Here is a 57,671-nt window from a genome sequence, read left to right as displayed (position 1 = left end):
AATGTCTAAAAAATAGAAGGGAATAATGTTCAGCTTCCTGTGAAACTGAACATTATATTTGGATATTGCAAAATTACAGATGGATTTTATTGGCGGATTTGACCATCGCCAAACACGATCCATTTTTGTGAGGTTAAACCTTCCAAACCGACAGGGCCACGGGTATGAATTTTATCGGTTGAAATACCAATTTCAGCACCAAGGCCATATTCAAAACCATCGGCAAAACGAGTAGATGCATTGATCATGACTGAACTAGAATCTACCGCAGCCAAGAATTGACGCGCCAAACTAAAGTTTTCAGTAATAATGGCATCAGTATGATGTGAACCATATTTATTGATATGTTCAATTGCCTCATCAATTCCTGAAACCACTTTAACTGCCAAAATTGGGCCTAAATATTCGGTGTACCAATCTTCTTCGGTTGCTGTTTTAACACTTGTACCCAAAATCTTTTGGGTTGCAGGACAGCCGCGTAATTCGACTTGTTTTTCTGCATATAGCTCGGCAATACGTGGCAAGAATTGTGCGGCAACAGCCTCATCGACCAACAATGTTTCCATGGCATTACAGACGCCATAACGGTGAGTTTTTGCATTCAGGGCAATAGGCAGGGCTTTTTGTAAATCGGCCTGTGCTTCTACAAATACGTGACAGTTACCATCCAAATGTTTAATCACTGGAATACGCGCTTCATTGCTGATGCGTTCAATCAGACTTTTACCGCCACGTGGCACAATTACATCTACATATTCAGACATGGTAATTAATTGCCCAACGGCAGCACGGTCTGAGGTGTTAATCACTTGCACCGATGTTTCTGGCAAGCCTGATGCTTTTAAGCCGTGTTGAATCGCGGCAGCAATCGCTTGGTTAGATTCCAGTGCTTCAGAACCACCACGTAAAATAATCGCATTGCCTGATTTTAATGCCAAAGACGCAGCTTCAAGGGTTACGTTTGGACGTGATTCGTAAATCATGCCCACCACACCTAGCGGTACACGCATTTTGCCCAATTGAATACCAGATGGACGGTAAGCCATATCGGTAATTTCACCAATTGGATCCATGAGACCAATCACATCTTTCAGACCTTGTAACATGCCTTTAAAGCGTGCGGGGTTAAGTTCTAAGCGATCAAGCAGTGCGCTATCCAAGTTGTTGTTACGACCTTTGGTCATATCAATTTGGTTGGCAGCTAAAATAGCGGACTCGCTATTTTCCAATGCCGTATAAATAGCCGATAACGCATTGTTTTTAGATTGGGTAGAAGCGCTTGCTAAGACACGAGAGGCTTGGCGTGCTTGTTGTCCTACCGTTTGCATATATTGTTCAATAGACTCTTGCATAGCGGTTTGATCACTTAGAAATTTCAACTCGATATTAACAGTCTGTGCCTGCACAATGAAGCGTCTCAGCGGAAAATCGACTAAATTGTTCAATCTTTTCATATTTTTCAATGCTTTCATCACAAAAATTAATATTTTGAAATGCTTTATGATTTAAAAGTAGATGAGCGGTCATAGAAAATGTTGCGTATAAAATCAGCACCTGTATAGAATGATGCGATAACGACATTGATGTCATTCACAACAATAAGCAGGATGCCACTTTAATTCAGATAAGTGGGTAATCGTTCAATGACGAACACTTGCACAATAAAAATAAAATGCGCATGGAGGTAAGGAATATGAATTCCATGATCCAGATGGACACGGATGTACAGGACGCAAGTTCGCATGTCTGTTTTTTTGATATTTACGATAAACACAGCTTTAAACAACCCGCTCGTACCACTTGGATCAACGGCTGGAAAGTGGAATACATGGCAATTGCTCAGCCAGAAACCGCACATTTAACTCCAATTGTGATTATTGGCGGGGCATTCCAGAATTTTAATTCTTATAAATACTGCGTAGAGCAACTATTTCGTGCTGGCCCGATTATTTTAATTGATATGCCATCTATGGGCGCCAATCAGCAAATGACCAATGTGGAAACAGGTGAGTCGGCAGGAACGCTAGAACTGCATGATTTAGGTCAGATGTTGGGTGATTGGCTGGATATTGTCGGCTTAGATAAAGTATCCGTCATGGGCATGTCATTGGGTTCGGTGGTGGCATCGTGTCTAGCAGATCAGCGTCCTGAATTGATTGATCGCATGATTTTAATGGGGGTTATGCAAAAGACCCGTAAAAGTTGGCGCATGTTGCTTGAAGAATCGCTGCATTTAATGAAAGAACAGCGCATGGATGAGTTTGGTCAGGCGGTGATTTTGTACTTGGTGAATCATGCCAAAATGGAACAAACCCGTATGTCGCCTACCGCAAAGCGTCTGTTTTACCGACAAATGGCCGACTTTACCGCTACAGAGCAAGATCGCTACGATGTGAACTGCAACCGTTTATTGCGGTTAACCAATGTGCCTATTCCGCAATGTAAGGTTTTGGTGGCGTGTGGGCAATATGACAGTTTTACCTTGCCGCATGAAAATGCCAATTTTGCCTTACAGTGCCCGAACATGGAATTTGCCATGATTGCCAATGCAGATCATGTGCCGCAATTACAGCGCCGTAAAGAAACCATGAATTTATTTGCGACCTTTTTAAGCGATGAATCTATTCAGGACTTAGATGGCATTATTCCAATGACACGTGCGCAACTATTGACGATGGAACGCCGTGGAGAAGCGCGTATTCGGGTGCAAAATCCGCAAAGTCATTTGCAGTATCGTCATTCTGATTTGAAAATTGCCACGCACATTGTCGATTTAAACTTCTTTGGTGTATTGCTTGATTTTGAAAATGCTGCGTTGGCGGCACAAGCAGCACAGTTTGAACGAGATATGGCCTTAGAATTACAGGATGAGGAAGGCAGTTTTAGCATTGAATGTTTAATTTTTGAAAGCCAAGGGCAGCAACTACGCGCATTATTTAAGCATGGTAGTTTTGAGGTGGCAGAGCGTTTGTTGCGTTATGTGGAACGTCAAAAAGCGGCTGCACAAAATTTGGAATATGCCTGTTAGTAGATAAAATCAGTGCTTGGTTTAAAATTATCCAAAGAAAATAGAATCAAAATAGCGTGTTAAACCACGCTATTTTTTTTGTAGGCATGAACCATCCAGACTAAATCGCCTAAATGTTCTGCGGTTGTTTTTTCTAAAGAGCTGTTGGAAAAATACAGTTGTGGTTGTTGTAGCTGCACTTGCTCAAAACCTGCATTTTGAAAAAACTGAGTTAATTCCTGCGGAGATTGAAAGTGAAAGGTGAAAGCACTGCGTGACATAAATTTCAATAATCGGCTGCAGTTCCAAATAAAATTGGCGAGCTTGTTTTTGACGGGTTCAGGGTAAATATCGGTTAAATAATGCAGTTCTGGAAAGTCTTGGGTGTAGTTACACATGCCATTTAACAGCTGTTGTAGCATGTCTTTGCTGAAGTAGTTAATTAAACCTTCACTAATAATTACTAAGGGTTGCGAGTGATCAAAATATTCAAAGGCCTGTTGAAAGGATTCACTAAAAATATCGGCGGTGAGAACTTCAGGTGCGTCGTGGTCAATTTGTCGTAACGCTTGAGTTTTAATTTGCGCCATATCAGGCAAATCCAGTTCACGGTAATTCAGTTCAGGATATTTTTGTCGAAAGTTCCAGCTGCGTGGTGACAGCCCAGATGCAATTTCGAGCACTTGTAATTGCGGATGTTGCTGAATCAGTGCGGTTAAGTGTGCATCAATCATTTGGTGACGTTGTTTGAGGGTGCTGCGCATACTGCCGCCCACATGACGTTCTGCCCAGTTTTCTAAAGGATGTACCAATTTGGCTAAAAACTTGCCTTTTCGGGTCGCAAATACAGGATGTGAAATCCCCCTTTGATACCAGATATATCCCGTATAATGTGCGGTAAAAGAAATATGCCGATGTTTGGACAATGCAGTCGTGTCTGAGCGAGTTGGCTTGGCATCCGAGTTGTGCATTTCAGTCCTTTTTTCTGTCGTGATTTTGCTGTTCAGCAATGTTTTTGTCATTTTCGTATAGACCTTAATTGTTTGTATGGTGGTCGTTGTCTTTTTAGGCATGCTTTGACACTCAAGCTGCGGTGTCAGGCATATACTCAAAATAGAATAAGTTTATCATAATCAAAAAGGAACAAGCTGTCGTGTTCCTTTGTCGTATAAATGCTGTGAAAAAGTGAAGGCGTATAGGGTCTGTTGACATTTCATAAATGGCTTGCGCTGTAGGCTAAAACTGAGCAGATCAGGCATAAAACGCAGGGAATAGTGGACCTATTTTCAAGTTCCATAACGCAATCTGAGAAAGTTTTAGCCACAGCCTTTCAGGACGAGCATATTTTTTGCTGCTATTGCGTTATGTGCCAGTCATTTAGAATGACTAAATTTCCTGTCCCATGCCTTATATCAGCTAAAAAATCTTGCGAGATATATCTCTCACGTCGCAAACATAGACGAATTGTCAACAGACCCTAGTTAGTTTGTAGTGATCTCAAGTCGCAGCGTTTTTAGTGGTACTTGAATAATTGGTCGGGTCGTGACTAGTTTGTGCTGCCAGTAGCGCGGCACTTTGTTCTTTAAATACCAAGATACGATCACGGACGCTTCGCCATTCATCACCCAAGTCTAAAACTTCAACAATGCTAAACTCTGCACTAAGCTCAGGGATTTTACCGCGCATGCGTTCTAAACGTGCCTGATTCGGCAAGGGTAAATCGGCAATCGCATTTAAAGCCAATCGTTGTGCAGCACGGTTGTTGCAGACCAATCCCATGTCACAGCCTGCAAGCAAAGCGGCATGAATACGTGCATCGGCATCGCCTGCTACACAAGCCGCCTGCATGCTTAAATCATCCGAAAAGAGTACACCATCATAGCCCAAGTCTTTGCGAAGCACTTGCTGTAACCAAAACTCAGAAAAACCTGCAGGGTTCGGATCGACCTGATCATAAATGACATGCGCAGGCATGAGCGCATCCAGTTGATTTTGCAGTTGGATAAAGGTTTGCATATCCTGTTGTTGAATTTCGGCAAAAGAACGTGAATCTATCGCGGCAGCAACGTGAGAGTCTGCTTTAACCGATCCATGTCCAGGAAAGTGTTTGCCTGTGGTTGACATTCCTGCACGATGCATTCCACGTAAAAAAGCATCTGCCAAAGCAATAATATCGACAGGACGCGCAGCAAAAGCACGATCTCCAATGACATCACTGATGTCATTTAAATCTAAAACGGGTGCAAAACTAAAATCAATGCCTACGGCTAATACTTCGGTGGCCATCAACCAGCCACATTCTTCGGCTAAATCTAAGGCACGTTCAGGTTCGTTTTGGTATAACTCGCCAAATCTACCCATAGCAGGCAATAGGGTAAAACCTTGTTTTAAGCGTTGTACGCGTCCGCCTTCCTGATCGACTGCAATTAAAATATCAGGGCGTACCTGACGCATGTGGTCGGTCAAGGCGCGTACTTGCGCAGGAGATTGGATATTTCGGGCAAATAAAATGACTCCACCGACTTGCGGAGCGCTTAATAGTTCAATATCTTCTTGAGTAAGTTCTGTGCCAGCGATGTCGAGCATCAATGCGCCAATCATATTGGGTGTCCGTATTCGATTTTTATCAATAAAAAAACAATACCTGAATTCTGCAATGATTTGCTACATTTTGACAGCACAGATTATGATAAAACTACACGACAGATGCAAATTAAGTTGTATAAGATTTTGAATCTGCTCAATTCATTGTGAAAAGCAGAGATTGGTCAAAAACCAAGGACGTAAATATTTTTATGAAACTTCAAACCATCGCTTGTGCGGTTGCTATTGCAACTGGCGGTTTTTTCTTTTCTCACGCCATTAATGAAGCGATTGCAGCCAATAACACCGCTGCAGTGGCCAACAGTATTGTGCCGACGCAGGAACAAGCTTTGGTTTCGCGTCAATTGGCGACCTTGGTCGATCGTCAGCATTATTTAAATCAGCGTTTAGATGCTGCGACGTCGCAGCGCATTTTTGATTTTTATATCGACAGTCTAGACCCAGACCACACTTTGTTTTTGGCTAAAGAAGTTGAGCAATACCGCAAACAATATGCAGCAACATTTGGCGCTTCATTAAAAGCAGGCAATTTGGCTGGACCGTATCAAATTCATGCACAGTATCGTGAACGCTTAAAACAGTTTTATCATTTCATGTTGGCAGAGCTGAAAAAACCACAAAATTTAAAACAGCCAAATGTCACGATTGAAACAGATCGGGAAAAAGCACCGTTCTTTAATACTGAAGCAGAAATGCGTAAGCATTGGCAAAAAATGCTGGTGTCGCAGCTCATTAACCTGACCATTAGCAAAGAAGAAGAATTGGCAAAACAAAAAGCGATTAAAGATAACCCTGAATTGACCAATGGTCAGGATTTGGCAAGTCCAGAAGATTTGACTCCAGTGCAGACTTTAACTAAGCGTTATACTCGTCAGTTAGAGCGCATGGATCGTTTAAAGAGCGATGATGTGCTGGATAAAACTTTGAATGCGATGATGCTGACTTATGATCCGCACAGCAATTATTTCCCACCTGTTGATGCGATGGAGCTGAATCGTCAAACGACTTTGCAGCTTGAAGGGATTGGGGTGTCGATTCGTCCTGAACGAGGCAATGAAGACTACACTAAAATTGAAACCATTGTTGAAGGTGGCCCTGCCAGTAAAACAGGGCAGGTGAAATCGGGTGACCGCATTATTGGTGTGGCGCAAGATGGCGAAAAAATGGTGGATGTTGTGGGTTGGCCGAGCAATGAAATTGTGGGGCTGATTCGCGGTAAACGTGGCACCAAAGTCACTGTGCGTTTGTTGGGTGCGGGTGCGGCGATGAATCAGGCGCGTAATGTGACCATTGTGCGTGATGTGATTCAGGAAGAAGATGCGGGAGTTCGCTCACGAACGATTGACATCAAACGTGATGGTCAAACTTATACCTATGGTGTGATTGAAATTCCATCGTTTTATTTGAATTACCGTGCGCGTCGTGCAGGTAATGAATATCGCTCGGTGTCGGAAGATACCAACAATGCCCTGAAAAGTTTGGCGGCCAAAAATGTCGCAGGGATTATTGTCGATTTGCGTAACAACCCTGGCGGTTCATTGGAAGAAGTGGCACGTATGCTTGGGCAAGTAATCAAATCAGGCCCTGTGGTGCAAATTCGTGATGGCAATGGCAACGTGAGCGTATTTGAAGATGACGATGGTGGTGCACAGACTTATGCAGGCCCATTGGCAGTGATGATTAACCTTGCTTCTGCTTCGGCCAGTGAAATTTACTCTGCTGCAATTCAGGACTATCAGCGCGGGATTGTGATTGGTAGCACCACCACAGGTAAAGGTACAGCGCAGGTACAACTCGACACCTTAGCTTATGGGCAGGCGACCTTAACTCAACGTAAGTTCTACCGTATTACAGGTGGAAGTACCCAAAACAAAGGTGTGATTCCAGATATTAAACTGGTGGATATTTACAATGAGGAGTTTGGTGAGCGTAAAGCTAAAAATGCCTTGAAGTGGGATACCATTCCAACTGCGCCATTTAAGCGTGAAGGTTCAGTACAGCCGTACATCACCAAGTTGGGTCAATTGTCACAGCAACGTGTCACGCTTGATCCACAATTTCAATATTTGGAACAACGTAAGCAAATTGCCAAACAAACTGAAGATCGCAAAAGCATTGTGTTAGATATTGAACAACGCAGAGCAGAGTTGTTAGCTTTGGAGCAACAAACGCTGACTGCGGAAAACAAACGCCGTCAGGAAACAGGTTTGAAACCATTTGCTAATTGGGAAAGCTATCAGGCATCTATTGATGCTTTGGCAGAAGCGCGTGCCAAAATGAAAGCGGCACAACGCCCTGCTTTACCTGAGGAAGAAGCTTTTGTGATTGAAGCAGCGCAGGTGTTGCAAGACTATGCCATGTTACAAAAAGGTGTTTCTGAGCCGAATCAACCTTAAAACAATGTTAGAATCTTAATCAAATAGAACCAGCAGCGAAAAGTTGCTGGTTTTTTTCATCCTAAAGCGAAAAGTAAAGTGACAAGATGCATATAGCTTTGAGTCAGACAGCTATTTTTAGCAGTTTTGAATTGCCATTACTTCATGATGACATATTATATATTTGACTATTGACCAAAGCGGAATAGTATTAGACTCTTAAGTCAATGCAGTCTTTGCTAGATCAATCCGTCGTTCAGGTTGCTTTTTAGTTATTATTTATAAGAGAGTGTGAGATTGAGTAGCCGAAAAACAATAAAATATGACAGAGATGGATACATCTAATGATGCATGTACATTATGATCTGAGCTTGGTAATTGGCTCGGTAGCAATCTCAGTATTGGCCTGCTATTTTGCAGTGTCTGTTGAGCAAATGCTTTTTCAAAATGTACAACAACAACTAAAAAAAATTGCATTAATCATGAGTGGTTTGCTGCTGGGTGCGGCAGTGTGGAGTATGCATTTTGTGGGCATGTTGGCCTGCCAGTTACCTGCACCGTATCAATTTGATCTTAGCTTTACGACCCTATCTTTTGTTATTGCATTTATCGCCTCTACGTTTGCGGTTTGGCTGACCACGCAATCGACCTTGCCTGTGGCGCGTTTGATCCTGAGCGGCATTTTAATGGGGTTGGGTATTTCAGGCATGCACTATACGGGCATGATGGGAATTCAGGTAGAAGGCTACCGTAGTTATTATGATCCTACCATTGTTTTGCTGTCTGTATTAGTGGCCATTGGCGGTGCAATACTTACCTTTTGGTTTATGTTTCATTCCAAGTGCAGAATGGGGCGTCAGGCACAATATAAAATTTTCATTGCGGTGCTCATGAGTCTGAGCATTGTTGCCATGCACTATATAGGCATGGAAGCCCTGCATTTTTACTCTACAGCAGATTTGCCTCAATCAGGGCACTTCCAGATCGGGCAAGGGCCAGCTCTGTTGGTGGTTATTTTAGTGACCAGTCTTATTTTTGCTGCTGCGGTGGGCGTATCTCTGCTGGAGCTGCGCTTAGAAGAAAAAAGCAGACAATTGTCTTTAGCCAACCGTGAATTGGCCAATCAGACAGTCAAAGATAACCTGACCAAATTGCCCAACCGTTTATATTTAGCTGAATATGCACAATTGCTTTTTTCTGAGCATCGGCAAAAAAACACTAAAATTGCATTTTTGTATATCGACTTAGACCGCTTTAAAGCGGTGAATGACGTATTTGGGCATCATGTTGGCGATCAATTGCTGATTCAGTTGTCTAAACGTGTGCAATCCCACTTGGGCGAAAATACCCAGTTATTAAGAATTGGTGGCGATGAATTTCTTTTGGTGATTGAACATACCGACATTGCACAAGCCACTGTCATTTCTGAAAAAATATTAGAACTGATTCAGCAAAGTTTCTTAATTGCAGGCAAGGTCATTAATATTTCAGGCAGTATTGGCATTGCGATGTATCCAGAGCATGGCACCAATTTGCAAGATATTTTAATGAATGCTGATGCGGCGATGCTGACCTCTAAATATCAGGGGCGTAACACCAGTTCAATATTTAATTATGATCTGGAGTTACTTGAGGCTAAAAGCCAAAGTAAGTTGATTAATGATTTATATAAAGCAGTTGAACAACAACAATTTGCGTTGTTCTATCAGCCAAAGTTTAAAGCCGCTGACCATAAAATTTGTGGCGTAGAAGCTTTAATTCGTTGGTATCACCCCGTACATGGTTTACTTACCCCAAATATGTTTATTAAAGGGGCTGAAAAGACGGGGTTGATTATTCAAATTGGCTATTGGACGCTAGAAGAAGCCTTTAAACAAATTCAAATTTGGGAAAGATCGGGTGCACCGTTATTTCCTGTGGCTGTGAATTTATCGGCAGTGCAGTTTGAACATAAACACTTATTTTCGACGTTAGAAAACTTGTTTAAACGCTATGAGATTCAACCCCATCACCTGATGATTGAAGTGACTGAAAGTACAGCAATGCATCATATTGAATCGAGTATTCGTAGTTTTGAGCGTTTGCGTCAAATGGGGATTCAATTGGCGATTGATGATTTTGGTACAGGACATTCGAGTTTCTTGTATTTGAAAAAATTGCCAGTCGATGAGTTGAAAATTGACCGTGCTTTTATTTTAGATTTGTGTTTGGACAGCAAAGAAGAATTAATTTTAGAAAGTATTATTCAGTTGGCGATTAAACTGGGTTTAACTGTGACCGCTGAAGGGGTGGAAACGCCATTGCAAGCTGAGATTTTAACCCGTTTAGGCTGTCAGCAATTACAGGGCTACTTATTAGGCTTACCAATGGATGTTGAGCGTTTAGAAGAGCTGTTTAAACATTCGGCTTAAGCTAGCGATCATGCTACCGCTCAAGATAGCGTACAAGTGAGCGACCAAGTCCAGCGTTTAATTTCAGTGATGAAACAAGATGAATATAGTTTGGCTGAGTTGATGCAGTTGTTAGGTTTAACTCATAGCGCAACATTCCAAAAGAACGATATGAATCCTGCCATAGAAGTAGGTTTGATTGAACGTACGATTCCAGAAAAACCGAAAAGCCAAAAGCAAAAGTATAGATTGAAAAAATAACTATATTCTCAGTTGTGGATAAATTAGAACATATCAACAATCAATAAAATTTGATTCAAATCTGCTACAATTACGCCAATTTTTCATATTGATCATTTTGATCTTATACACTGCAGTTCTGCAGTAGGTGTCTTGCATGAGTTTTAAAGATGAGTTAGCGGCGCAGGTCGCACAGCGACGTACTTTCGCGATTATTTCCCACCCAAATATTTGATATCTATTCAAGCCCATTCAACCTATTTCAATTATAATAATAAAAGCATTGTAAGTGCTGCAAAAATATAAAAATTTTGATATTCTTTATCTGGTATATCTTTCAACCCCATTCAATAGATTTCAAGTCTAGTCAGTATGTTTGTGTACATATGTGTGTACACATTTTCTAGAATTTTCTATTTGAAAAAAATATGTACACAGGTGGAGTAAAATGCCTTTAACAGATACGTGGCTTAAGAAGAATCTAAATCGTGAACGTTCAGCTATACATACAGAGTCTGATCAAGATGGATTGAGCGTTCGTGTATCGCAAAAAGGAAAACTCACTTTTCAGATGCGTTTTCGATATAACGATAAGCAAGCTCGTTTAGACTTGGGAACCTATCCAAATATGAGCCTTAAAGAAGCTCGTATTGAATTGCAGAAAATGAAAGCAATTTTAGAAAAGGGACATGACCCACGTATTCATAAAAAAGTAGAACTTCACAAGATCACAGAGGCTATAACTTTTGAAGCGTTATTTCGTGAGTGGCATACGAAATATAGTATTCCAAACAAAAAAAATGCAGATCAATATTTAAGATCATTTGAACTATATGTTTTTCCTAAGTTGGGGGAAATCCCTGCCGAGCAAATTACATTACACATGTGGTTAGATTTACTAGAAGAGCAATTTAAACAGTCGCCATCAATTACTGATCGCATTCTTACGAATACAAAGCAGTGTTTGGATTGGGGGATTAATCGAAAATTAATTGAGCAAAATCCCATAAGACATATCACTGGAAAGCGTGACTTAAATATTAAGAAAAATAAAACTGTTCGAGTATTACAAAATGATGAGTTGTCTTTAATTTTTAAAATTTGTGATGAGTCTAGAACATCATTAAGGAATGTTTTATTTCTCAAGTTATGTTTGTTTTATGGTAATCGATATAGTGAGTTGAGGCTTGCACGGAAATCAGATTTTGATTTTAGTAAAAATACATGGACAGTACCGTATGAAAATCATAAGACAGGAGAAAGTAAAGGGGACATTGTTCGACCTATTATTGATGAGATCAAACCGTGGCTTCAGTCTGCAATGGATTTGAGTAATTCTGAATACATTTTCCCACATGAAAATGGCAAAGAGCCAATGGGGCGTAGTGGGCCAACAGATACCCCTTATAACTTCATGCAATTTGCAAGGAAGAATTATAAAATTGAAATGGATCATTGGTCTATGCATGATTTACGGCGTACAGCAAGGACAAATTTCAGTGCGTTTACAAGTAGGGATGTTGCGGAACTGATGGTTGGTCATGTGATGCCTGGGGAACAGGGGACATATGACTATTATGATTATCAAAAAGAGATGTCGAAGGCTTATAAAAAATGGTGGAAAAAATTAAGTAATCTGTCTAGCTAGACAGATTACTCATTTGGTTGTTATTGAAATATTTGATTAGCCATTCGTTAAACGTTTCTTCATCCCAAAGGCTAGTAGAGCCAGCGCATTTCTTAATAGGTTGAGGCATTGGTTGCTCGAACATTTTTTGATTAGGTTGTTGGTAACGCCATAAAGTCGATGCAGAGCAATTTTTGAGTTTGTGGCGAATTTCTTTAGATGTTAAGTAGCCCATATCTTTGATCCTTTTGTGATTATCGCAATTAGATAAAAGAACTAATTTTTTAACCTTAAATATTGGCTGGAAATCAACCTATAATGTTAAAACTATTAGATCAGTTCATTGATGGGGTAACTATAAAATTTAGAAAATGTTTAAAATAGAGCAGTACGCGTATCTAGAAATATAGTAGTATTATGCTATGCAATTATCTGTATTTTAATAAATTATGATTGATAAAAAATTATCAAGGTTAGAGCAGCTTGAGCAGGATATATGGTTAAACTTTTGTTACTACTATCAGTGTGAATTGGATAATGAATTAATAGAAACAGCGAATCAATCATATATTGATCAAAAAGAAAAAATCATAAAAAGAATGCAGCAGAATGATTTCCCATTGAGTGAGCAGTCAGCTTTTCATTTAGAAATGATGGGGGATGTGGTTTCAATCCCTTTCAAGCCATTCCAGATTGCACAGCTTTTAATGCAGATAAATACATTAAGACTTGAGGTGAATAACTTGCCTGCCAAAATTTTCCAAAGGCAATATTCAGATATTTTAATTGCTTATGTGCAAATGTTTGGTGGGGTGGAGTTTATTCAGAACCGTACACTTGCCAAAAGTGCAAAGGCAATTATTGCAGTCAAAGCTCGTTACGACAAGCATTTATATCCAAGACGGGAAATTTTATATCGCACTTTAAGAGAGCAGGTGGCGCGTCGTGGCAAATGGGATAATTTGAATCAAGCTGTTCATTTTGTGCTTGATGATCTAGTCAAAGCTTTTGAGGTTTACGATATTGAGTGGCTTCAGTCTGAACTTGTGCTTAAGCAAAAAATGCTCAGTGAATTAGAGCAGGAGAGTAAGCAGTTGTACGCTAAAGCTCAGTCTGATGGTGTGCGAAGAAAGCCAGCATCGATTGCGAAAAAAATAGAAAAATTACAGCTCGAACTTAATAATCTTAATCAGATACTGAAAGCAAAATATCCTTCTAAAGAGATGGAAAAGTTTGGGTATAAGATGCCTTACAGTGGTGGATACATTGCTGAAACCATCATTCATGAGCTCCGAACTCAGCCTGATATATTGAAAGAAATCTTGTTCTAAAAGTTGGTTTTAATGTGGTTCTGTTAATTAGACCACTTAATCCAGTTTTATAAGTGATAAATCCGCTCTAAATATTTGAATTTTGCTGCCATTATTTTTAGTAAATATTGATCATAAAATTCATACTGATTACTCAAGCAATTGATTTTTCCAATCAATTATTTGGTTTTGATGTAAATCAAATTGTGTAGAAAGTTCAGCGAGTGTATGGTCGCCTTTAATTGCTACGAGAGCAATTTTAACTTTAAACTCTGCTGAATGATTGCGATGTTTTCTTCGTGTCATGGTTGACTCCAAAAACAAGCATTTCCCATGCTTATTGGGGAGTAGATTATCATTTATAGGCGTGGCCTAAAATCCTAGGCCCATATCATAGAACCTATTTATCTAAATATACCGATTTTGATGAATATGAAAATAATCTTATGAATAGCTTTTTGAAAGATTAAAGAATTATTTTCATAATCCTTAAAAATTTATAGGAAGGTAGTAAGTGCAACTTTTTAAAACAAGGATATACCACAACACTATTTTGGTGTTGTGGTGTAAGGAGCTGTATAATTTATTTTTGGTTGAATAATTTACTCTTAATTCCATTGATTGTAACCCTTTTAATATTTTTATCTAAAATCCCGAAATGAATTAAAATATCCTTTAATTGGTTTTCATTTAATTTATTAGAAGGTCTCAGGTCTATAAGTTTACTTTCGAGTTCAGATATTTTTTTAATTGAGGGATCTGCTGATAAACATGATTTTAAATCCTCAATGAAATTAGGGTATTCGGTATCAAAATTACAATTGTTTTTTTCCTTAATCTGATTATCCTCAATAGGATTGTTAATGTCATGAAAATCAGTATAAATATTTATTTTCGATATTGAATTCTGATCTTCATCATTAATACAGTTTTGTAATGAAAATTTATCTTCTGAGTTTTCTACAGCAGTGATATCTGAATCACTTTTAGACGGCCAAGATGGGTTCAGATGATCCGTATATTCTGATGTATCTAGTAAGTCTTGTTGATGTGAATCTTCTTTGTAGTAATCATTCTCTTTATCAGGAGAATTCATATTGGCTACGTTCGTTAAGTTGTCAGTAGTAAAACCATCATGTAATGGAGCAGAGTTAATATTTACAGTAGGTTGAGATTTTTCCGCTTCCTTCCATTTTTGCAATAAATTGTTCCAAATTCTATCAATTTGTTCTTCATGTTGAGCTAAATGAGTAGACGAATTCATTTCATCTGAAGATGGTAAAAATTTTTCTAATTCAGCAGGATTGGTTGGTAAAAAAGCAGAGTGAGCTTTATTTTGATAATAATAAATGGTATTTACAATTGATGAAGGTAAAATCTTACCAATTTTATAAATTAATATAAGAGGTATTTTTTTGAATTCAGAGTCATCAGATAAGTTATAGAAATAATTTAAACGATCGATATCATATTTCAGAGATTTAAAATTAATAGGGTACTCTGCTTTGATTAGCATGTCATAATGGAAGTAGATAGTAAGAGCTAATAATGGCAGGTCATTTCTATTTATGGTGAAAAGTAGATTTTCTGTGAGTAGTTTTTCATACAGAATTTGATCATCTAGTAAAGAGGAAGTTAACTGATCTACAGTCATTTCTTTCAGTAGTATATGATTATAATGTTTATTAGCATTGCAATTATCAATTTTTGATATTTCTTGATATTTTTTTACAATAGCTTTATCTTTTATTTCTAAATTGAAAATAAAGCGAGTAAAAACACCACTAAAAGCTTTGGTTAGTTTATAGTCGTTGAGTTTTTTGAAATTTTCTTTAAGCTGATTATCCTCTTCCTCATCTAGGTCATTAACACTTAATTTTAAATAAATTTCAGGATTAAATAAATTAAGAGTAGCCTTATTCTCAATGATATTTGATAAATGTTCTTTGCAAAATTTATTTTCGAAAAATAAGATACAAAAGTTTAAAGCTTTTTCATGTTCTAAAATATTTTTTTGATCTAAACGGTAAACCTCCCAAAACTCTTCTAATCTTGGATCAGTTTTTAAAGTAACTTGTAAATTACTGGCACTATATTGTAAAGCTTTTTTTCCACGTTCTGTCAAGGCATAGAAATCTTGGACTGCTTCATAACTTATATAATTCGATAAAGTTTCTTCAGATTGAAAAAGATATTCGGAATATTTTTTGGATAAAGAGGCAATAATATATTCATTATCATCGAGGTGTGATATATCTGCAGAAGAATTCATTAATTGATAAAAGCTTTGCTTACTACCCACATAGGGCTGAATTCTTGCGAGATTAACCCGTAAATAACCTTGATCGATCCAATTATTCCATTCTTTAAAACTAAGAACGATGTTGTAATTTTTATTCATTAGAAGAAGTCCTCGTTTTCATCATCTTTTTGATTTGGTTCGTATTTGGTTTGGCTAATGTTAGGTAGAGTTGCTACTAAAGGATGTGGTTCATTTGTGCAATATGTCATGAATAAGTTGCTTCGGCTTCTAGTCACAGCTACGAATAGCAGTCTTTTATCGAGATCAGAATTCTCAGGTTTTTTCGACAATACGTCTTTATAAACAATTTGCTTATTTGAGTTAAGTTGAGGAATAAAAACATTTTCGAAATCTAAGCCTTTAGAGCTATGATAAGTCATGAGGTAAACCATAGGTTTGTTTGGCACTTCTGACAGATCACCATGATTATTACCTAGGTATCGAATATTAATATTATGCCTTTCAAATAAGTTATTAATTAATCCATAATTGAATTTTTGATTTGGTGATTCTTTACTATTATTTTCATAGTGTGAAGAATCTATAACTTTCTCCAAATCAAAATTTTTAAGAGCATTTTTAATAAAGAATGTTATACAAACATGATGGGTCAATAGTATGCAAGATGGTTTATTGGGTCTAGCTCTAGATAACGACTCCTCAATTGTCCATATGCATTCTTGTATAGCATTCTCAAATTTTATAAGCCTAGCAGTTGTATTCGCTAAACTATTACCTGGTTTTGCACCAAGTAATTCCTTACTCGGTAGGATACTAGAGGCAATTTTGGCTAGGAACTCAGTTAATCTATGTATGATGATTAACATATGTTGCACAGGTTCTACAGATTTTTTAATCTCAGGTTCTGTTGCAGATTGTTCGTAGATTGTTTGTGCACAATCACCAGCGATAATTAAATGCTTGGTTAACCCTTTTATGGTATTTAAATCATCAACAGAAATATCTTGTACTTCATCAAGGAACACAAAATCAGTTGATGATTTATCATGTAAAAACTTTGTATGAGTAAGAAAGTGTACACCAGTCACATTTTCTTCTTTAAAAGAGCTGATTGCTAAATCTTTAAGAGCATGTGTGTATGTTAAATAGTGGAAAGTAGCATCAGGATAATCATTTCGTAATTCTTGAGTTAGTGCTGCTAGCACAGTGGTTTTTCCAGTTCCAGCAACACCACAAACCCAATGAACATGGTTTAGATTGTTTTTAATTGAGCGAATAGTCTGATTCTGCTCTTCGCTCAAATTAGATTTTTTAATCCACCAAGCCATAATTAACTCTCTTTCATGCCTAAATTTGGTTTTAGGCTAGATACTAAATTTTCTAAGGAATATAACTCTTTATTTGTATTAATAATTCTTTTCTTAATGTCAGTTGCAGAAGATTTGAGCTCCTCATAACCATCTAGTGTATTACAGACTTGGATGAGATCCTCACACTTCCTAATAGTAGGTGTGCTGCTATACAAGTCATCTTGTAATTGAATAAGTGCACTTTGTAATAAAACATCTCCTTCAGAATCTCCACGAACTTTTAAAATTTTACCCAAGGTTAGCAAAGCGGATGTATAGTCTGGATCGTGTTCCAAGGCAAGACGTAAATATTTTTCTTTTTCTTCACCATAATATTCACATGATAAATTGTATGCATTAATTGCACTAGGGTTTCTTTTATAGGCAATTTCTGCCCATTCTTTTGATTTTTTTGTTTTACCTGCACGATCATAGTTATAACAAATATTTGTCGCATGATCCGAGTCTGGGTCTAAACGTTCTATAGCAATATAGAGGTCAGCAGCTAATTCATATGCACCTGCCTTAGAGCAAGCGTCTGCATATTCCTCGGCAATATGAACAGGAGGTCGGCCATTATAATCAAGCAGAGCTTGATTGAATTTTTGCTTAGCTCGTAGCATGGACTCTTCCACTTTAGTTAAAGAGTTATTTGCTAAAGGATTTAATATAGAGATTTCTGCACTTTTACCATCGACAATAGCTTCAATATTCAATAGTTTTTCATGATTAATAGTGGCGTAGACATCAATTAATGAGCCTTGCTTGAAGTAGTCTTCTTCTGCTTCTATTGTTAATATTCCTAATAATTTATTGGTGCTTCCTACACAAATCGGTAGATCAATTACATCCTGATATTCTCGTGTAACAATGAGCTGTTTATGGAAGGGTTGAGGTATTGGTACCTCTGTTGAAGCAGGTATAACAGTTTCCAATACTTGATTAGTAGTTACAATGAAGATAGATTCTGAAACGATAGGTTTAATAAAGTCAATTCCTAAACCATGGTAACTAAAGGAATGAATAGCTGCTCCTAGTGATACATGAGCTCTGACATCTTTAGGAAAAATTGCTTCAACCTCATTTGAAAACTCATTCATATAGTTCATTACACAAGTTTGCACTAATGGATTTAGGCAACTTCCTCCAATAAATAAAACACCATCTATTTCTTCACGTTCTATATTGGCTTTATTAAGCGCATCTTCGATAGGTGATACCAAGTGCATAGGTGTATGTAACCCATCGTAAGGCCCTACAAAATCCTCCATTACTGTTTTGAATTCATGAATTGTTATACTTGGTTTTGTTAAATTAAGTTTATATTCTTTGATCTTAATACCTTCTAGAGATTGAAGAGTAATTTTCTCTTCAAAATAATTCTTTAAACTATCATAAGAATAAATTTGATGGTGATTTGCCCATTTACATACTGCGATTTTTAATTGTTCTGCCGTTGCTTGAAGAATTGGAATTACTTTTTCTTCGATATCACGTGAGTTTGGATTGAAATTAGGATTTTCTCTTAATAATTGAGGTAGCAAAATATGCTTAGCAATTGCTCTATCAATATCATCTCCACCTAGAGCAGTAAACTTTGATATTGCAAGGTTCTTAGAGGTAAATTGGTTATTTCGAGCATCTACTTCTAAAATTGTGATGTCGCAGGTTCCAGCACCAAAATCATATACAAGGATATTGGATGGTTTAGACTTTAACTTGGTCAAAAATGTATGAGAAGTATGATTTTTTGCACAATCATAAATAAAACTCAAGAATGCAGCATTAGGCTCGTCTATTAGACAACATTGCTCTGAGAGAATTCCATTGGCTTCTAAGCTTTGAAATAAGCTACGTCTTTGATTGGCTTCAAAAGAAGCAGGTACAGAAAAGGCAAACTTATAATACTGAAGATTTGAATTGCCTATTTCATCTTTCAAACTTGAGATGACTTTGTTAAAGAATGCCTTAGTTGCATCTTCAGCGGTTTCAATTGTATAAGGTAAATCTTTACTTTTAGATAATACGGTTGATGGATAGGTTGGGCCAATAGCTAACCCTAAGCGCATTTTGAAAGATGAGAAAAGATTTCTTCCTTCTGTTAATAAGGGTTTTAATCGATAAGCATCTTGACCCCATATCAATGTTTTATTTTTCCAAGCAATGACTGTATTAATTAAGTGATGACGAATTGTGGCTCCAAATTCATCTGGTTGTCCTAATGGAATGACTTTTACCGTAGTATTATTCTCATTTATAAGAACTTGGCTAACTACAGTAGTTGAAGTGCCAAAGTCGATACCTATGTAAAAGTTATTAGGTCTACTTGGTAGGTGTTGGTCATTGAAGTTATCAGCTATGATCCAATTGCCAGGTGTTGAACGTTCAGTAGACATTTTGTTTCCAAATATTCAAGTAATTAGCTAATTATGTTTTTAATAGTGAATTAATTCAATAAAGAAAAGATAGCGAGAAGTCATATCTAATCAGTAGAGAGGTGGTCCCACTTGTTTGAATCTAAGCGTTCGCTAAACACACCTTATGAATTCGTCCTATAAGCCTTAATTTAGTCCCCACTTAAAAACAAGTAGGGACTAAAATTTATGACTACAAATAACCAGACATCCATCGCATCTCTTACGAAAAAACGAAGAACATACAGTGCTCAATTTAAACACCAGATCGTTCAGGCTTGAAAAGCGCCGGACGTTTCAATTGCTTCAGTCGCTTTGCAACATGGATTGAATACAAATCTTGTATCCAAATGGATTCGCTTAATTGATGCTAAGCCAGGGGATGATCGTTCCCCACTACCGAATAAACCTGCATTTATTGCCTTATCCTGTTCTGGACCATTAGATCCTACTCCTACTGACATATTAACGGTTCAAATTACTTTATCCCACTCAAAAGCAGAAATTGGCTTGAAATAGCAAGTATCAGAAATATCTGCTTTAGCAGAATTACTCAAGGCACTTGCAACATGATCCGTATCGATGAAATCTGGTTGTCTACTCAGCCCGGCGGCTGGAACAGGGCAAATTTCACTGGGCTAAAGTTCACCAAGGTGAAACCGTGGCCCTCAGCCGAAATTTAACTATAATGAAAATTTGGCTGAATTATATGAATCACAAGCCTTACAAAGATTGGATAATAAGCTAATAATTTTGGTAATATGATCTACAAATTTGATCTATAAAAATAGTTGAAATGCAGGTGTAGTAATGTCTTTAGTTTATTTCAGTGACAAAATAATTAAAAATATTTTTCACAACCTTGGCATCGACCTGAATCGCAGCGGTTTTCTGAAACACAGGGATGAGTTGAATCTGGGAATTTTATTGGAATTGATACTGTTTATAAGATCACTAGATAAGATGAAAGGACATTATTTTTTAATCACATGGAATAAGTTCTATTTTCCAGTTTCTGCTTATAAGTTTTATCCTTTTAAATTTCTTAGTAATGATCTTGGTCTGAAGAATACCCGTAGGATGCATATTGATAATGCGGAATATAAAGTCAATTTATTTGAGTCGACATCACGGGTGGAGCTGTATTACGAGGTTCTCGATTTACATATTAAAAATGAGAAATTAGTGATGTTGCATGAACAATTACGTCCCACTCTGAATGAAAGGAGCAAGCCTACACAATTTAACGTTTTGCCTGCGAATTTCTTCCCTGATGTGTTTAGTGACATGAGTGTCGAAAATATTGCTTATATGGATGAATTTCTTGAAAAGTTCAGAAACCATGAGGAATTTATAAAGCGAAAAAATGAAGAAAATAAGGCTGTCAAAAAATTTCATGAATATTGCCAATATTTTAATAATGTGATGAATCTGAGTGCTAGAAGTTTTATTTTTACCATTGAGTTTCTGATGCATGGACAGCAAAAATTATACGATGATAGCTTCATTAATCTAAAAAAAGACTTTATGAACGCAATGAGGGGCTACAGGCAACTTGCTCAGATTTCAGGGTATTTGGGGTTCTGGGATTTAGCAGAAGACAATAAATTATGCTTCAGAATGATGTTTATTGTGCCAGATATTGGCATTGAAGCAGAAGAATGGATTGAAGATATCTGCTATTACTGGGAAAACGTTTATTTCGATAAAATTAGAGAAGAAAAAAAATATCAATTTACAGGCACAGATGCGATAAGATTTGAAGCGGTTGAGCTGCCAGTTGCATGGTCACATAAAAAACTTATCTCCCATTTTTTAGCAGTCGGCAAGAATAATCAGAATATGAAAAGGCTGATTTGTGAACATGCTGTTGCTTACATCGTACTATCTGAATTTTTTTACTGCCCATTCGAGCTTCAGCTATACCTGAAATCCATTAAGATGATTTCTGAGGAACAGTCTGAAGTGGATCAAGTGTTACGTCTTGAGGGGAAAAGAATGTACAGGGTGTTCAGAGGAAGCCTGCCAAAAAATAAAAATTAGTGTAACTTTAGCCTAAGCAAAATCCGATAGATTGGCGATGAGCGTTATGTAGATGAATGAACTTATCGAAACTACAGTGTAGAGTGCTTAACAGGTAATATATATTATTAACTATAAGTAATATATAAATAATATATTAAACATAAACAATATCTTATCTAGTTAAGTAAATACAATGAGTCATCTAACTCAGTATAGCCCATACTCAAATGGGCTATACATCATGTATCAATGACACAGTGTTAAAATATTCAGAACTAACCCTATAGTATGTTCCAAAGTCTATGAGCATATTCAGCTAAGCAGGATGACCACAACATCCTGCTTTAGAATCAAGATCAGTAAAAAAATATATTCCTCACTTACATATGAACCTTATGTTTCAGTGAGAACCTAAATGTCCCAGAATAATCCATTAGTCAATGAATCCTCTATTCTTATTTCAATCGAAGATTTTTTAATCAGTACCTGTCATGAGCAATTCATTGATGATCATGATGAGTTCAAACGAGAATTATTAGAAGCGGTAGTACTGTTTAAGCAGATTTATAGATTTGATCTTTGCTATTCCAAAATCATACAGGTTTTTAAAAGGGTGATTAACCTTGTGGATTACATCATGGAAAGACTAGATTTTCATATTTATGCAGACATTCTACGGTTTGAACTAAATCATATATTTTATATACAAGGCATGATTCAGCATGAAATGAAAAGTGCTGTTCAAGATATTCATAAATTTAAATATCAAGAACGAAAAAATCAAATTGAATTAGAAGGTTACTTGAACAAAATACTCAATCATTATTCTAGGTTGCTTTTTGTACGAGTAGATGTAGGAATAATTAAAGAGCATCAAGAGAATTGGGGTGTTAAAGACTTTCATGGGGCTTTGGAAGTACTACGAAATAGAATGTCGAACAAAGATGCCCACTTTCGTGGTTTACAAGGGTGTGTTTGGGCATTCGAGCAAGGTGCAAAGAAGGGCTATCACTGCCATTTATTACTTATTTATGATGGCAATATGCGTGATGGCGATGAATGGTTAGGAGAGGAAGTAGGGAAGTACTGGCAACAATACATTACCAATAACCAAGGGTGCTATTTCAACTGTAACCGAAAAGAGAATAAAGAAAAGTTTGAGGTCAATGATTTACTTGGTGTAGGAATGATTCATCGAAATCAGCCAAAACAAGTCGAGAATGCTATTCGTGCAGGTCTATATTTGGTGAATCCGAATAAAGTAGACCAACGCTTACGTGCTAAGACATCTCCTAACATGAGGACATTTGGGATTAGTCAGTTTGATCTGGATTGGCGAAGAGGCATATAAAGAATAGGTCATTTTGAGAATAGAGAACACTGGTAATGCTATGTTCTCTATTTCATATTTAATGACATCAAAAAGATAAACTGACATTGCCTTGGTCGGTTATCAATTCAGCTTCTAACACTTGATCACCACGGCATTTCAGTAAATAGGATACCGTAGAACTATAGTTCATTTGCACAGGAATTTTGCTATAGAAATCTCCTGTATAAAAACCACAGCGACCACGGTTAATATTTAATCCCTCTAAAGTGAAGGGTTGTTCAGAAGTGGACTGAATTTCCAAAATATATTCAATTGCACCAGGCACATTAAACGCTGATTGAGATTCCCGACTGGAAATTTGGGCACGAACAGATATCTCTGGTTGCTCCATCTCCATCGGAATATTATTGCTATATTCAGGATTGTTGGGATCAAGATCAGACTCCATCATGGATTTGAGTGCTTCAGGATATTTATCCCAACTCTCAAGAAATGATTGAGCTTGTTTGACCGCAGCAGGGAGATATTCGGTATCATTTTCTACAATCTGAGTTAAAGCTTGTACTTTGGCTTCAACCTCTTCCTTGCTATATGGTGCATATTTAGATTGCTCCTGCTGTGTAGCAGTATTAGATGAGCTGCGTTCAGCTTGATCTGTAGCACTTTGTTGAGCTTGCTGATTGTATTGACTACATGCGATCAGTAAAGTTGAAAGTGCTACAATGGGAAGTATTTTTTTCATGAATGCACTCCTTTATAACTTAGGTCTAATAACAACGAACCAAATGAATAATAGAATCAAAATACCACCGATGATTTTCCCTACTGTTGGAAACATTACCGTAGGCCAAACTAAGCCTTGTCCTAAATTGTAGGTAAATGGCTTATAGTTATACTGTCCCCAAAAGTGTTGATAGATGGCAAAGAAAAAACCAATCACTAAATAGCTACTAATCACCCATGTCTTAATATTTGAATTCATTTACTTTCCCCCAGTTGCAAATTTTGCCAATGCAATAAAAATTCCCATGACGATCATGAAGCCAATAAATGGCAAGCCTAAAAAGCAAATCACTGCAATCACGCAGATAATCCCTGCAAGTATTCTCATGGCTACTCCTTCATGCACTGATAGGAAACATTGACCATATCCATCTGAAAGGATTCAGTTTGTTGAAGGGTGTACAGATTGTTTTTTAGTCCATCCTCTCCATATTTATTTTCAAGTTTGTCGTAGATACATGAACAGGTACTGCCATCAATGCCACCTGTTTTACAACCACTGATAAATTGACGTTCTGTTTTACTGGCACAACCAGAAGCCATCAAGGCAACAGATATGAGCACAAGTGAAATTTGAATTTTCATCATTTCCCCGAATTATTATTGTGTTATTTGACGTGTTATGAATTTTGCTGATGTACTGAAACTCAGCGAGACAAAGCCTTCCAAAGCTAAATCGCATTTAGATCAGTCGAATGAGCAAAAGTTGATGTGTGTTGCTAAGGCAAAATGGGGATGGAAAATCGTTTTAAGGAAAACAATAAAGATAGAAAATGCTTAGTCATGGGTATGACTCCTTTGGCTATGAAAGAAGTTTCACCGCATTACTGCTAAATAATGGTGGCGAAACGAAAGAGGGTTAGCAGACTGATAGCCAATGGATCAGCACACCCGAAGGTGTCCCCCTCCCGTTCCGCCGCAGAGGGGGCACGCAGGGATTCCCACCAAAAAGTTAAACTTTTTAGTGTATGGCTAAACGGTCTGCTAAAACCGACTGACGATGTAGGTCAGCAGTTGAATGATAAAATTAAGGTTGAAGTTAGTCAATCAAGCAATATTAAAAAAACAAGTAAAATCAAAGGTAGATATGCTATTTGTGGTAAATGCCCAATACAATTGGGCATTATGATTGAATCAAAAACTATTATTTTTTATCTGGAAGGCTAGAAGTAAATGCCTCTTGAGGAATCGGTATCTTACGTGATTTAAATATTCTTTCAGATTCAGGTATTTGTTGCATTTGATCTTTCATCCACTCTTGAGACATAACGGGATGATTACTTAATTTTTTCATAGAGGCTTCAGGGTGGAATGGAACTTTAGCCACCTGTGCTGGGAATATCCCCAGTTTATTTAGTTCAGCCTCATAATGATTTTTAAGGTCTAGTGTGCTTTGTAGTTGTTCCTTGAGTGCTTTAATTTCATTTTGCAAATTAGAAATAATTGCATCCTGACCTAACTCTATTGGAGCTTTGATCGGTTTAGTATTTTTAAGTGCCTGAAGAGAAAGCTCTTCATCAATAATTCCTCTTTTTATTGGTATTAGCATCCCTGTTTTCTTTGCGTATGTAATTTGTGCTTGGGTATAACCATATTTATCACAGAAGTCAGTAATACGAATGTTGGTCATGAGCTTAAGAATTCCCAATTGATTGCGATGAAGTAATTATCTGATAATGTCTTTTATTATAAATTAGACATATAAAAATTATCTGATAATTATCTTATTCTAAATTATTTCAGATATATAACATCCTAATGAGAATCATGAAGCTCTTTAGAGTACACATGAAAAATGAATATCAAGCCTGCCATCGTGCAGGCTTTTTTATGCCCAAAATTTAGGAGTCAAGTCATGAGCTTGAATTGTCCCTTTTGTCATTCAACCGACATCATGATTGTTGAAGCGAATGCGCAACAAGCAAATTCAACATTATCAAATCTTGCATCACCCGCAGCTTTAGGGGCCTTAGGTACAACCGTTGCGAAGTCTTTGAATTTGCCTCCCATCGTTGGAGGAATTGCAGGAACTGTACTCGGTGGTTTGTTTAATTCTTTTACAGAACAAAGCACACCTCTGCAGCAAAGTTTGTGCTTCTGCCATAACTGTTACCAAAAGTTCCCCATTCAATATCTGAATTAAGAACAGATCCAATTTTTCAATATGATTTTAAAAAAGGAATAAAACTATGGCACATCAACTTGAACAAATGGCTTATGTCGGTGAAACCCCTTGGCATGGGCTAGGGAATCAACTAAGTCAAAACCAACCGATTGAGGTCTGGGCACAGCAGGCAGGCATGGACTGGCGTATCGAGTCATCCAATGTCAGTTATATGGCACAGAATGAACGTGGGCAAAGCATCATCATGCCGTATGAAGACCAGCGTGTACTGTACCGTTCTGATACTCATGCACCTTTGTCAGTGGTCAGTCAACGTTTTCAGGAAGTCCAACCTCGTGAGATCTTAGAGTTCTATCGTGATCTAACTGAACAATCAGGCTTTGAATTGGAAACCGCAGGCGTGCTTAAAGGTGGCAAGAAATTCTGGGCGCTGGCACGTACAGGTCAATCTACTGCACTTAAAGGCAAGGATGTCAGTAATGGCTATATTCTTCTTGCAACTGCATGTGACGGTACGCTTGCGACAACAGCACAATTCACCTCCATTCGTGTTGTCTGCAACAACACCTTGGCGATTGCTTTACGTGGTCAGAACAGTAATGCAGGTGTAGTGAAAGTTCCGCATAGTACCAAGTTTGATGCAGATAAAGTCAAACAGCAATTGGGCATTTCAGTACGTGCATGGGATGAACACATGTACGAAATGAAGCAGCTCAGCCAGCGTAGAGTCACCCAAGGAGAAGCAGCTGCTTTCTTTGATGCGGTATTTAATAACACCACAATGAGCATTGCAGATCAGGAAGAAAATATTATTCAGTTTTACCGTGATGTTGCGACTCAGGCAGCACAGGCAAATGCCAAGGAAAAAGCTGAGCCAAATGCCAAGGCGATGACTAAAGCAATGGACATGTTTAATGGTCAGGGACGTGGTGCAGAGTTGAGTTCTGCTAAAGGAACAGCCTATGGATTACTGTGTTCAATTACAGAATTTATTGATCATGAAAGACGTGCCATGAGTACAGATCATCGACTCGATTCAGCTTGGTTTGGTGCTGGCGCATCGATCAAACAACGAGGATTGGAACAGGCACTTAACATGCTTGCATAGTACGAAATATGCATTTTTCAATCATGGAAAGTTAGATCTAAATAAGCATTTTTAAATGGAATTTCGAATTTTAAAAATTATTAAAACCATAGCTTAGGCTGTGGTTTTTTTATGCCCATTTTTTGTGATCCCCATCATTTTACATAGCAAAATAATTAGGACTTCAATATGAATACCGCAATTTTAAATCCATCCATTCAACAGGCAAGTACTCCATTTATTGCCCCAAAATTATTCACAGCCAAACGCTTGGTCAATACCAAAAACATGACTCAAGCAGAATGGCTTGAAGTACGTCGTCAAGGCATCGGTAGTAGTGATTGTGCCGCAGCGTGTGGACTCAATCCCTATATGTCGATGCTTGAACTATGGATGATCAAGACAGGTCGAGTCAAACAATCCATTGAAGATGAAAGCGCAGGTCATGCCCCTTTATATTGGGGCAAACAACTTGAACCTTTGGTCGCTGAATACTACAGCATGCATACCAACAACAAAGTCCGTCGTATCAATGCCGTACTACAACATCCTGATGAGGATAAGCATTTTATGCTGGCTAACTTAGATTACTCGGTAGTAGGTAGTGAGGAAGTACAGATTTTAGAATGCAAAACCGCAGGAGAATATGGAGCAAAGTTATGGCGAGATGGCGTGCCTTTATATGTCTTGTGTCAGGTACAACATCAATTGGCAGTCACGGGCAAGCAGGCAGCGCATATTTGTGTGCTGATCTGTGGTCATGAGACTAAAATCTTCAAAGTGACCCGCTCCGAATCCGTGATCAAACATATCATCAATGCGGAACGTGACTTCTGGGATTGTGTGGAAAAAGATATACCACCTGATGCAGATGCCAGTGAGTCGGCAGCCAAAGCCATACAGCAGCTCTATCCGCAACATATTCCGTTGACTGTTGAAGACTTGAGTCATAACGAACAAGCCAATCAATTGTTTGCTCAACTGATTCAAGAAAAGCATCACATTGAGCAGCATCAAAATAACTTTGATGAAATTAAGCATCAAATCCAGATGTTGATGAAGGATGCTGAACGAGCAACCTTTGCCACTGGTTCAGTGACGTGGAAGAAATCCAAGGACTCAATCGGTTTAGACAGCAAAGCCTTACTCAAACTTCACCCAGAAATGCTTGAACAGTTTCCGCAAAACAAAGCAGGGACACGACGCTTTCAGATCTATACCAATGACTGAATTCATCACGTCGATATTTCCAGTCTTCAAAAAAGCGCAAAAAACCACCCCCGACCTACCGACTCCCGAAGGAGCGGTAGGCCAACAATGGCGGTCTTTGCATTTCATCTGATCTTTAAACGGTTTTGTATTTGCTTACATAACAAAGGGTCAACAGTAAAATTTTATTTAGAGGAAAATTATCATGATTAAAGGTTTAGCAATCACACCACCGATCCTTGGACGTATCAGTATTGGTAAAGTTGTTGAAAAGAACGGTAAACGACTGCCTGAAAAGGACGACCAATTTACCATTACCAGTCAAATCCAAAGCAAAGAGGGGTGGATCAAACATCCGCTTGATGAGCAATTACGCAGTAAAGCACCGAATCAAAAACTCCGTACCATTCCAGTACGGATGATCTTCAATGATCCTGAACTGAATCTGAGAGCTGAGTACAGCTTATTCGACCGACAAACAGGACGGCCTGTCTGTGTAGGTAATGGTGAAACCTGCCAGCGACTCACCAATCAGGGTGTTGAACAGCACCCATGCCCTTCACCAGACTTATGCTCATTGGCACAAGGAGGAAACTGCAAGCCCTATGGACGTTTACATGTCAATTTGGATGAAAGTGATGAACTCGGTACATTCATTTTTAGAACCACAGGTTTTAACAGTATACGGACGTTAGCTGCACGGCTCAGCTACTACCACGCTGCATCGAATGGTTTGCTATCATGTCTACCATTGCAACTCACGCTACGTGGAAAAAGTACCACCCAAAGCTATCGCCAACCTGTGTACTATGTGGATTTAACATTGAAAGATGGGGTTAATCTGCAACAAGCTATTCAAATGGCGCAAGAGATTGACCAGCAAAGTAAACAAGCAGGTTTTAATCAAACGGCGTTAGATCAGACTGCAAGGCAGGGTTTTGCCAATGCACAGTTTGAAGTCAATGCAGAGGAGGGCTTGGATTTAGTAGAGGAGTTTTATATGGATGAAAATCAAGAGACTAATATTGAACAAGCGCAGTCTTTAACAATGACGAGAGCTAAAGTAAAAGATAAGTCGAATCATGAGGATGGATTTGTGCAGGATATACAGAAAGGATTGCAGGGGAGTGTGAGGGCAATTAACTGATGTGTCTTGAGTACGGTAAAAATATTCATGTTAACTTCAATAGAATATAAGGGGGGATTACTCCCCTTATGCAAAGTCATAACTTTCGAAATTTAATAAGTCTTTTAGTTCCTTATATTTTTTAGTATCAAGCAACTTGTTTTCAGTCAGGAAAATAGTATTCGCTTGCTCTTTATAAGTTTTAATTTCCTCTCGATTCATTGCGCAGATGAAGAGCTGAGCGGAATTAGGTGTATGCTGAATAATAAAATTAATAATTTTGGAGTAGTTGAAGTCAGCCTGTTCTTGTTGATTTGGAGTGTCGATTATGATTGGGGCGAAAACTTCATTTTCTGCATTATGAATTTGTTTTAAAACAGCATAGTAGTATGCTAAAAGACCACGAGTACTTTCAGCTGCTCCACCATTCCCATGCATTTTACTATAATCACTAGATGAGGATATATTGGAAAGGTTTACCGCTGTAGCATCAAGTTTTTCAATATAACTGCTTAAACTTAATTTGAAATTTGAATTTAGTTTATCTTTTTCTTCTTTTGTTAATAATTTGGTTTGCTCTTTTTTAGAGGAGCGAATTTCGCTGTCGTATTTTTTTATTTGGATATAACTATCTTCAATTGTTTTTTGAACTCTATTATGTATTGTACTGGTAGCAATTTCTTCGAGGATATTTGGTTTATTGGGTTGAGAAATTTCATTAGCAGAAAGTGAGCTATCATATTTTTCATGAATTAACTGAATTTGAGTTTCAATTTCTTTTAAAGTTCCATTATTTTTCAATAAATTTTTATTAAGTACGCCCAGTTTATTTTTAATAGTTTCGATTTGACGTTCAGCTTCAACTTTATCGGCTAGAATAGATGCCCTATTAACTAATGAGTTATCGTGTTTTGTACCGCAAATTGGACAAGAAATATTCTCGAACTCTATATTTTCAATAGAAAATTGGTAATCTTTTTCAAGTTCTTGAGAAGCAATTAAAGCTAAATCTAGTTGATTTTGGAAATAGATTTTATCAGCATTTAATTCACTTATTTTTTTGAAAAAATCTTCTTGTTGTTGCTGTAATGCATTAAGGTCTTCATTTACTGTTTGATATAGATCTTCTAGCTGGCTAGATGTTAATGCAATAACTTTAGGGCTAGTTGGTAGGTATTCAGTAATAATATTAATGCTTGTTTCAATAGTCCTAACTTTTTCTTCAACAGATTTTTTTTCAAATTGGTTTTTAGAAATTTCTTCAAGAATTTTAAAGTACTCAGAGTTTATATAACCTGTGTGATATTTAATCACCGTGGGCTTCCAATTACGATATTGCTGAAGATTAGTAAAGCCGCTCCATGTTTGAGTCCAGCTTGATTCTTGATCAATGTAGAAAGGGAGAAAGTAATATGCTGGAGGAGGTGTTTCAAGTTTTGTTGTATCTTTTTTGTTTGGCAATAAAACTTTAAAGCCAACAATTTCAGCAAATAATTTTGAATATTCACCAGTGATCTTTTCAAATTTTTGCCAACCTTTACTTGGTTGTTTTATAAAAATAATATCATTATACCGACCAACTGCATATTCACTATTACCGATATTAAAAACTAATAAGGATCTTATATCGAAAGACTTCCATGTGGGATCATGATGGGTTGAGCAACCTAAAGTCCAAAGGAGTAGTTTAGCAAGAGTGGATTTGCCAATACTATTATCATCCCCTGTAATCAAATTAAATTTTGGGTGGAAGTTGAACTGATTTGCGGACTTTTGGGAATTTGACACGATTGTCAGTTGTTTGAACGATAAGTTTATTATGTTGTCCAATTCTTAAGTTCCTAATCAAAAGTTTGAAATTTTCGTTGTTTGGCTTAGTGTTCTTCATTTTTACAAATCAACTCATAAAAAAGCCCAGCTTTGATTACATTATCATGACTTGATGTAATCTTGTCATTTTTAAGCAGTTGTTCCATTGTTTTGTCTATGAAAGTTTCTAATCCTTCATCCTCATAAACTGAATAATTGATATTTACAATATTTTTCATTATTTCATGGTCTTGGAGTACGGCAAGGTTTCTTTGTAAGGAAGAGGAATGATAACGATGAAATTCTTTTCTAATTTTTGCTTTTTCATGATGTTTGAAATTTAGCTCATTAAGGATTTCAGTAAGCTCATTCTCGCGAACTTGAAGGTCATTACTTTGTGTAAATTGAGAAATAGTGTTTTCGACGGTGATGCCTGTTAAGCCTTTTTTTTGGATTAGATCATCCCAGAGTTTATAGTCATATGTAACAGCACCTTTAATACGTAATTCATCCATTAATAAGCGATAGATAGATTCGGCGTTATGATTTGCTCCAGCCTTAATTTTATTAACTAAACTTGTGATTTGCCCAATTGTGTATTGTTGAAATCCTTTTGCTGGTAAAGTAGGGGTAATAAATGAAAGTGTATCAGGTAAGTTTTTATCGCCGATTTCTGCATCAATAGCAACTTGAATGTCATTAATACATTCTTCATGTAAATCACCGATTTTGATGACCTCAAGATTTAAAGGTTCACCATTAAGTTGAAGTGAGAATCCACAAGTTGCCACTAAATTTAAACTGATTAATTTATCGCGATAAGGTTTATCTTTAATACCTAATAACATTTTTCCTAATACTGAATTAGAATCTTTTTTTGTACGTTTAGTTAGACTCTTATTTGTATATTTTGAAGAAGATTTATTTTTAACCTGATTGAATTCAAATTGCACTTTAGATCCATCTATTGATGAACAATAAACAACATCTTCATGCAGTTCGATAAAAACAACGTAGTCAGTTGAATTTGAATGCTCATCTAAAACTCGACCTAAAGCCCAATGATATTGATATTCGTATTTCCCATAAGTGCTAGCACCTGCTGTTTCTCGTTGAACAACAGCTAAAGGGTTTGCGGTTTTTATAGTTTTAATTTCTGCCAAAATAAATTTTCCTCTACTCTATAAGTGCGGAAAGCATTAGTATATTGATATATTTAAATTATCTTACAAAATTTTCAAATATTTTGCTTGTAAATTAGTCAAATATTTTCTCTTCTTAAATGTTAGAATATTTGCAAATTTGTGTTAAGAACCTTGTCATTTTATATGAAAACCGAACAGACCTTACCCACTGAAAAAATCACAGCGAATAGTGAGCAACTGGCTGTTTTAAAAAGTAATTTCCCTCAGTGTTTCGATAAACAGGGTAAATTTATTCTGTCGAAATTACAAGAAATTCTTCAAGCAAATGCTGTTGATCTTAGTCGTGAAAGTTATAGCCTGAATTGGTTAGGTAAGTCTTATGCTCGTGTTTTAGCCAATGAACCTATAAGAACAATGTTGTCTGAAGATACAGAACATAATGAACAAAAACAAAATAAAAACAGTCATAACTTATTAATTCAGGGAGATAACCTTGAGGTGTTAAAGCATCTAAAAGGGGCTTATAGTGAAAAGATTAAAATGATTTACATTGACCCGCCATATAACACTGGCTCAGATGGCTTTGTTTATCAAGATGATAGAAGTTTTACACCTGAACAGTTTGCAGAACTTGCAGGTGTTGATTTTGATGAAGCCCACCGAATTCTAGATTTCACGCAAAGTAATGCTAATAGCCATAGTGCATGGCTGACTTTTATTTACCCACGTCTTTATATTGCAAAACAGTTACTAAAAGATGATGGTGTGATTTTTATTTCGATTGATGAAAATGAGCAGGCGACTCTAAGAATTTTAGCTGATGAAATTTTTGGAGAAGCAAATTATTGTGGTGAAATTGTCTGGAAAAATAGTAGTAAAAATGATCAAAAATATATCTCTATGCAGCATGAATATATTTTGTGTTATGTAAAAAGTAAAGATGGTAATAAAGGTAATTGGTTAGAAAAAAAAGAAGGTATTGATGAAATTTATGACCACTTTCATAAACTGAAAAAAAAACATGGGACTGCTTGGGATAAAATTCATAAAGATGCATTGGCTTGGTATAAACAGTTTCCGCCTTCAAATCCAATCTATGATTCAAAGCATTATAACTATTGTGATGAAAATGGTGTCTACTTTGCTTCCGATTTATCGGGGCCAAACTTTGGACAGTATAGGTATGATGTCATTCACCCTATAACAAATAAAGTTTGCAAAGAACCTGCTAGTGGTTGGAGATTCCCTCCAGAAACCATGTTGGAAAAGATAGAAAAAGGATTAATTCATTTTGGAGTTGATGAGACCACTATTCCTAATAATAAAACCTATCTAAAAGATACTGAGTTTCAAAGTTTGACAAGTGTGAAATTTCGAGATGGTCGAGTGGCATCAAATCTTTTAAAATCGTTATTTGGTGTTAAGGATGTTTTTACAAATCCTAAAGATATAGATATTCTTATTGATTTGTTTAAGGCTATAAAGATTGAGAATAACGATTTTATTCTTGATTTTTTTGCAGGTAGCGGTAGTACTGCACATGCTTTGATGGATTATAATTTTATTAATAAGATAGCAAGCAAATATATTTGTGTTCAATTAGATGAAAAAACAAATCCTACTAAAGCGGCTTACAAAGCTGGATATAATACTATTTTTGAAATTACTAAAGATCGTATTATCAGAGCAAGTGAAAAATTATCGCATAACTATCCTGAAAGTAAATTTGATTTTGGATTCAAAGTTTTTAAAACCTGTACCAACTTTTTACCATCATCTAGTTATCGAGAACTAAAACAACTCACTTTATCTCAGTCTGATGCTTTATCTTCTACGACTGTTTTCGATGATGCTCAAGTACAAGATATTTTAACCACTTGGAAAGGTTTTGATAAAATTTTACTGTCTGAAAATCTGAATGCTATAAGTCTTGGTAATTATCTCGCTTATGGTTTAGGCCATGTTTTATATTTGGTGAATAAAGGCTTTAATACAGAAGCTTTAAAAATTTTGATTCAAAAACTAGATGATGAGCATGAATTTCAAGTATCTAAATTAGTCATCCTCGGTCATCACTTTGATAGTAAATCTCAACGTGAAATCGATGAAGCGATGAAAAATTACAATAATAAAAAGTCGATTCCTGTTGATGTTGTGGTGAGATACTAATAATGAATGCAACATTACCTTTATTTGCAACACAGCAAACAAAACAGTTTCATTTTGAAGGGAACTTGCCACATCAACAACGTGCGGTAGATAGTATTCTTGCTGTGCTTGAAACGGTAACATTTACTAAACCTAATCAGCAAATGGCTTTAGTAAGTAATCCATTAGCACCCAAAGATAAGCAACTGGCATTATCAGCCTATGCGAAATCTATTGAAGCGGTGCAAAAACACAATGAAATTTTAGGACATATAGCTAAACCTGAAAGCAATATACTTGATATTTCAATGGAAACAGGTACAGGTAAAACCTATACCTATACCAAAATGATGTTTGAGTTGAATGCACGCCTGAAACTTTTTAAATTTATTGTGGTTGTACCGACGCTCCCTATTAAAGCGGGCACAATTAATTTTTTGAAATCCCAAGCATCGCAAGAGCATTTTGCAACCAATTATCAAAATAAATCTATTCGTTGTCATGTTGTAGAAAGTCAATCAAACAAAAAATCTAAAAAGGATTTAATGCCTCAAAGTATTTTAGATTTTGTTCAAGCACCTGATGATGGACAAACTATTCACGTACTTGTAATCAATGCAGGGATGATTAACTCAGATACGCTCAGTAAGAAGTATGACCGAGCTGTATTCGATCAATTCAGCACACCTGTAGATGCAATCGCCTCAATTGCACCAATGGTTATTATTGATGAACCACACCGCTTTCCAACTGCACAAAAGACTTGGGGAAATATTCAAAAACTCGGTGGTCAATTTATTGTTCGTTATGGAGCAACTTTTAAGGATGATTATTATAATCTTATTTATCAATTAACCGCTGTAGATGCCTTTAACCAAGACTTGGTTAAAGGTGTGGTGGCTTATATTGAAGAATTTGAAGGTGCGAAAGACACATCAATTAAACTTGTAGAAATTGATACGAGCAACAAAAAGAAAGAAGAGGCTATTTTCCAAGTCAAACGAGGGAAAGTTACCGAAAAAGTTCATTTACTTAAAAATGAATCTTTGAGTAAGGTGGATTATAATTTTGGCAGCTTAACCATTGATAACTTAAATAAAACCACAGTGGTGTTATCTAACGGTTTAGAACTTAAAAAAAATGATGTGATTGATCCGTATTCTTATAATGAAACTTTGCAGGAGAAGATGATCCGTAAAGCTATTACAAATCATTTTGAAATAGAAAAAGATTTATTGACTCGCTCAACTGCTCGGATTAAACCGTTAAGCCTCTTCTTTATTGATAATATTGAAAGTTACCGAGGTAAAGAAGGAGAAAAAGGAAGTTTAGCTTTATTTGTAGAAGCTGAAATTGAAAGGCATGTCACTCAGCTTTTGACAACTGAAACTCATGAAGCCTACCGAGAATATTTAAAGAATACTTTGAAAGATATTTCTCAATCTCACGGTGGTTATTTTTCTCAAGATAATTCTGAAAAAGATGAGAAAATTGAGAAAGAGATTGAGGAAATTCTGCATGATAAAGAAACTTTATTGAGTCTAGACAACCCACGTCGTTTCATTTTTTCAAAGTGGACATTACGTGAAGGTTGGGATAACCCGAATGTATTCCAGATTTGTAAATTACGTTCTAGTGGTGGTAAAACTAGTAAGCTGCAAGAAGTTGGTCGTGGCTTACGTTTGCCAGTAAATGAGTTTATGCAACGCGTTAAAAATGAAAACTTTCAGTTGCATTACTATGTTGATTTTACAGAAAAAGATTTTGTAAAAGAGTTAGTAGAAGATATCAACAGCAAATCATTAGTTGAGTTTGATGAAACTAAACTGACTAATGAACTAATTGCTCAAATTCTGGATAAATATTCAAATCAGTTCAACGATGAAGAGGCTTTACTAGAGCACCTAGATGATCTTGATGCAATTAAGCGTAATAATGACTTTAAAGAAGGCGGTTTGGAGAAGTTAAAGCAACAGTTCCCTCTAGTCTTTGCTCAAGGTCTAAAAGCAAATAAAGTACGTAATGCTGGAGATACAAAGCAGAAAGCAACGATGCGTCTTGCTAAGTATGCTGAGCTTAAAGAAATGTGGGAAACTCTTAACCGTAAAGTGATTTTGGAATACAAAATCGACTCTGAAGAGCAATTTCATGCTTTGCTCAAAGGTTATTTTGCGGCGAATTTAGATAGCTTTAAAAAGACAGGAAGTTTCACCAAAAAGCATACTTTGATTATTGAAAATAATTTGGCATCACAGCATGTTGAGCATTCGATTCATGAAGAGGTTTTACCGATTCAAACCATGACCTATGGTGAATTCTTACATGAGTTAGCTATCTCTTTAAAAGTGAATCGTAATACACTACATCAGGTTTTTATTGAGTTATTGCAAAGTACAGATAAGCATTTGGATATAAATCAATATCTAAGCCAAAGTACAATTCGCTCTATTCGAAGTGGTTTTAATGATTATTTATTAAAACAGTCATTCCAAAGTTATCAAATAGGTTTAACTGATGTTTCAAATACAGTCCACCCTACTGTATTCACTGATGAAGAAGGTGAACCATTAGCTGAGATAGATAGTGCTAACTTAGGGCGAATGACTGAGGCTTTAAATATTGCAGATAATTATTTATTCAATGAACTCTTTTATGATTCACCTCTTGAAAAAGAAAATATCTGTGAAAAAGTTTCTGAAGTATCTGTATTCACAAAGATTCCTAAAAACTCAATTCGTATTCCTATAGCAGGTGGTGGAAGCTATTCTCCAGACTTTGCCTATATTGTTGAGTATGAAAGTGGAAAGAAAACTTTGAATTTGTTGATTGAAACGAAAGATAAGGCAAACTACACCTTATCCGAAGAAGAGCAGCGTAAAATTAAACATGCGGAACTTTTATTTCAAAATGTCAGAGATGATGTAGACGTTGTTTTTAAAACTCAATTTGAGAGTGAAAAAGTCGTTGAAATTATTAAAAATGTTATTGGTAAAAAGGCTAGTAAAGGTTAGATTAAAGGCAATATTAATGTTGGCTTGATAAGCAAGTTGAGGGGATACATGAAGTTGGTTCATATTGTTGATAAAGATCAAAATATGTGGATTGATGTGAATGTATTCTTTCAACAGTCTGAAATGGAGCTGACTCAATGGCGTAGTCAAATAAGGGAGCGATATAAACGGGATAAAAACAAGCCTCATTTTACTTGCGCTTGGTGCCAATCCCCAGTGACCCTTGCCAGACGTACAGATCACATGGAGATCAATTCCTCGGCAACATTTTTTTTTAAACATATTCCTGAGTTGGAAAATAATCCAAACTTCCAATGTCCTGTAAAGCATATCAAACAGTTATCAGAGCAAGAAAAAACTGCTCTAAAGTATCAAATTGCGAAAGAAACTCAACAACATAAATTGCTGAAAGAGAACATATATAAAAGCCTTCAAGTAGATGAAGCTTTTAGTGATATTCATATTGAGCAAGTTCGTAAAAGTATTGATCTAAAGCAATGGCGTAGACCAGATGTATCTTCATTATATAAAAAGCAATTAGTTGTTTTTGAAGGACAACTTTCTACAACTTTTTTGAATGTGATTATTGATCGTAAGATTTTTTATCAAGATAACAATGCTTGCTTACTGTGGATTTTTAATCATTTTGAACCAACAGAAAAAGCGAAGAAGCAGTCAATGCAAGATATTTACTACAACAATAATGCAAATGCCTTTGTAGTGAATGATTCTACAGTCGCTCAATCAATTAAAACAAAAGTTTTTACTTTAGAGTGTCATTATTTAAAGCCTGAAATAAAGAATAATCAAATCATTAATCAGTGGAATACTGAGTTCGTCGAATTCCAAAACTTAGTCCAGAACGAAGCTACAAAGCAAATATACTTTTTTGATTATGAAGCTGAATATCAAAAGCTAAAGCAAAAATTAGGCTTACGTCATAGTTATTTACAAGAGAGTAAGAATCAAAAAGATAAACTAAAAGTTCAGAAATATATCGAATCACTAGAACAGGTTGATCTTGATACAAAAGTTCCATCAAAAACTAAATCTGAATTATTGGTCGAGTTTACTAAACTATGGATAAAAACTCATTACCTTACCGATAGTCAATTCAACTTTCAGTGGTTTTCCATCCGTAAAGAGCTTGAGCTAATGGGTATTAGTACACCTAAATACATTTTACATGCACCCTATAAAACAGTGGTCAACTCAATTTTAAGTGCAAAATTTGGTTACGTTGTAGGTAACAATATTAATGATATGGTGAGTGTAGCTCATAACTTGATGGAACATCATCCAGCTTACATTAAGCATTTGATGCTTACTTTAAAAGTAACAGGCAAACCCGATTTATTAAACGAGAGAGATAGTTCGGGTAAATGGAAAGAGCGTTATAAAAAATATGTTCAACAGCCAGAAGAGTTTAAAATTTATAAACATGATTTAAATCAATTTATTGAATTTTTAGTTCCTGAGTTTGAAGGACGCTTAATTGCTTGGGGTGAAAGCTGTGAACTTCATTCAAAAATAAATTTACCAAAGTAGGTCTATTATGAAATACCAACCGCCTTATACCATCACCTCAAAAATCATTCATCTGATTGCTCAGATCAGTGAAAATATAGGGCGTTTGACTGTTTTAGAGGAAATTCAGGACAGCTTAAAACTCAGAAAAGCCAATCGTATCCGTACTATTCAAGGTTCTCTTGCAATAGAGGGGAATACGTTAAGTACAGAACAAATCACGGCGATTCTAAATGGTAAGACTGTGATTGCACCTCCGAAAGAAGTTCAGGAAGTACGTAATGCCATTAAAGCCTATGAAGCATTTCAGCAGTGGCAACCAAGCCAAGAAAAAGACCTATTACAAGCGCACCAAATTTTAATGACAGGCTTAATTGATGAAGTCGGTCAGTATCGTCATGGTGGTGTCGGTGTAATGTCAGGTGATCGAGTAGTGCATATGGCTCCACCTGCGAATCAGATTAACCGTTTGATGGCTGATTTACTTAATTGGTTGAATGACAGCGATATACATCCACTGATTCAAAGTTCAGTATTCCATTATGAGTTTGAGTTTATTCATCCATTCGCAGATGGTAATGGTCGAATGGGGAGGTTGTGGCAGACATTGATTTTAAGTAGATGGAATCCAATCTTTGCCAATATTCCAGTTGAAAGCTTGATTTACCAAAATCAAAAAGCTTATTACGAAGCGTTGCAAGCAAGTACAGACCGAACAGATTCAGCCCCATTTATAGAATTCATCTTACAGATGATTTTAGATGCCATTCTTAGTTCAACTGATACCGCTCAAGATAGCGATCATGCTACCGCTCAAGTGAGCGACCAAGTTCAGCGTTTACTTTCGGCAATGAAGCAAGAAGATTATACTTTAGCTGAATTGATGCAATTGGTTGGATTAACGCATCGAGCAACGTTCCAAAAGAATTACTTAAATCCTGCAATAGAAGCAGATTTGATTGAGCGTACTATTCCAGATAAGCCGAAAAGCCCTAAGCAAAGGTATCGTCTTAAATCATGATTTAGCTTGAAAAATATTTTGTTACATTTTTACTTAAACAGTTAGACATGAATGAGAATTAAAAAGCGTAAAGTAAGTTTTTAAATTAAATAATTAATTATTAATCAGTAACTTATATAAAATTTTTCTTGATTGTGTTATCGGGTTTTGGTAAAAAAATTACTATTAAGTTTGAGATCAATGTGATGAGTACTTTTGAAATGCAAGGTCTGACATGGAAGGCGAGGTCAAAGTATCAACAAGATGCCATTTTGATTGAAAATAAAGTTATTCAACATGATGGACTCATCACTAAACTATATAGCCATTCTGAAAAAGAACAGTGGTGTGTTGCTGTAGCGGATGGGATTAGCAATAGTCCAGTAGCTGAGCAAGCAGCCTATACAGTTTTAAATGCTTTAATGCAAAATAAAAAAATAGAAACTTGTCAAGCATTTACCATTCAGCAGTATCTTGTTGATCAATTAGCACATCAAAAAAATAGTTTTGGAGCCAGTTCAACACTTGCACTCATTCAAAATAATGGCGAACAAGGTTTTGTGACAATTCAACATATTGGGGATAGTCGAGTATATTTGTTTAGCCAGCATGATCAAAAGTGGCACTGCCTGACGAGAGATCATAATTATCTTGAACAGTTAAGAGAAAATGGCGAGATAAAAGAAGGGGGAAACTATGCCAGTATTTATGGTGCATTATTACAATACTTTTGTGCTGATCCTTTGCATGAAGTGATGGATTTTACAACAACAGAAGAATATTTGACTGAGAATGATGCCTTATTAGTTTGTACCGATGGTGTGCATGATGTGATGGAGTGTACGGAATGGCCTGCTTTAAAAGTAGATATGGAACTTCGAGCATGGTTACTCGACATGAAAGCGTCATTAGATTCGAAACAGGCGTATGACAATGTCAGCATGATCTTAGTACGAGCAAAAATTTAATTCATTGAGAATGGGGGAATTATGCAATCAGACGATCTTTTTGAACGTGCCAAATTATTCATAGAGGAAGTAGGTGTCGTTTCGGTATCGAGTTTACAACGTAAGTTTTTAATTGGACATACTCAAGCAGAACAAGTGCTAAATCAGTTAATTGAAGAGAATATTTGTGAGAGCCACTTTGTTCAAGAGCAAGGCTATATTTTAAAAAAAATTTCGAAGTAAGGTAATTTAGAAAAGGATACGGTATGTCGATCAGATTAAAAAACCTTTATAAGCTTTTAATAGAAAATAGAAAACATGAGGTTCAAGGGTGGAATAAAGCATATAAAAATTTTTATAGTAAGGTCGAAAAAATTCGTGAAAGAATAAAAAGTGGAGAGGGCTTATCAAATCATGATGAGAGTTTTTTACGTGAGCTTCTTTATAACTTAGATAATGGAATTGCTTCTCGTGGGCAATCAGTTTTGAGTAATCAAAACTTTATAGATTTTATAAAAAACAGACAATTTTTATCAGATCTAGAAAGCTTGATTGTTAATCCTAATTTTGAAACTTATCAAGTTTTTAAAAAGACTTGGTCTGACCAAGGTAAATCGAATAATCCAGTACTCATAAATCGAGTTGTTGCGGCATGCACACTTGACGTTTCTACAACGGTAGACTCAGGTAAATTTAATCAAGTCTTCAACTGGTTAATGCGTGAAAAAATTATTCCAATTTATCCAGATAGTGAAGCTCAAGATTGGTTTTCAAAAAATCAATTTTTGATGAAAATTTTGAAACAGGTATTCAGTGAAGAGATTCAGAATCAAGAAACAGACGAATTTTATTTAAGTCAGTTTGTTTGGGAGCTCTATGAAAATTTGTCAAACCCATTCAGTTTAAAAAAACAAATTATTAAATACGGTGCTCCTGGAACAGGTAAGACTTTTCAGGCTCGTCAGCAAACTTCACTTTTGTTTGATATTTGGAAAGAGGAGTTTGCTCCTGATACTGATTTTACTCATCAAGGTCAGATTGAGTTAGTGCAATTCCATCCGTCTTTCAGCTATGAGGATTTCATTGAAGGACTACGCCCTATTTTAGATGAGAATGGACAAGCCCAATTAACATTACAGAATGGGATTTTTAAAGAGTTTTGTTTAAAGGCTGGTAAATGGGAAATTGATGTATTTAATTTGCATCTAGATAAAGAATGGGATGAGATAAAAATCCTTGATTTACATCCTTATAAAGATCAACTCAGTAATTCATATTGGGACTATATCTTTAGATTAGAGGACCAAACTAAATTAGTTTCTAATGCTATCCCTCCATTCTTTTTTATTATTGATGAAATCAATCGTGCGGAATTATCTCGTGTTTTTGGCGAGTTAATGTACTGCTTGGAATATCGTGGTGTTAGGGGATGCGTTAAAACACAATATGCTAACCTGAATACGAATAAAACAGGGATGCTGGAATTAGGCCAGACTTATCAATTTTTCATTCCCACCAATATATATTTAATTGGCACAATGAATACGATTGATAGAAGTGTGGAAAGTTTTGACTTTGCTCTTCGTCGCAGGTTCTCTTGGCAAGAAGTGAGTCCAGATATAAGCTTGTTGAAATACTATCTTTCAGAGCATTGTGCTAAATGGATTGAACTAGCCATTAGTCTTGAGAAGCTTAATGAAGAGATAGAAAAACAAGCTTTGCTCGGTCACGAGTATCAGATTGGGCATGCTTATTTGATGAATTTGAAATACCCCAAAAGTTTAAGCTTAACTGAGGTGAAAGCTTCGATTTGGGAAGATAGTATCAGACCATTGTTGCAAGAATATTTACGTGGTACAGGCGAAGAAGCAGAGTTGATTAGATCCTTTAGTAAATCTTTTGGGGTCTAATATGTGGCTCTTTGATGTCATTAAAAATGGAACTCTAGTCGATAATCAAACTTATATGGTTCAAGATGGAGTTTTACACAACCGACGATTAGATGCGCCAATTAATCTAAATAAAAGGGCTAATGGACAATGGTCCTACCCCTATAATAATGACCAAGCAATTTGGCGGTTCATTAATGAGATATCTACTAATGTCAATGAAGCCTTAGTGAAGCGAGGTGCTAATGCATTGGTTCTATTTAATGACAGTGAATATGAGCACAATACGGATGATACTTTATTAAGAGTTAGCGGTGTTAATGTAGCTAATTTTACTCTTACGACAGGAAATCTTATTGGCTTTATAAAACAGGGGAAATATTCACTGAAGATTAGTTCCCGATTCGGAGATAATTTTTTAAGGTTTATTATTGCTGATGCTGACGGTTTTCTTGAGTTAGAGAATTTGGGTGGACAAATTAATGGGGATGGTTATGAATGGCTCCTCGCATATCTTTGGAATATTAAATTTAAGCGGGCATATCGCTTAGGACTTCCTAAAACGTATATAACAAAGAATGAGAAGTTAGGGCGAGTGCGTGGGAAGATAGATGTTGTTGATTATTTTAATAATAAGACATTAGGGAAAAACTTATGTAGTTATAGAGAGCATAGCTACGAAAACCCAGCAGCTTCACTTTTCCTTGCTACTTACGAAATGATAGAACATTACTCATTTTGTCAGCATACGAGAAATATCTATAACGCATTTCTTATTGCTAACAAGGGAGTAAAAAGGACAAGGAAGGAGATTTTGCGAACGCAATATTTCACAAATCCATTTTATAATGATTACAACGTTCTTATAGATTTATCTAAGAAAATCATAAGTCAAAAAAGTTCGGATTTTAGTTCAGATGAAGCATCGAGCTCATTTCTATTTGATGTATCTATGCTTTTTGAATATTTTATTCGTAAGTTAATAAAAAGAGCAGGAATAATTGTGCGTAGTAAATATGCGCAAATTCATAAAATATCAGCAGGTATCAATACTGGATATATGAGGAAATTAGAGCCAGATCTTGTTCTGGAAAGTGCTGAAGGTCTTTATATATTTGATGTTAAATATAAAACTTTCGATAGTAAATTTGGCGTAGGTCGAGAGGATCTATTTCAGCTCCATACTTACATAGGTCAATACGCTAATGAGGCGAAAATCAAAGGATGTGGCTTTATATATCCAATATCACAGAAAAGATGGGCATCACTTCATTTAGACAGTACTAATGGAGTAATTTCTACTAATATAAAACAACATGGTGTGGATATTCCTTTTCATGTTGTATTCTTTAAAATTACTGAATGTGATTTAGAATTTAATCTGTCGATGAGGAATGAGTGTTTAGATTTTTGTACACGCTTAAAAGAAAAAATTATACAAATGGTTTAACTTACTTTCAGTAATAGGATCTAGATTCTTCAATAGACAAGACTTGAATATAGCGAGTTTAAATCTGCTACAATTGCGCCAATTTTGAATTCCCACTTTTTCAGTTTTAGTACATATTTAGAAATGTGTACATAACTGTGTACATATTGTAGATTTTTCTCATGTTTAAAGATCAATTAGCTAGAGAGGTAAAGGCTCGTAGAACCTTTGCTATTATTTCCCACCCCGATGCTGGTAAAACCACCATGACAGAAAAACTGCTGTTATGGGGGCAAGCCATTCAAGTTGCAGGGATGGTAAAAAGCCGTAAGTCAGATCGTGGCGCAACATCTGACTGGATGGAAATGGAAAAAGAACGTGGTATTTCCATTACAACTTCGGTGATGCAATTCCCGTATAAAGACAAAATGATTAACCTGCTCGATACCCCAGGGCACGAAGATTTCTCTGAAGATACTTACCGCACTCTAACTGCGGTGGACTCTGCACTGATGGTGATTGATGGTGCGAAAGGTGTCGAAGACCGTACCATTAAATTAATGGATGTGTGTCGTATGCGTGACACACCCATCATTTCATTCGTCAACAAAATGGACCGCGAAATTCGTGAGCCACTAGAGTTGTTGGATGAAATTGAAAATGTCCTCAAAATTAAGTGTGTGCCAATTACTTGGCCAATGGGTACAGGGCGTGATTTCGCAGGGGTGTTTAACCTCATCGAAGAAAAATTTTATGTGTACAAATCAGGTTTTGGGTCAACCATTCCTGAAATTGAAGTACGCGATGGCTATAACCATGCAGACCTACGTGAAAAAGTAGGTGAATTGGCATGGGCGGCATTTGAAGAATCACTTGAATTGGTACAAATGGCGAATGAGCCTTTAGACCGTGACGAGTTTTTAGCGGGTCGTCAAACACCAGTGCTGTTTGGTACGGCTTTGGGTAACTTCGGTGTAGATCATGTATTGAATGCATTCAGTGAATATGCGCCGCCGCCAAAAGCACATCCAACGCAAGACCGTATTGTAGAAGCCAATGAAGAAGGCTTTAGTGGTTTTGTTTTTAAAATTCAGGCCAATATGGATCCGAAGCACCGTGACCGTATTGCTTTCATGCGAATCTGTTCAGGCAAGTATGAAAAAGGCTTAAAAATGAAGCATGTGCGTATTGATAAAGATGTACGTATCAGCGATGCCTTGACCTTCTTGGCAGGTGACCGTCAGCACCTCGAAGAAGCTTGGCCGGGCGACATTATTGGTCTACATAACCACGGGACGATTCAAATTGGCGATACCTTCACTTCGGGTGAAAAGTTGCAATTTACAGGGATTCCGCACTTCGCACCTGAAATGTTCCGTCGTGTACGCTTGAAAGACCCATTGAAGTCCAAACAGCTGCAAAAAGGCCTTAAAGAGCTTTCAGAAGAAGGTGCAACGCAAGTCTTTATGCCACAAAACAGCAATGATTTAATCGTAGGTGCTGTTGGTGTGCTACAGTTTGAAGTCGTCGCCTATCGCCTGAAAGAAGAATACAAAGTCGATTGTATTTACGAGCCTGTCAGCATCAACACGGTACGCTGGGTGTCTTGTGCCGATGAGAAAAAGTTTAACGAGTTTAAGAAAAAAGCCCACGATCAGTTGTCTGTCGATGGTGGTGGTCACTTAACTTATCTCGCGCCAAGTCGTGTGAATTTACAGTTAATGCAAGAGCGTTACCCTGACATTGAGTTTAGAAATACACGCGAGCACTAAGCCTCAGGTTGATGATGCTTAATCTGGCAGATGCAATCAGCGTAGCGCAGATGAATGTTCGGCATGCCTAAAAGTTTCAAAATTAAAACAGCTTCTTTAGGAAGCTGTTTTATTATGGGGGCGGTAAAAGATTAAAGATTATTTTTGATAAGTGAATTGGGGAAATCATGCAGCAAAAATCGGTTTATCTGGGTGCAATTTTGAGCGGGATGGTTTTGCTTAGCGCCTGTGACTCATCTAAACAAGATCAAAACTCAGATGAGCAAACGTCTATTTTTCAGAAAGATCAAGCGGATGTTTTACCGTATTTGAATATCAAGCAACAGGCAGCAGAAATTGCCTTGCCATTTTGTGAAAATAAAAACTGCATTGAATTAGAGGTACAAACTTTAAATACCCAAGATACATGGCTCAACAGTTGGATTGCAAAAAATCAGGCCATGGTGATTCAAGATCAAATTGGCTTAAAACAAAACATGAGTTTGCAGCAAGCCGTAGATGCCTATGTGAAAAAATCCGATGCTTGGCAGGCACAATTAGATCAAAATAAAGCTTATGAATTGGCGATGTACACCCGTATGGCATATCAACGCAATCAATATGTTTTGTTGCAAGTCGGGGTAGATAGCAAACAGGAAGGCACGCAGGTCAAAGAACGCTATTATTTCTTTGTGGCAGATCGGAAGCAGCAAAAAGCCTTGTCTGTTTTAGATGTGATTGATGCCAAACAACAAACCCGTATGAATACTTTTGTACAGCAGGCCTATCAGGATTGGCTCAAAACACAAAGCAGTGACGTGCAAAAAGCAGCACCTGCCAAATTATACTGGGGGCAGGCAGATTGGTTTTTTGATGATCAGGGCTTAGGATTGCATTATCGCACCCATGAAATTGTCAAAGATGGCACGCAGTTAGATATTTACCTAAGCAAAGCACAAACACAACAAGTTTTAAAAGCAGACATCTATCCATCTATGTTTTAGTAGGTGAGTACGGTGACAAGCAAAAATAGATGAAATCAAGGTTGGATTCATGTTGAAAAATAAAAGTATTTTGGCGATCAGTATTTTAATTACAACGCTAGGGATTACTGCATGTCAGCCAAAGAAAACCGAACCAGAAACAGTCGAGCCAGAGCAGACGCAGGCGGAACAACAAAGCTTAAAACTGGTCGGGGATACTGAAAAACTGAATTTGTCGTTGCCTAAATGTGAAGGGAATAACTGCCCTGAAATTTCAATTGAGCGTTTGAATAGTAATCAGGCCTTTATCGACCATTTTATTGATCAGAAAATTATTCAAGAATTGGCACAAATTTTAGAAATTGCACCACAGCAGGCGGCTTCTGAGGCTATAGCAGTTGAGAATGCAGCCAGTGAAAATACAGCAGCCAGTGCTGCAGATGCACCTGCCAGCAACCCCACTGCAGCAGCCATTGCACAAGTGGAAACTTTGGCGCAAAAATTAGAAAAACAAACTGTGCCTTATGTGCAAAGCTTTTTGGTACTTGATCAGGAACTGAAAGCTTTAAGCTCAAATCATAAAATCAGTTTGATGATTAAGCCTAAAATTTTGAATGCAGATCAGCCTTTGGCAACCGTGGTACTGAATAGCAGTAGTTATTTGGGCGGAGCGCATGGTGCATCGGCACAGCAATACTATAATTTTGATTTAGAACAGAAAAAATTAGTATTGTTAAATGACATTCTGTTAGAGAAGCAGCGTCCACAATTGGAGCGCAAAGCCTACGAAGCATTTAAACAATGGGTCATCACATCTGAACTTTCCACCAATGTGCAAGAATATGAACAAGCGTGGAAATTTAAGCTGTCGGAAAATTACTATTTAGGTCAACAGGGGTTAATTTTGCAATATGCAGAATATGAAATCGGCCCTTATGTCGTTGGTTTACCGCGCTTAACCATTCCGTATGCAGAACTGCAGGGAATTTTAAAAGCTGCGTATTTGCCTGTAACAGAAGCAGCCTCTGAAGCAACCGCAAAACCTGCCGAAGTAAGTGCAGCAAACACAACAACCAAAGCGAAGTCTTAAGATGATCATTGCGCTGTTTGATACGCATACCCATTTTGATGTACCTGATTTTGACTCAGATCGGGAACAATTGGCGTATGCGGCAAAGGTGGCGGGCGTAGAACATTTGGTACTGATTGGCTTTGTACAATCACGTTTTCAAGATTTAATCGCTACACAACAGTTTTTAAACCAACTTGAGCATGTGCCACAAAGTCATCTTGCACCAGGCTTGCATCCTTTTTATATCGAACAGCATCAAGACCAACATCTACAAGATTTAGAACAGTTTTTGCAACAACAGCATTGTGTCGCTGTGGGTGAAATTGGCTTAGATACCTTTTTGGCTGAACATAAACAGCCTGAAGCGTTTCAAAAGCAGCAAGATTTTTTTGCTGCACAATTGGAAATCGCACGCCATCGACATAAACCTGTACTGCTACATATTCGTAAGGCCCATGCCGAAACCTTAAAAACACTCAAACAGCAACAATTTCAGTTTGGTGGCATCGCACATGCTTTTAGCGGTGGGGTGGAAGAAGCCAAAGCACTGATCAAATTGGGTTTTAAAATTGGTGTGACAGGGCAGATTACCAATCCCAATGCAAAAAAACTGCGCCGTGTTGTGCAGGAAATTGGTGCTGAACATTTGGTTTTGGAAACCGACTGTCCCGATATGACGCCTTTATGTTGTCAGACAGATACTCAATCACGAACCCGAAATACCCCTGCGAACCTGATTTATGTGCTTGAAGGTTTGGCGGATTGTTTAGATATTGCACCGCAGACTTTAGCCGCACAGCTTTGGCAGAATAGTGTTCAAGTATTAGACCTGCCTAAACTTTAGATGAAACAACACGAAGTCTGCGAAACGCAGTAAAATGCCCACACTTTGAAATTAAATTTGATTGCAGCATGACAGACCTTCTTCAAGATGATGAATATGAACGCCGTTTTGCGGGTGTGGCCAAGATTTATGGCGACAGTGCTTTTCAGCATTATGCCCAAAGTCATGTCATGGTGATTGGAATTGGCGGTGTCGGCTCTTGGGCAGTTGAGGCGTTGGCACGTACAGGTATCGGTGAACTAACATTGGTGGATATGGATGTGGTCGCAGCATCTAACATTAACCGTCAATTGCCTGCTATGAGCTCAACTTTGGGGCATGAAAAAATTAATGTCATGGCAGAGCGTTGCCGTTCTATTAATCCACGTATCAAAATTAATTTGGTTGATGATTACCTCAGTCCAGACAACGTCAAAGCCTTATTGGCGACTGCACCTGATTTAATTTTAGATTGTATTGATGACGTAAAAGCTAAACTGGCTTTGATGCTGCATTGTCGTTTTAACAAGATTCCGCTGATTGTTTCGGGTGGTGCAGGTGGAAAACTTGATCCGTTGAAAATTCAGGTGGCAGATTTATCTAAAACCGAACAAGACCCAATGTTGGCCAAATTGCGCGCCCAATTACGCAGCAAAGGTATTTGTAAAAAGCCAAAAGAAAAGTTTGGGATTACCTGTGTGTATTCCATCGACAATCCATTTTCTAGTGCCGATGTATGCCCAAGCGCAGGCTTGCGCTGTGGCGGCTATGGTTCGGCAGTGGTGGTCACGTCCAGTTTTGCAATGGTAGCTGTTGCAGAAGTGTTGAAAAAGTTAGATGCCTTACAGGCTAAAAATACATAAATTAAAGCCATGCGAGGCATGGCTTATAAAAAATTCTTTGATTTTGTACATCGTCAATGACTTTATTCAGTAGGTCGTTGTAGCTGTTGCTCTTTTAAATAGTCTTCCGTACGCTGCATTGCTGCTTGAATGTTGACCAATGCTTGCTCTACATCGGCAAATGTTTTGGCATTGCCGCCACTTAGTGCCTGACGCCATTTACGTGCACCTGGCAGGTTTTGGAATAAACCTAAAATATGGCGAGTAATGACGGAAAGTGGCGCACCTTGTTGCAGACGTTGTTCAATATACGGCAACATGCGTTGCATAATCTCAAAACGGTCAGGCAATTCTAGCCCCCACAACTGCCCAAGCTCTGCCAGTAAATATGGGTTGTGATAGGCTTCACGACCAATCATCACCCCATCGACATGCTGGAGGTGTTGTTGGGTTTCGGCCAAGGTTTTAATTCCGCCATTAATTTCAATTAACAATTCGGGGCGGTCTTGTTTTAGACGATACACATCCTCATAACGCAGCGGTGGTACTTCGCGGTTTTCTTTAGGCGATAAACCTTGTAATAAGGCAATTCGGGCATGCACGATAAAGTTATTGCAACCTGTTTGAGCCACGGTATCCACAAAATGCAGCATCTCTGCATAAGAGTGCATGTCGTCAATCCCGATCCGATGTTTTACGGTCACAGGAATATCAACCGCTTGACGCATGGCGGCAATACACTCTGCCACCAAGTCTGGTTCTGCCATTAAACACGCACCAATTTTATTGTTTTGTACTCGATCACTTGGGCAGCCAACGTTCAGGTTGATTTCATCATAACCCCAGTCTTGTGCCATTTTACTGCAGGTCGCAAGGTCTTTCGGATTTGAACCACCCAACTGCAAGACAATAGGATGTTCTTCCTTACTGTAATCTAAATGGCGCTTGGCATCACCAAATAAAATCGCGCCTGTGGTCACCATTTCAGTATACAGAATGATATTGGGGTTAAATAAACGTGCAAAAAAACGGTAATCGCGGGTAGTCCAATCCATCATCGGGGCAACACTGATTCGAGGATTCTGTGTTTTGCTTGGTTTTGATAAAATACTCATTGAAAATCAACCTATTGAATCAGTGTTGTGTTGAATTTATTTGTATCTATTTCATCTTTTTTTGCTCTTTTTAAAATTTGATTTACGCCATAAATACGCCATAATAAGTAAAAATATCATAAGGCGTAAAAATGGGTACAATCACGCAGCGTAAGTTAGTCAATGGATCAATACGCTATCGTGCTGAAATTCGAATCAATCGAAAAGATTTACCAATATATAAAGAAAGTAAAACATTTGGATCGAAGAAAGTTGCAGCAATTTGGTTAGCAAAAAGGGAAGCTGAAATAGAAGAAAATCCTGAAATTTTGTTTGGTCAAGAAGATGTAATAGATCTAACTCTTTCTAACGCTATTTCGAAATATTTGGCGGAAGTGGGAGCTGAGTATGGACGGACTAAAACATATTCACTCAAACTTATTCAGAAGTTTCCAATCGCGCGGCATGTTATCACAAAAATTAAATCGACTCATATTGCGGAACACGTAGCTCTACGCAAAAAAGGCATTGAAGATCTAGGACTCGCTCCTGTTGCATCTAGTACACTCCAGCATGAGCTTTTACATATTAGAGGGGTGCTATCTCATGCAGCGGTAATGTGGGATATAGATATTGATCTAAATTCTTTCGATAAGGCAACAGCACAATTAAGAAAGACACGCCAAATTTCATCAAGTCAAAAAAGAGATAGGCTTCCAACGAATGAAGAGTTGGCGGCATTGACGAAGTATTTTGTCAATAAATGGAATAATCCTGCTTACAGTTATCCAATGCATTTGATTATTTGGTTTGCAATTTACTCATGTAGACGTGAGGCGGAAATAACTCGAATGGAATTAAGTGATTTTGACATTCATAACAACTCATGGAAAATACGTGATTTGAAAAACCCAACAGGCTCTAAAGGTAATCATAAGGAGTTTAATGTATTACCTCAGTGTAAAAAAATTATTGAGCTTTTATCGGAGCAGGAAGTTAGAGCTAGAATGTTGAAAAGAGGCTATGGCGATGAATATCTGATACCTCTTAGTCCAAAAACAATAGGTGGTGAATTTAGAAAAGCTTGTAAGTTGCTTGGAATAGATGATTTAAAATTCCATGATTTGAGACATGAAGGGTGTACCCGTTTAGCTGAGCAAGGTTTCACTATCCCCCAGATACAGCAAATTAGTTTGCACGATTCATGGGGGAGTTTGGAAAGGTATGTATCAGTTAAACGAAGAAAACAGACCCTTAATTTTGAGAATTCGTTAGAGCTGACTTCGTAAAAATTTCATACTCTTTAGCTTGTTCGTTGTAACGTTTGTCTAAAACAAAAGCTAAGTCAAAAATATCAACTAAGTATGGTGATTTTTGACTTTCATCTATCTTGTAGCAAATAAATGGAAATTCCTTTTTTCTCGCTTTTTCTAATATTTTTGCTTTACTTAGATGGGGGTAATACATGGCTGCCACTTGTTCAAGAGTGGGAGTCATGGTTTTAAATTGCATGAATAAATAATCTGATAAATTCATTTGTACTTTGTTCATTTGGTTACTCTTTTAAAAGTTAATTCTTGAATCTTTAGTCATACAACTAAGGTATAGCTAACAAAATTCACTGAAATAATTGTAAATGAGATGAAATGGGTAATAATTCTGAAATAAGGGGAACTTTTTTAAGAATACACACTTATGCCAAAACTTAACGATTTTCAAAACAGCACAGTCAGACTATTAGATTATTTATATTTTCATGATGTGGCAGCCATGCAGAGCTTCTCAGAAGAGAAGTCAAGTATATATAGTCAGTTATTAGCAGCTATTGATTTATTGGCTTATCGAAGGTCTGAAGGCGCGTTGATAATGGAACATTACAAACATTTGTTATTAATAGGAGTAGATTTTGAGTTAACTTTTGGAAAGGGTGAATTAATTAAAGATGATATCTATTTTAAAATGCAAGAAAAATATCGTGCCTACCTAATTCAACAAATAGAGTTATTGGGTTTTCAAATAGAACATTATAAGCAAGATTTAAATGAAGTATTAATCCAAATTCCAATCCAGTCAATTACTAGTGCTGCTGCTTTTAAAATTGTAAGTCAAGTTCTATATTTTGAGTACGATAATATAACTATAGGGGTGCTTAGTAAATTTCTAGATTTTAATTTTTTAACATTAGCTAAATATCAAAAAAAGAATAAAGTCATCAATGAGAGTTTTTTAAATAAACTTTTCTATAGGGCGATGTTATTTCTAGAGTTTGACGTTTTTAAAAATAACTTAATTGCAGAGTATTATTCCGAAGATCAAATTGTTAACTTAAATGATTTGGAGGATTATGAAAAAGTAGCAGCTGCCATTAAGGCTAGGGGGAAGGCCAAGTCATTAAAGGGGATTGAATATGATGGATTTTATAAGCTAAAGACTAAGAATGATCTGAAGAAGTTTCTAATAAATATTGAAGAGCGATTAGGACATAATCCCATTTTCTCAGATAGTTCGGCTAATTGGATTGCCTTAATCGGTGCATGGCATTTGATACTTAAGAAAGGTAATAATCTCGATAAACCATTATTCAAAGAGTCCCCTCAATATATTGTGGACTCGGATATCTCATGTGCCAAGCTCGCAAGAAAAAAATTAGCTGAATTTGGTTTCTCTGTCTCTGAAAAAACTATATTTGACTGCTATGATCGTGTCTATGAAATTTACAGGCTTATACGTATAACTATAGAGTGCTTGGTGGAAGAAAAAATGTATGGAATGAACGAAAGAGTTTTTATTCATGATTTTTACTATAATCCGAATTCTAATGCATTCTTCAAGAAGCAGTTACAAGCAGCTAAGGCTAAACTTTAAAATATTAGAGCATGCTTATTTATACAGGTTGAATGAACAAACACTGTTTGAGAGCGCTATTCAGTCCAGTTGTGAACGAATTAAATTTGTTTAATCCCGATCCCATTGAACGGCAGCTTGCTCATGTGTCACAGAACAGAATTCGCTCGGCATATAACCGAGCGCAATATTAACCAAGGGGGTCAGTTTTTAAATGCCGTTAGGGGGTCATTTTTACACTACCGAGGCTTTGTTGTAAAAATATGTAAGTATCTGATTTAAATAAATTTAACTTTGGATCAAAAAATAATCAAAACTTTTTAAATCATATAGTTATGAAATCTTTGTGCAACAAAGCCGTTTAAAAGTGCTTTAAGCAAAGTGAATATGAGCTTAAATCAATAAAATTTTATTAAGATACCTATTTTCATTAGGTCTGCACGCACAAACCCAATCTTAGTTATATAATGGACTAGATTGGGTGTGACTGGTGGAAAGATTATTTTTACAAATATAGGTTTTCTCCATCGACTGAACAGCATTCTTTGGCATAGGTTTCATTGATGAGTCTTTCGATCATTTGCTCTTCGGACAGACCATTCTTGAAAGCTAATGTAAGCAACGCTTCTCTAGCTCTTTTAGTTAATGCGTAATAGTTAGGTTTTTTCACCTTTTTCTCCTCACGGTGCTTTTTTTGATACCACGCGTTATATAATTTTTTTCTTAGAGCATAGTGAATATTTTCATCTTCATAATAGATAATATCAAATATTGAGTTAATTAAAGTCTCATATTCAGATGCATGTGATGCATCTCTTCTGTATTTTCTAAATTCTGAGTTTTCATTAATATACTTTTTAGCCCATACAAAAAAATCAGAGCATGGTGATTTAAAGTGACTGTTGAATTTTGAATATATTTTGTCAAATCGATAATATATATTTTCAATTGATCTAGAATTTTCATAATAAAAAGGGATTGTATAAGCCAGATAAAGGAGCTGGAAGTATAGATTTTTTATATCTAAAATTAAGCGATCTCCTTCTTTTTCATTCAAGACTTTGCATGCAAATTGTAAGAATCTTTGATTATCTTTAATTTTATTAAAGTCAAAAGAATGTATTTTGATTCTAGATTGAAAATCCTTTAAATCACGTAAAAAATAATAGATATCATCATCACTACTATTATTCATTTCATCAATTATAAATTTACTTATGTTCCTGAGTTTATCTAGGCTGTTCAGTTTTGCTATGTCTTTTTCTATAGCATCGTTGCTCTCCCGTATTCTGCGATTGTTATCAATATTTGGGCGATGATAGACAAATAGTGCCCAGATAAGATCTTCATCTGGAAGTTGTGTCAGGAATGATTTTAGATTGTCTAGTTCAGAATTGCGCATTTTGTATCCTGTTTTTAAAAAGCTTACGTCATACTTTAGGTAATAAAAACAATACTTTCTACTAAGTTTTTCACTCTATTTCCCCTTGTTTTGCACTATATTTTTAAAAGCTTTCTACTAGGGAATAAGGGTGTTATAAATAAAAAATGTTTAGGCAATATAAGTTTTTAATTTAATTTTTTTATAACTAAAATTAGGTACTAAAACGATATAGTCTAAAATTCATTTTATTCCTTAATTCTAGCTTTTTTGAGACTAGAGCCTGCATGAATTTAAGCGTAGAGCAGGGAGGAAAAGTTTTTCATGTGGAGAATAGGTACTGCACTACAGGAGGAATTTGGACTCCCTAAAGCTTTGGTTATTAATCTAATCGTTTATTAGGTAACCCTCTATTTTAAAGTAAACGTATACATATACTGAATTCCCTATACCTATGTAACTATCACACACATAGGTTTAAACATGAGAAATTTAATTAATCAGGCACAACTTACACTTGATATTGAGAACTTCTTAAAATGTCTTAAAAGAAGAAGTAGGGAATGGGATGAATTCTATTCACAGCTTACTAATCTGTTATTAGACTTTAATGATATTTATGATCCTGATGATGAATACCCAGGTTATCTTAAATTCTTTGTAATTCTGAGATATGACTTACAGAGAATAGATTCCGATTATTTTGATCTTATGGATGAGCTAAAGATAATTGGGTATAGAGAGATGAGAGCGTGGTTTTTAGATTTATCTGAGGATTTTGAAAAAGATTATAAGATGATCGAAAAACAGAAAGATGAAAATAAAATTGAAGTGCAGGAATATTGTGAGTCAATAATTGGTAAATATAGCCGAATATTAGTTGCTCGGGTGGACTTGGGTTATTTACAAGAACATTCTAGTCGCATCAGAGTTGAAGATATTTATAATGATTTGGATATACTGCTTAATCGTATTCAAAATAAAGATGGCATATTTAAACATGTAGTCGGGTATATATGGGGAGTGGAACAAGGCGGTAAAAGTAAAGGTTTTCACTGTCACTTAGCAATCATCTATGATAATGCCTACCGTGCTGGAAGCGCGGAATATTGGGGGAATGAAATTATTGAGTTATGGAAGGATATTACTAGAGATTTTGGTCAAGGCTATAATTGTTGGAACCATAAACGTGTAGCGGAACTTCGAAGTAAAGATGAGCTAGGGATCGGTGTGATTCATCGTCGCGATTCAACTCAAGTGGCAAATTTTATTAGAGCAATGGAATATATTGCTGATCATCATAAACGTACTCTTCAATACTTACGCGTTAAGCCAAGAGGACGAAGAGTATTTGGTAAAGGTCAGTTAAGAGCACAGTATGATAGGCGCTAAATGAAAATAATCTCAGATATATATTATCTAGATGAAAACAAGGTTTTAAATACTTTACAAGGCTTGCCAATCGGTGAGCCTTTGTCATTTCTAGAGGTATATATTATGAGTTTAAATTGTCCTTATTGTTTTTCGGATCAGATCATTCAGGTTGTTAATCAGCAAGTGAGTGGATCTGATTCCACAAGTCTAGCAGCATCAGCTTCGTTTGCCACCATTGGTGCATCCATTTCTAAAAGCTTTCCATTGCCTGTATCACCACTGCTTGGCGGGCTTGCAGGTGCGGTCATTGGTGGTCTATTTAGCAGCATGTTTGATGAGCCGAAAAAGCCAATCACTATGACCTACTATCACTGTAATCAATGTCAGCAGAACTTCCGCTAACAACCTAGGAGATAAAAACGATGGCACATCAAATCGAACAAATCGCCTACGTTGGCGAAACCCCTTGGCATGGTCTCGGTAATCAGCTAAGTCCGAATCAACCATTGGAAGTATGGGCACAGCAAGCTGGGATGGACTGGCGGATAGAATCCTCGAACGTCAGCTATATGGCACAGAATGAGCGTGGTCAGAGCATCATCATGCCATTTGAAGAGCAGCGTGTCTTGTATCGTTCAGATACCCATGCACCTTTATCTGTAGTCAGTCAGCGTTATCAGGAAGTTCAGCCTAAAGAGATTCTGGAGTTTTACCGGGATCTGACTGAGCAATCTGGCTTTGAGTTAGAAACCGCAGGGGTTCTGAAAGGTGGTAAGAAGTTCTGGGCTTTGGCACGTACCGGGCAAAGTACCGCGTTAAAGTCTAAGGATGTCAGTAATGGTTATATCCTGCTGGCTACGGCGTGTGACGGCACGTTGGCAACGACGGCACAATTCACAAGTATCCGGGTGGTCTGTAACAACACTTTAGCCATTGCTCTACGTGGACAGAGCAGTAGTGCAGGTGTAGTGAAGGTTCCACATAGTACCAAGTTTGATGCAGAGAAAGTGAAGCAGCAATTAGGTATTTCAGTGCGTGCATGGGATGAGCACATGTATGAGATGAAACAGCTCACACAGCGTAAGGTGAGTCAACAGGAAGCCAAGGCTTACTTTGATGCCGTGTTCAATAACAGCACCATGTCAATTTCTGATCCTGAAGAAAACATCATTCAGTTCTATCGTAATGTCGCGCAGCAAGCTCAGGAGAAAAAGCCTGAACCGAATGGTCGTGCCATGAATAAAGCTTTAGAGATGTTTAATGGACAAGGACGCGGTGCTGACCTGTCATCAGCGAAAGATACAGCTTATGGCTTACTGTGTTCGATCACGGAAT

48 protein-coding genes and 3 pseudogenes (1 of these 51 cut by a window edge) are annotated in these 57,671 nt (G+C 36.9%); 33 read left to right on the top strand and 18 right to left on the bottom strand.

The features are described from left to right. Positions 1-86: 86 nt before the first annotated feature. The gene (locus FTV43_RS05865; RefSeq protein ID WP_096901406.1) at positions 87-1,352 is read right to left on the bottom strand and encodes a glutamate-5-semialdehyde dehydrogenase; all 1,266 of its coding nucleotides are present in this window, start codon (positions 1,350-1,352) and stop codon (positions 87-89) included. 341 nt (positions 1,353-1,693) lie between these two features. Between FTV43_RS05865 and FTV43_RS05860 the strand changes: the two genes are divergently transcribed. Beyond that, the gene (locus FTV43_RS05860) at positions 1,694-3,028 is read left to right on the top strand and encodes an alpha/beta fold hydrolase (RefSeq protein WP_179995095.1); all 1,335 of its coding nucleotides are present in this window, start codon (positions 1,694-1,696) and stop codon (positions 3,026-3,028) included. A 59-nt stretch (positions 3,029-3,087) separates the two neighbouring features. Here the strand turns inward: FTV43_RS05860 and FTV43_RS05855 are convergent, their stop codons facing one another. Both FTV43_RS05855 and nagZ read right to left on the bottom strand, forming a co-directional pair. Continuing rightward, entirely contained in the window at positions 3,088-3,978 is an 891-nt protein-coding gene (locus FTV43_RS05855; protein WP_004974878.1) for a class I SAM-dependent methyltransferase, read from the bottom strand. A 526-nt stretch (positions 3,979-4,504) separates the two neighbouring features. Continuing rightward, the gene (gene nagZ / locus FTV43_RS05850; protein ID WP_179995094.1) at positions 4,505-5,608 is read right to left on the bottom strand and encodes a beta-N-acetylhexosaminidase; all 1,104 of its coding nucleotides are present in this window, start codon (positions 5,606-5,608) and stop codon (positions 4,505-4,507) included. 194 nt (positions 5,609-5,802) lie between these two features. Between nagZ and FTV43_RS05845 the strand changes: the two genes are divergently transcribed. The 4 genes from FTV43_RS05845 (at position 5,803) to FTV43_RS05830 (ending at position 12,264) form a co-directional block, all read left to right on the top strand. Beyond that, the gene (locus FTV43_RS05845; RefSeq protein WP_179995093.1) at positions 5,803-8,007 is read left to right on the top strand and encodes a carboxy terminal-processing peptidase; all 2,205 of its coding nucleotides are present in this window, start codon (positions 5,803-5,805) and stop codon (positions 8,005-8,007) included. A 323-nt stretch (positions 8,008-8,330) separates the two neighbouring features. Beyond that, on the top strand, positions 8,331-10,397 hold the full coding sequence (locus FTV43_RS05840) for a bifunctional diguanylate cyclase/phosphodiesterase (protein ID WP_179995092.1): 2,067 nt from the start codon (positions 8,331-8,333) through the stop codon (positions 10,395-10,397). Between the two features lie 36 nt (positions 10,398-10,433). Then, positions 10,434-10,637, top strand: coding sequence for a Fic family protein (locus FTV43_RS05835; RefSeq protein WP_225530201.1), 204 nt, complete (start codon positions 10,434-10,436; stop codon positions 10,635-10,637). A gap of 427 nt (positions 10,638-11,064) precedes the next feature. After that, positions 11,065-12,264, top strand: coding sequence for an integrase arm-type DNA-binding domain-containing protein (locus tag FTV43_RS05830; RefSeq protein ID WP_179995091.1), 1,200 nt, complete (start codon positions 11,065-11,067; stop codon positions 12,262-12,264). Here the strand turns inward: FTV43_RS05830 and FTV43_RS05825 are convergent. After that, complete coding sequence (locus FTV43_RS05825) at positions 12,257-12,478, bottom strand: hypothetical protein (RefSeq protein ID WP_000541018.1); 222 nt, start codon at positions 12,476-12,478, stop codon at positions 12,257-12,259. The genes FTV43_RS05830 and FTV43_RS05825 overlap by 8 nt on opposite strands. Before the next feature lie 214 nt (positions 12,479-12,692). On the opposite strand from FTV43_RS05825, the gene FTV43_RS05820 reads away from it, so the two are divergent. Then, positions 12,693-13,574 (top strand): hypothetical protein, encoded by an 882-nt coding sequence (locus tag FTV43_RS05820; protein ID WP_179995090.1) that lies wholly within the window; start codon positions 12,693-12,695, stop codon positions 13,572-13,574. A gap of 132 nt (positions 13,575-13,706) precedes the next feature. On the opposite strand, the pseudogene FTV43_RS05815 reads toward FTV43_RS05820, so the two are convergent. The 4 genes and pseudogenes from FTV43_RS05815 to FTV43_RS05800 all read right to left on the bottom strand — a co-directional run. Beyond that, positions 13,707-13,859: pseudogene (locus FTV43_RS05815) on the bottom strand (transposase); the annotation flags it as partial. Between the two features lie 277 nt (positions 13,860-14,136). Then, on the bottom strand, positions 14,137-15,954 hold the full coding sequence (locus FTV43_RS05810; RefSeq protein WP_179995089.1) for a hypothetical protein: 1,818 nt from the start codon (positions 15,952-15,954) through the stop codon (positions 14,137-14,139). Beyond that, positions 15,954-17,144: a 3'-5' exonuclease gene (locus FTV43_RS05805; RefSeq protein WP_179995088.1), complete on the bottom strand. Its 1,191-nt coding sequence runs from the start codon at positions 17,142-17,144 to the stop codon at positions 15,954-15,956. Before FTV43_RS05805 ends, FTV43_RS05810 begins: the two co-directional genes overlap by 1 nt. Before the next feature lie 2 nt (positions 17,145-17,146). Next, the gene (locus FTV43_RS05800) at positions 17,147-19,561 is read right to left on the bottom strand and encodes an Hsp70 family protein (protein WP_179995087.1); all 2,415 of its coding nucleotides are present in this window, start codon (positions 19,559-19,561) and stop codon (positions 17,147-17,149) included. A 207-nt stretch (positions 19,562-19,768) separates the two neighbouring features. Between FTV43_RS05800 and FTV43_RS16150 the strand changes: the two are divergent. The 3 genes and pseudogenes from FTV43_RS16150 (at position 19,769) to FTV43_RS05790 (ending at position 22,955) form a co-directional block, all read left to right on the top strand. After that, positions 19,769-20,098, top strand: a pseudogene (locus FTV43_RS16150) (transposase). A gap of 291 nt (positions 20,099-20,389) precedes the next feature. Beyond that, positions 20,390-21,622 (top strand): hypothetical protein, encoded by a 1,233-nt coding sequence (locus FTV43_RS05795; protein ID WP_179995086.1) that lies wholly within the window; start codon positions 20,390-20,392, stop codon positions 21,620-21,622. A gap of 397 nt (positions 21,623-22,019) precedes the next feature. Continuing rightward, positions 22,020-22,955 (top strand): inovirus-type Gp2 protein, encoded by a 936-nt coding sequence (locus FTV43_RS05790; RefSeq protein ID WP_179995085.1) that lies wholly within the window; start codon positions 22,020-22,022, stop codon positions 22,953-22,955. Positions 22,956-23,022: 67 nt separating this feature from the next. On the opposite strand, the gene FTV43_RS05785 is transcribed toward FTV43_RS05790, so the two are convergent. From FTV43_RS05785 to FTV43_RS05775, 4 genes are read right to left on the bottom strand one after another with little or no spacing between them, the layout of a single operon-like run. Beyond that, a complete protein-coding gene (locus tag FTV43_RS05785) occupies positions 23,023-23,679 on the bottom strand; it encodes a hypothetical protein (protein WP_179995084.1) in 657 nt (218 codons plus the stop codon). Between the two features lie 12 nt (positions 23,680-23,691). Further along, entirely contained in the window at positions 23,692-23,919 is a 228-nt protein-coding gene (locus FTV43_RS05780) for a hypothetical protein (RefSeq protein WP_179995083.1), read from the bottom strand. Further along, positions 23,920-24,048, bottom strand: a complete 129-nt coding sequence (locus tag FTV43_RS15990; protein ID WP_257224094.1) for a hypothetical protein — start codon at positions 24,046-24,048, stop codon at positions 23,920-23,922. A gap of 2 nt (positions 24,049-24,050) precedes the next feature. Beyond that, positions 24,051-24,305, bottom strand: a complete 255-nt coding sequence (locus FTV43_RS05775) for a hypothetical protein (RefSeq protein WP_101235163.1) — start codon at positions 24,303-24,305, stop codon at positions 24,051-24,053. A 312-nt stretch (positions 24,306-24,617) separates the two neighbouring features. Here FTV43_RS05775 and FTV43_RS15985 point away from each other — a divergent pair, with 312 nt between their 5' ends. Beyond that, positions 24,618-24,887 carry a hypothetical protein gene (locus tag FTV43_RS15985; RefSeq protein ID WP_257224093.1) on the top strand — a complete coding sequence of 90 codons (270 nt, stop codon included), beginning with the start codon at positions 24,618-24,620 and terminating at the stop codon, positions 24,885-24,887. On the opposite strand, the gene FTV43_RS05765 is transcribed toward FTV43_RS15985, so the two are convergent. After that, complete coding sequence (locus FTV43_RS05765; RefSeq protein WP_168414283.1) at positions 24,865-25,350, bottom strand: hypothetical protein; 486 nt, start codon at positions 25,348-25,350, stop codon at positions 24,865-24,867. The two genes, FTV43_RS15985 and FTV43_RS05765, sit on opposite strands and share 23 nt — an antisense overlap. 225 nt (positions 25,351-25,575) lie before the next feature. Here FTV43_RS05765 and FTV43_RS05760 point away from each other — a divergent pair, with 225 nt between their 5' ends. The 4 genes from FTV43_RS05760 (at position 25,576) to FTV43_RS05745 (ending at position 29,288) form a co-directional block, all read left to right on the top strand. Then, the gene (locus tag FTV43_RS05760; RefSeq protein ID WP_179995082.1) at positions 25,576-25,863 is read left to right on the top strand and encodes a hypothetical protein; all 288 of its coding nucleotides are present in this window, start codon (positions 25,576-25,578) and stop codon (positions 25,861-25,863) included. A gap of 46 nt (positions 25,864-25,909) precedes the next feature. Further along, positions 25,910-26,953, top strand: coding sequence for a DUF932 domain-containing protein (locus FTV43_RS05755; RefSeq protein ID WP_057093425.1), 1,044 nt, complete (start codon positions 25,910-25,912; stop codon positions 26,951-26,953). Positions 26,954-27,121: 168 nt separating this feature from the next. Beyond that, entirely contained in the window at positions 27,122-28,162 is a 1,041-nt protein-coding gene (locus FTV43_RS05750) for a YqaJ viral recombinase family protein (RefSeq protein WP_179995081.1), read from the top strand. Positions 28,163-28,346: 184 nt separating this feature from the next. Then, positions 28,347-29,288, top strand: a complete 942-nt coding sequence (locus FTV43_RS05745) for a hydrolase or metal-binding protein (RefSeq protein ID WP_179995080.1) — start codon at positions 28,347-28,349, stop codon at positions 29,286-29,288. A 66-nt stretch (positions 29,289-29,354) separates the two neighbouring features. Here FTV43_RS05745 and FTV43_RS05740 read toward each other — a convergent pair whose 3' ends face one another. After that, positions 29,355-31,055 (bottom strand): hypothetical protein, encoded by a 1,701-nt coding sequence (locus tag FTV43_RS05740; RefSeq protein WP_079267142.1) that lies wholly within the window; start codon positions 31,053-31,055, stop codon positions 29,355-29,357. A gap of 86 nt (positions 31,056-31,141) precedes the next feature. Continuing rightward, positions 31,142-32,239, bottom strand: a complete 1,098-nt coding sequence (locus FTV43_RS05735; RefSeq protein WP_002062181.1) for a DUF4297 domain-containing protein — start codon at positions 32,237-32,239, stop codon at positions 31,142-31,144. Positions 32,240-32,404: 165 nt separating this feature from the next. Here FTV43_RS05735 and FTV43_RS05730 point away from each other — a divergent pair, with 165 nt between their 5' ends. The 13 genes from FTV43_RS05730 to FTV43_RS05670 all read left to right on the top strand — a co-directional run bounded on the left by FTV43_RS05730 (position 32,405) and on the right by FTV43_RS05670 (position 49,664). After that, complete coding sequence (locus FTV43_RS05730; protein ID WP_179995079.1) at positions 32,405-34,390, top strand: site-specific DNA-methyltransferase; 1,986 nt, start codon at positions 32,405-32,407, stop codon at positions 34,388-34,390. Between the two features lie 2 nt (positions 34,391-34,392). Continuing rightward, positions 34,393-37,380, top strand: a complete 2,988-nt coding sequence (locus FTV43_RS05725) for a type III restriction-modification system endonuclease (RefSeq protein ID WP_179995078.1) — start codon at positions 34,393-34,395, stop codon at positions 37,378-37,380. A gap of 48 nt (positions 37,381-37,428) precedes the next feature. Beyond that, entirely contained in the window at positions 37,429-38,928 is a 1,500-nt protein-coding gene (locus FTV43_RS05720) for a DUF6035 family protein (protein ID WP_026444247.1), read from the top strand. Between the two features lie 7 nt (positions 38,929-38,935). Next, positions 38,936-39,928 carry a Fic family protein gene (locus FTV43_RS05715; protein WP_179995077.1) on the top strand — a complete coding sequence of 331 codons (993 nt, stop codon included), beginning with the start codon at positions 38,936-38,938 and terminating at the stop codon, positions 39,926-39,928. 185 nt (positions 39,929-40,113) lie between these two features. Continuing rightward, the gene (locus FTV43_RS05710) at positions 40,114-40,875 is read left to right on the top strand and encodes a PP2C family serine/threonine-protein phosphatase (protein WP_004842513.1); all 762 of its coding nucleotides are present in this window, start codon (positions 40,114-40,116) and stop codon (positions 40,873-40,875) included. 21 nt (positions 40,876-40,896) lie between these two features. Continuing rightward, complete coding sequence (locus FTV43_RS05705; RefSeq protein ID WP_004842512.1) at positions 40,897-41,097, top strand: DNA translocase FtsK; 201 nt, start codon at positions 40,897-40,899, stop codon at positions 41,095-41,097. A 23-nt stretch (positions 41,098-41,120) separates the two neighbouring features. Further along, positions 41,121-42,764, top strand: coding sequence for an McrB family protein (locus FTV43_RS05700; protein ID WP_179995076.1), 1,644 nt, complete (start codon positions 41,121-41,123; stop codon positions 42,762-42,764). Position 42,765: 1 nt separating this feature from the next. Continuing rightward, on the top strand, positions 42,766-44,193 hold the full coding sequence (locus FTV43_RS05695) for an McrBC 5-methylcytosine restriction system component (RefSeq protein WP_020752793.1): 1,428 nt from the start codon (positions 42,766-42,768) through the stop codon (positions 44,191-44,193). A gap of 161 nt (positions 44,194-44,354) precedes the next feature. Further along, entirely contained in the window at positions 44,355-45,944 is a 1,590-nt protein-coding gene (locus tag FTV43_RS05690) for a peptide chain release factor 3 (RefSeq protein ID WP_179995075.1), read from the top strand. 167 nt (positions 45,945-46,111) lie between these two features. Then, positions 46,112-46,927: a hypothetical protein gene (locus FTV43_RS05685; protein WP_096901395.1), complete on the top strand. Its 816-nt coding sequence runs from the start codon at positions 46,112-46,114 to the stop codon at positions 46,925-46,927. A 49-nt stretch (positions 46,928-46,976) separates the two neighbouring features. Continuing rightward, on the top strand, positions 46,977-47,996 hold the full coding sequence (locus FTV43_RS05680) for an RsiV family protein (RefSeq protein WP_178868208.1): 1,020 nt from the start codon (positions 46,977-46,979) through the stop codon (positions 47,994-47,996). Between the two features lies 1 nt (position 47,997). Further along, complete coding sequence (locus FTV43_RS05675; protein ID WP_179995074.1) at positions 47,998-48,822, top strand: TatD family hydrolase; 825 nt, start codon at positions 47,998-48,000, stop codon at positions 48,820-48,822. 68 nt (positions 48,823-48,890) lie between these two features. Next, positions 48,891-49,664, top strand: coding sequence for a ThiF family adenylyltransferase (locus FTV43_RS05670; RefSeq protein ID WP_179995073.1), 774 nt, complete (start codon positions 48,891-48,893; stop codon positions 49,662-49,664). A gap of 62 nt (positions 49,665-49,726) precedes the next feature. On the opposite strand, the gene dusA is transcribed toward FTV43_RS05670, so the two are convergent. Further along, complete coding sequence (gene dusA, locus FTV43_RS05665; RefSeq protein WP_179995072.1) at positions 49,727-50,758, bottom strand: tRNA dihydrouridine(20/20a) synthase DusA; 1,032 nt, start codon at positions 50,756-50,758, stop codon at positions 49,727-49,729. A gap of 131 nt (positions 50,759-50,889) precedes the next feature. On the opposite strand from dusA, the gene xerC reads away from it, so the two are divergent. Then, the gene (gene xerC / locus FTV43_RS05660; protein WP_004281613.1) at positions 50,890-52,026 is read left to right on the top strand and encodes a tyrosine recombinase XerC; all 1,137 of its coding nucleotides are present in this window, start codon (positions 50,890-50,892) and stop codon (positions 52,024-52,026) included. On the opposite strand, the gene FTV43_RS05655 is transcribed toward xerC, so the two are convergent. After that, entirely contained in the window at positions 51,992-52,288 is a 297-nt protein-coding gene (locus FTV43_RS05655; protein ID WP_004281614.1) for a pyocin activator PrtN family protein, read from the bottom strand. The genes xerC and FTV43_RS05655 overlap by 35 nt on opposite strands. A 144-nt stretch (positions 52,289-52,432) precedes the next feature. On the opposite strand from FTV43_RS05655, the gene FTV43_RS05650 reads away from it, so the two are divergent. After that, entirely contained in the window at positions 52,433-53,602 is a 1,170-nt protein-coding gene (locus FTV43_RS05650) for a hypothetical protein (protein WP_257224092.1), read from the top strand. A gap of 50 nt (positions 53,603-53,652) precedes the next feature. Beyond that, positions 53,653-53,775: pseudogene (locus FTV43_RS15980) on the top strand (integrase); the annotation flags it as partial. A 311-nt stretch (positions 53,776-54,086) separates the two neighbouring features. Here FTV43_RS15980 and FTV43_RS05645 read toward each other — a convergent pair. Beyond that, positions 54,087-54,983 (bottom strand): hypothetical protein, encoded by an 897-nt coding sequence (locus FTV43_RS05645; RefSeq protein WP_179995071.1) that lies wholly within the window; start codon positions 54,981-54,983, stop codon positions 54,087-54,089. Between the two features lie 462 nt (positions 54,984-55,445). Between FTV43_RS05645 and FTV43_RS05640 the strand changes: the two genes are divergently transcribed. The 3 genes from FTV43_RS05640 to FTV43_RS05630 form a co-directional block, all read left to right on the top strand. Next, the gene (locus FTV43_RS05640) at positions 55,446-56,354 is read left to right on the top strand and encodes an inovirus-type Gp2 protein (RefSeq protein WP_179995070.1); all 909 of its coding nucleotides are present in this window, start codon (positions 55,446-55,448) and stop codon (positions 56,352-56,354) included. Positions 56,355-56,459: 105 nt separating this feature from the next. Further along, complete coding sequence (locus FTV43_RS05635) at positions 56,460-56,738, top strand: hypothetical protein (protein ID WP_179995069.1); 279 nt, start codon at positions 56,460-56,462, stop codon at positions 56,736-56,738. A 20-nt stretch (positions 56,739-56,758) separates the two neighbouring features. Then, positions 56,759-57,671, top strand: the 5' portion of a protein-coding gene (locus tag FTV43_RS05630) for a DUF932 domain-containing protein (protein ID WP_179995068.1). 119 nt of this gene lie beyond the right edge of the window; 913 of the gene's 1,032 nt are visible here — the first part of the coding sequence; it begins with the start codon at positions 56,759-56,761; the stop codon falls past the right edge of the window.

The sequence above is a fragment of the Acinetobacter sp. YH16053 genome, from assembly GCF_013417035.1.
GTDB classification, from domain to species: domain Bacteria; phylum Pseudomonadota; class Gammaproteobacteria; order Pseudomonadales; family Moraxellaceae; genus Acinetobacter; species Acinetobacter towneri.
This window is presented reverse-complemented; position numbering and strand designations above follow the sequence as displayed.

Coding starts and splice junctions, on each gene's coding strand:
- FTV43_RS05865 (WP_096901406.1), bottom strand. CDS start 1,352: ATGCAAGAGTCTATTGAACAATATATGCAAACGGTAGGACAACAAGCA.
- FTV43_RS05860 (WP_179995095.1), top strand. CDS start 1,694: ATGAATTCCATGATCCAGATGGACACGGATGTACAGGACGCAAGTTCG.
- FTV43_RS05855 (WP_004974878.1), bottom strand. CDS start 3,978: ATGCACAACTCGGATGCCAAGCCAACTCGCTCAGACACGACTGCATTG.
- nagZ (WP_179995094.1), bottom strand. CDS start 5,608: ATGATTGGCGCATTGATGCTCGACATCGCTGGCACAGAACTTACTCAA.
- FTV43_RS05845 (WP_179995093.1), top strand. CDS start 5,803: ATGAAACTTCAAACCATCGCTTGTGCGGTTGCTATTGCAACTGGCGGT.
- FTV43_RS05840 (WP_179995092.1), top strand. CDS start 8,331: ATGATGCATGTACATTATGATCTGAGCTTGGTAATTGGCTCGGTAGCA.
- FTV43_RS05830 (WP_179995091.1), top strand. CDS start 11,065: ATGCCTTTAACAGATACGTGGCTTAAGAAGAATCTAAATCGTGAACGT.
- FTV43_RS05825 (WP_000541018.1), bottom strand. CDS start 12,478: ATGGGCTACTTAACATCTAAAGAAATTCGCCACAAACTCAAAAATTGC.
- FTV43_RS05820 (WP_179995090.1), top strand. CDS start 12,693: ATGATTGATAAAAAATTATCAAGGTTAGAGCAGCTTGAGCAGGATATA.
- FTV43_RS05810 (WP_179995089.1), bottom strand. CDS start 15,954: ATGAATAAAAATTACAACATCGTTCTTAGTTTTAAAGAATGGAATAAT.
- FTV43_RS05805 (WP_179995088.1), bottom strand. CDS start 17,144: ATGGCTTGGTGGATTAAAAAATCTAATTTGAGCGAAGAGCAGAATCAG.
- FTV43_RS05800 (WP_179995087.1), bottom strand. CDS start 19,561: ATGTCTACTGAACGTTCAACACCTGGCAATTGGATCATAGCTGATAAC.
- FTV43_RS05795 (WP_179995086.1), top strand. CDS start 20,390: ATGTCTTTAGTTTATTTCAGTGACAAAATAATTAAAAATATTTTTCAC.
- FTV43_RS05790 (WP_179995085.1), top strand. CDS start 22,020: ATGTCCCAGAATAATCCATTAGTCAATGAATCCTCTATTCTTATTTCA.
- FTV43_RS05785 (WP_179995084.1), bottom strand. CDS start 23,679: ATGAAAAAAATACTTCCCATTGTAGCACTTTCAACTTTACTGATCGCA.
- FTV43_RS05780 (WP_179995083.1), bottom strand. CDS start 23,919: ATGAATTCAAATATTAAGACATGGGTGATTAGTAGCTATTTAGTGATT.
- FTV43_RS15990 (WP_257224094.1), bottom strand. CDS start 24,048: ATGAGAATACTTGCAGGGATTATCTGCGTGATTGCAGTGATTTGCTTT.
- FTV43_RS05775 (WP_101235163.1), bottom strand. CDS start 24,305: ATGAAAATTCAAATTTCACTTGTGCTCATATCTGTTGCCTTGATGGCT.
- FTV43_RS05765 (WP_168414283.1), bottom strand. CDS start 25,350: ATGACCAACATTCGTATTACTGACTTCTGTGATAAATATGGTTATACC.
- FTV43_RS05760 (WP_179995082.1), top strand. CDS start 25,576: ATGAGCTTGAATTGTCCCTTTTGTCATTCAACCGACATCATGATTGTT.
- FTV43_RS05755 (WP_057093425.1), top strand. CDS start 25,910: ATGGCACATCAACTTGAACAAATGGCTTATGTCGGTGAAACCCCTTGG.
- FTV43_RS05750 (WP_179995081.1), top strand. CDS start 27,122: ATGAATACCGCAATTTTAAATCCATCCATTCAACAGGCAAGTACTCCA.
- FTV43_RS05745 (WP_179995080.1), top strand. CDS start 28,347: ATGATTAAAGGTTTAGCAATCACACCACCGATCCTTGGACGTATCAGT.
- FTV43_RS05730 (WP_179995079.1), top strand. CDS start 32,405: ATGAAAACCGAACAGACCTTACCCACTGAAAAAATCACAGCGAATAGT.
- FTV43_RS05725 (WP_179995078.1), top strand. CDS start 34,393: ATGAATGCAACATTACCTTTATTTGCAACACAGCAAACAAAACAGTTT.
- FTV43_RS05720 (WP_026444247.1), top strand. CDS start 37,429: ATGAAGTTGGTTCATATTGTTGATAAAGATCAAAATATGTGGATTGAT.
- FTV43_RS05715 (WP_179995077.1), top strand. CDS start 38,936: ATGAAATACCAACCGCCTTATACCATCACCTCAAAAATCATTCATCTG.
- FTV43_RS05710 (WP_004842513.1), top strand. CDS start 40,114: ATGAGTACTTTTGAAATGCAAGGTCTGACATGGAAGGCGAGGTCAAAG.
- FTV43_RS05705 (WP_004842512.1), top strand. CDS start 40,897: ATGCAATCAGACGATCTTTTTGAACGTGCCAAATTATTCATAGAGGAA.
- FTV43_RS05700 (WP_179995076.1), top strand. CDS start 41,121: ATGTCGATCAGATTAAAAAACCTTTATAAGCTTTTAATAGAAAATAGA.
- FTV43_RS05695 (WP_020752793.1), top strand. CDS start 42,766: ATGTGGCTCTTTGATGTCATTAAAAATGGAACTCTAGTCGATAATCAA.
- FTV43_RS05690 (WP_179995075.1), top strand. CDS start 44,355: ATGTTTAAAGATCAATTAGCTAGAGAGGTAAAGGCTCGTAGAACCTTT.
- FTV43_RS05685 (WP_096901395.1), top strand. CDS start 46,112: ATGCAGCAAAAATCGGTTTATCTGGGTGCAATTTTGAGCGGGATGGTT.
- FTV43_RS05680 (WP_178868208.1), top strand. CDS start 46,977: ATGTTGAAAAATAAAAGTATTTTGGCGATCAGTATTTTAATTACAACG.
- FTV43_RS05675 (WP_179995074.1), top strand. CDS start 47,998: ATGATCATTGCGCTGTTTGATACGCATACCCATTTTGATGTACCTGAT.
- FTV43_RS05670 (WP_179995073.1), top strand. CDS start 48,891: ATGACAGACCTTCTTCAAGATGATGAATATGAACGCCGTTTTGCGGGT.
- dusA (WP_179995072.1), bottom strand. CDS start 50,758: ATGAGTATTTTATCAAAACCAAGCAAAACACAGAATCCTCGAATCAGT.
- xerC (WP_004281613.1), top strand. CDS start 50,890: ATGGGTACAATCACGCAGCGTAAGTTAGTCAATGGATCAATACGCTAT.
- FTV43_RS05655 (WP_004281614.1), bottom strand. CDS start 52,288: ATGAACAAAGTACAAATGAATTTATCAGATTATTTATTCATGCAATTT.
- FTV43_RS05650 (WP_257224092.1), top strand. CDS start 52,433: ATGCCAAAACTTAACGATTTTCAAAACAGCACAGTCAGACTATTAGAT.
- FTV43_RS05645 (WP_179995071.1), bottom strand. CDS start 54,983: ATGCGCAATTCTGAACTAGACAATCTAAAATCATTCCTGACACAACTT.
- FTV43_RS05640 (WP_179995070.1), top strand. CDS start 55,446: ATGAGAAATTTAATTAATCAGGCACAACTTACACTTGATATTGAGAAC.
- FTV43_RS05635 (WP_179995069.1), top strand. CDS start 56,460: ATGAGTTTAAATTGTCCTTATTGTTTTTCGGATCAGATCATTCAGGTT.